Genomic DNA, 57,671 nt, shown 5'->3' with positions numbered 1-57,671 from the left:
GCGCGCGCGTTTGCGGAATCCTGTCGAGCCGAAGCAGACGAGCGGGGACCGGGGAACCGGGGAACCGGGGAACCGGGGAACCGAGAAAACAAGGGAACAGGTCGACGGCGCATCGTATTGCGGGCCGACCCGACGAAGCGTCGAAGGCCGAATCGAACGCCGGTCCCACAAACGCGCGCGCATTCGTCAGGTGCGCGCAGAATCGCTCACGATCTCGCCGCTATTTTGCGCGCGTTCAGCAAATGCGCGCGCGTTTGCGTAGCTCGGGGAGCCGAATGCGGAATCCTGGGGCCGGGCAGAACAGGGCCGGACCGAACAGGCCCAACGAAGTCGACCAGCAGCTACTGCTGAAGTTTGCGGAACTTGCTGCCGTGGAACACGATTGGGTTCACTTCGCTCTGCACGTCCAGGGAATGTATGCGCAGCAACACTATTGCGTGGTCACCCGCGGGGATTTGCTGCTCGATGGTGGTGTCCAGCCATGCGGTGGCACCGACGATGAAGGCTGCACCCCCGTCGGTGACGGTGAGATCGAGGCCGGCGAACCGGTCACCGGTCTTGGCTGCCAGGGTACGGACGGCGTCGTTGTGCGCCTCACCGAGAACGCTGACGCCGATGTTGGGTGCCAACTCGAGTTTCGGCCATGTCGTCGACGTGTTCTGGATGCACACCGCCACCAGTGGTGGGTCGATGGACACCGATACGAAGCTGCTGGCCGCCAAGCCCACCAGGACGCCGTCGATCTTCGCGGCGATCGCGACGACGCCGCTCGGGAACTGCGCGTACGCCTCACGAAGCGTCTGCTGATCGAGGACGGTGCGTGTGAGCGCCATGGACGAAGCTCCCTTTCGATCTCGTGGTGCACCCCCGCGTGGGCACAGTTCTATCGGGTGAACACCTACTGCAAGCAAACACCCGAACGGGCGGTGACGCCACAGTCCGAATCGACGTGATTCGAATGGCCACCCGGCGGTTGCGTCGTCACTCGTCTTCGTCCGGTTCCGGGGCAGGGTCCGCTGCGGGTGCCGGAGCAGGATCCGGGCGATCGGGCTGGACGCACCGGACGATGGGGATCGGGTCGTACTTCACCGTTCTGGTGTTCCGCGAAATCTCCCTGCCCGACGCGGCATCGCTGATCACCCTGGTGTCGCTGGCAGTGAATCCTTGGCCTCCACCGGACGCAACGCAGCCTGCGCCTGCGGGCAGTGTCACCGTGTTCGGTGAGGTGAAATTGGTTCGCGAACCGGTGATCGATTCGACGTCGACCGTTTTCGTTCCCCACAGTCGGACGGTGACGCTGGACGAGTCGGCGAACGACTGGATGACCACGCCGGTGTCGTTCGGGTTGGTGAACTTCAGGTCGATGGCACCTTCGAAGACCGTCGCCTCGCGCGCCTCGGGGTATCGGCTGATGTAGTAGCTGTGTTCGGTGTGGTCGGTGTCTTCCATGCCGCCGAAGTACGACGCGTTGTACAGCGTCGTCGCGAACTGGCTGATGCCGCCGCCGACGGCGCGATCGGGACGACCGTTGTCGATGATCCCCGACTCCACGAAGCCCTGCGCGCTGCCTCGGGGACCGGTGTACCCGTTGAGCGAGAACGTTTCTTTCGGCTTCACGAGCGCACCGTTCACGATCTGCGCCGTCAGCCCGATGTTGACGCCCGACGCGTACTCGAACCCGCCGGTGGTGTACTCGGCGATCACTTCTCGGACACCGAGATTCTGCGCGGCTTCGGTGGTGAGAGCGGGCGGGGCCGGTTCGTAGATCGCCTCGGTGGTGCGGGGTCCGTCCGCGGACAGCAGCGCGGGCAGCTGCTCGAGAGTCTTGCGCCACTCCACCAACTCGCCCATCTCACCGGGGACGACGGTCGGGGCACCGCCGGAGAAGGTGAACGACGCGTCCGTCGGCGGTACCTCGGTGCGCACGAGTTGCGGCGCGAGAATGCCTGTGGCGACGTCGGTGTCGTAGATCGGAGTCAGTCCGCCCTGGCCGTCCGGGTCGAAGCGCAGAACCTCGCCCACACGATCCGTCGGAAGGATCGCGTCGACGTTCTGCCTGCCCGCTACGGTCACCGGTGCCTCCACCGCAGGAACGGCGATGTCGGCGAACGCCCGATCCACGGCCTCCTGAGTCACCGTGACGGGTGTTGTTTCGTAGACCGCTTCCGTTGCGCCCGAGGCCCATTCGGCCTGCAGGTTTCGACGCGTCCCGTCGGCGTCGAGTACCCGGCCGGACAGCGGCGCAACGGCAATCGGTGCGCTGCCGTCGAACACGACGTCACCTTCGACAGGATCACGGTCGGTCTCGACGCGCAATCCGTCGACGGCAGCAGTGAGGGCTTGCTCGTCCGTGGTCGACACGACGCCGATCTCGCGGCTGCCGAACAACGACGTCAGACGAGTGATCGGATTGATCGGCTGCGATCCGGCGCGGTCGAGCGTCGCGTTCCAGTCCACACCGAGACCGGCAGCGGCAGGCAGTACCTCGACCTGCCGATCGCCGACGTCGACCGACACGGGCTGCTCGGCACGAGCCCCCAGCTCCGAGCGCAGGAGAGCTTCGGCGTCGGAGTGGCTCTTACCGCCGACCTCGATCCCGGCGACGGTGACGCCGCGGGGCACTCGATCGCTGGAGGTGATCCAATCCGCCGCGTACAGCAGCGTGAGAACTGCAACCACCGCGCCGGTTCCGATCGCGATCTTCCGCCACGGCGGCACGAACCCGGACCCGTCGGCGGGCGGCGTTGCGCCGTCCTCCGGCGGAATCACAGGTGGTTGGACCGGCGACTCGGATTCGGGAGAAACAACCGTCTCGGTAGGAGCATCGGTATCAGCAGGAACATCGGCGTCGGCAGGAGCAACGGTGTCAGCGGGAACCACTGGCTGCGCGGGAACAACTGGCTGCGCGGGGACAACTGGCTGCGCGACGGTCGGCGACTCGTCGGCTACGGGCGGCTGCTGCGGGGCCGTGATCGGATCGGGCTGGGCGTCCTCCGGGACGACGGCTGCGGCGTGGGCTTCGGTGGCCTCTGCATCGTCGACGGCCGGATCTGCGGTAACCGGATCGGTGTCCTCGGACTCGGGCTCAGCGGTGCCGGCTTCCGCCTCCAGTGCCTGGTCAGGCTCTGTTTCCGGAACCTGCTCCGTTTCCGGAACCTGCTCGGCCTCGGATGCATGCTTCGAATCGGTCGCCTCGTCGCGGATCGCACCGAAGACCTCGGTGGGAGCGTCGTACGGCGGTACGTCGGGTTTCGGTTCGGCACCGTTGGGTGCGTCACCCGACCTACTGTTGCCCTCGCTCACGTTCGACCCTTCCAGGACCACCGTTGGTTGTTGTTCCGCCCTTCTGCACGGCGTACCCCTCGCACGAGCTTACGCAAACCGAACGGTGACGCTCACTCGGAGACCATCGGCACAGAAACGAGAAAGGCCCCGCGCTGCTGCCGGGTCGGGGGTCAGGCAGCAGCACGGAGCCACTCGGAATATAGGCACACCGCACCACGCCGTTACACCGACTTCGAAATTGTCTCGTCAATTCATTCGGTTGAATGATCCACGGGGTGTCGAACTGTCCCCTTGCCCGACGGCTCGGGTCCAATGTCCCGTTCTGACCAGTGCCAGCGTGAGCAAGAGCCGATCTCGCGGATCGGTCAGATCTTGCCCGGTCAACTCCTCGATTCGGTGGACCCGGTAGATCACGGTGTTCCGGTGGCAGTAGAGCGCCTTGGCCGCGTTGGTGGGCGAACCGTCCGACGCGAGCATGTGCGCCAGGGTGTCGAGCAGCGTTCCTCGATGTGGCTCCGGGTGCGTCCACAGTTTTCCCAGAGCGTGACGCACCAGCAACTCCGACGATCGATCGTCGGCCGCCATGATCACGCGGGGCAGTCGGTCCGTCGCCAAGGCCACGCCGCTGTCTTCGGTGATGGTCTCGGCCGTCAACGCCGCGAGGCGATACGCCGCAGCGAACGACGACAGACCCTCCGGCGAATGCGCAACACCCACCGGCCCGACGGCCCGAGCAGCGAGAGCGTCGACGACGGAGTTCCACGATCCCGTTCCGAGTGCGACGAGCGCGAACTGGTGGCCGTCCCTGGTGTTCCAATGCGAGACCGCACCGATCTGATCCAACGCGTCCTCGGGTGCCGGGAGCGGCGGCGACCCCTGATCGTCGAGCGGGCCGACGACACACGCGATCTGCTGCGAGGCCGAAAGACCAAGGGTGGCACGTGCTTCCATGACGAACGCCGGATCACCGCCTCGCCCCGATCGTAGGCCGTCGAGTATCACCAGAACGTTGGCGAGATCGCGCTGCTGCATCCGGGCGCTTTCCTGCCGGTATGCCTCGACGAGGGTTTCGTACTGACTGTCGAGTGCGCGCCACAGCTGTTGACCCGCCACGAGCAGTAGATGCTCGTCGATGCTGGTTCGACACTGCTCGCGCTCGAGCATCAACTCCTCCCACAGCGTCCGACTCCCCAGCGTGTACGCCTTGAGCACCAATTCCATCGGAATCCCCTGGCGTGCACGCTCTCTGCCGGTACGACGCCACACCTCGCGCGCGTTGTCGCCCGCGGCGGGCAGCCCCGACAGGGTGCGGAGACCTTGATTGATGTGCTCGCGAGTGCTGCGACGAATTTCGCCTGCGATGTCCGGAGTGGAGCTGGCCAGGTAGGCGGGCTCCTGCTCGATCAACGCCAGCGTGATGGAGTCCGCGATCGAATCCGCTCGTGAGGTCAGTGCTGCCCACGCGCGTCGGATCTGTTCCTGGTCGGAGTCCGTCACCGCTCCGCGAGCAGCGGAACGCGTCGATGCGCGTCGACCATCGGGGGCACCCACCTGCACAGTTTTGCGCACTGAGCCCACATGACAGGTCGATTTGACCGTTATTGGTGCCCAGGGACCCAAACATTCTGTGCGCAGTGCCCATATCCCCCGTTGTGCGAAACGCACCATAGTGAACGCAACAGATTGTGAGGTGGATCACTTGAATTCTCTCGACACGAAGGACCCGGTCCTCACCATGACGGACGTCGAGGTGTCCTTCGGCGGAATCGTCGCGCTGTCCGGAGTCAGTCTCGAGGTGCGACCCGGCGAAGTCCTCGGCGTCATCGGGCCCAACGGTGCAGGCAAGACGACTCTGTTCAACGTTGCGTGCGGACTCGTTCGTCCCCAATCGGGGACACTCGGACGACTCGGCCAACCGTTGACCCGGCTACGACCGCACGACCTTCCCCGGCTCGGCATGAGCCGAACCCTCCAGGGACTCGGACTGTTCGATCGGATGACGGTTCTGGACAACGTCATGGTCGGTGCCGACCGAACAGCACACACCGGAATCCTCGCCGGCCTCCTCGGCCTACCGTCGAGTGCCTCCGACGACGCTGCGGTCCGCTCCACCGCGATGGCAACCCTCGAACGCCTGCGGATCGACGGCTATGCGCACCGATTGCCACCGAGCCTGCCGTACGCGGTGCGCAAACGCGTCGCACTCGCACGCGCCCTGGTGAGCGAACCGACACTGCTCCTGCTCGACGAACCCGCCTCGGGTCTGTCCAGTGACGAAATGAGCGAACTCGGCGACGAGATCCGTTCTCTCGCAGTTTCACCCACCGGTTCCGAGCCGGCAGGACCCGCAACATCGGTCATGCTCGTCGAACATCACATGGATCTCGTCATGAGTGTGTGCGACCGAATCTACGTGCTGGATTTCGGCAAGGTCATCGCACAGGGAACACCCGACGAGATTCGCGAGGATCCTGCCGTGCTCGCTGCATATCTCGGAAACGAAGTGGCACATGAAGACTGACGCGGCGCACCTGACGATCACCGATCTGACCGTTCGCTACGGCCCGGTCACCGCCCTCGACTCGGTGTCGATGACCGTCACGGCCGGAGCCGTCACGGCCGTACTCGGCGCGAACGGAGCAGGGAAGACGACTCTGCTGCGCACCATCTCGGGATTGCTGAAACCGGTGTCGGGGAGGATCGAACTCGCCGGGGCCGACATCGTCGGGGTGGCACCGGACCGCATGTCCCGCAAAGGTCTTGCGCACGTTCCCGAGGGCCGGGGTGTGATAGCCGAGTTGACCGTCGACGAGAATCTTCGACTCGGTGCGATGGGACGCAACCGAAGTCACGACGCCGTCACCCTCGACCGCATCTACGACATGTTTCCGCCCCTGACCGGTCGTCGAGCATCCTCGGCACACACTCTGTCCGGTGGCGAGCGGCAGATGCTCGTGATCGGCCGAGCGCTGATGGCGACACCGTCGGTGCTTCTGCTCGACGAGCCGTCTCTCGGACTCGCACCGAAAGTTGCCGCGCAGATATTCGAGACGCTGCGTGCGCTCGTCGACTCCGAGTCGATGACCGTCGTGCTCGTCGAACAGAACGCCCGCAGCGCGCTGTCGATCGCCGAACATGCCGTCGTCCTGGATCTGGGCAAGGTCGCGGTGGAAGGTCCCGCCGACACCTTGGCCGGGGACGACGCCCTCCGACACGCCTATCTCGGGTTCTAGAGCAAGCCGAAAGGACGCCAGCCACAGTGCAACAACTGCTCACCATCCTCATCAACGGCGTGACAACAGGCATGATCTACGCCGCGTTCGCGCTCGCCCTCGTACTCATCTGGCGATCGACCCGCATCGTCAACTTCGCCCAGGCTCCGATGGCCATGATCACCACGTACGTGGCACTGGTCGTCATCGACGCCGGCTACTCGTACTGGATCGGATTCGGAGTCGCGCTTCTGTGCGGCCTGCTGCTGGGAGCCTTGACGGAGCGACTCGTCATCCGATTCGTCGACAGCTCGTCGCACATCAACCCGGTCATTCTCACGCTCGGGTTGTTCATCATCATCCATGCGGTGGCCGCCATCATCTTCGGCAACCAATTCCGGTCCTTCCCTGCACCGTTCGGCCTCACCGGCCAGCGGATCGGCGACGTCAACGTGGCGTTGACCGGATACGACATCTTCAAGATCGTCGCCGTCCTCGTGGTTCTGGGGTTGCTGATCCTATTGTTCCGGTTCACCGATCTGGGACTGAAGATGCGCGCGAGCGCCTTCGAGCAGGAGGTCGCCAAACTCCTCGGAGTACGCGTGAGTCGAATGCTCACTCTCGGTTGGGCTCTGGCCGCAGTGGTCGGGTCGCTGGCCGGACTGCTCATCGCGGGTGGCTCGCTGGTGCATCCGGGCTACATGGACTCGATCGTCGTATTCGGTTTCGTCGCAGCAGTTCTCGGCGGACTGGACAGTCCGGCGGGCGCGGTGGTCGGCGGCCTGTTGATGGGCGTCGGGCTCAGTTTCGTCAGTGGCTATCTCGGTCAGGATCTGGTCTCCAGCGCGGCATTGGTGATCCTGATCGTCGTACTTCTACTGCGACCGAGCGGGTTGTTCGCCGGCTCCGCGGCCAGGAGGGTGTGACATGAACGCAACTCTCACCCGCCTCACCGCAACGCCGGTTCGACGCCACGTCCTCGGGGCCGTCATCGGACTCGTCGTCATCGTGCTCGCCCTCGAATCTCTGAGCACCTTCCGTCAGAGCCAACTCACCTCGGTGGCCTACCTGGCCATCGCGGCCGGAGGTTTGACCGTACTGACCGGGTTGAGCGGCCAACTGTCGCTGGGGCACGGTGCGTTCATGGCGGTCGGTGCGTACACCGCGGCATTGATGTTGCGGGCCAACGATTCGGGATGGTCGGTACCGCTGGTTCTGCTCGCCGCCACCGTGATCTCGGCCGTGGTGGGTGTTGTGGTCGGTGTGGCCGCCGCCCGGTTGCACGGGCCGTACCTGGCCGGTGCGACGCTTGCGCTCGCCGTCGCGGTACCGGGCCTTGCCCTGTACTTCTCGGACTACCTCGGCGGTGAACAGGGACTTGTCGTCCCGGCACCGAAAGTGCCCGAGCTGATCGACGACGTGATGTTCTTCGTCACCGGAAACGAGCTCAGCGGAACGAAATTCGTCGCTTACGTCAGCTGGCTACTGCTGGTGATCGTGTTCTTCCTGTTGGCGAACGTCTCGTCGAGCCGGATCGGACGTCGCTGGCGGGCCGTTCGGGACGACGAGGTCGCCGCCGAGTTGTCCGGTATCGATCTCGGGCGCGCACGCATTCTCGCGTTCGTGGTCAGTGCGGCCTGTGCGGGCGCGGGCGGTGCGGTCCTGGCGATGTCGGCACGAATCGCGGCACCGAGCGGTTTCACCCTGACCCTCTCGCTGACCCTGCTCTCCGCCGTCGTCATCGGCGGGCTCGGAACCCTCTCCGGCGCGCTGATCGGGGCCGTTCTGCTGACCTACATCCCACCGGTGGTCACCAACCTCGGTCTCGATGTGGGGCTGAGCAGTCTGCAATCTGCCGAACTCGCACCACTGGTGACCGGAATCTTCACCGTCCTCGTGATCCTCTTCGCCCCACTGGGTTTGGTGGGCACGTATCGCAAGTTACGTACAACCAGAAAAGGAATGAAATGAAAAAGTTCGGATCGGTGGCGTTCAGAACGACCGCGCTCGTCGCCGTCGTCTCGTTGGCCGCAGCGTGCGGTGCAGGTGGCCGAGAAGAGGCGACGGAATCCTCGGAAGGGTCGACGGTCGGCATCACCGACACTTCGGTGAAGATCGGTGCCCACTTTCCGTTGACCGGGGTCGCAGCGCCCGGATACAGCGAAATCCCCACGGGCGCACAGGCCTACTTCGACTACGTCAACGCCGCGGGCGGCATCAACGGCCGACAGATCGAGTACGTGGTTCGAGACGACTCCTACGATCCGACGACCACTACCCAGGTCGTCAACGAACTGGTCCTCCAGGACGAGGTGTTCGCCGTCGTCGGCGGTCTCGGCACGGCGACCCACAGCGCGGTCATCGACTTCCTCAACGAAGAGGGAGTGCCGGACCTGTTCGTCTCCTCCGGCGCGATCATGTGGGGCAACGATCCGGAGAAGTACCCCAACACCTTCGGCTGGCAGCCCGATTACCAGGTCGAGGGCAAGATCATCGGCGACTGGGTGACGAAGAACCGCCCCGACGCCAAGGTCGGACTGTTCCTCCAGGACGACGACCTCGGCCGAGACAGCGAAGAAGCGGTGCGCCAGTATCTCGACGATCAGATCGTCGAGGTCGTGCGGTACACCTCGGGCAACACCGACGTTGCACCTCAGATCGCGGCCCTGCAAGGTGCGGGAGCAGATCTGATCCTCGGCTTCAACGTTCCCTCTTACACCGCGCTGAGCCAGCTGACAGCCATGCGGCTCAACTACGACCCCGAGTGGTTCTACAGCTCGATCGGTTCCGACGTCGACCTCGTCGGCTCCCTGCTCGGACGCTTCTCCCAGGGTGCGGTCACCGACGGCGCGCAGTCGCTCGAGGGCATGATCTCGCTGGAGTACATCCCGGGCGTCGACTCGCCGGAGAATCCGTGGACCCAGCTGTGGCAGAAGGTCTGGGCGGAGAACGGGACGGGTGACCCCCTGACCAACTACCGCATCTACGGTCTCAGCCAGGCATACGCGTTCGTGCAAGCCCTCGAGGCGGCGGGCGAGAACCCCACACGTGAGGGCATCGTCGCAGCCATCCAGGACGGCGGAATGGACTTCGAGGGACCGCAGTTGGCCCCGTTCCGGTACTCGGAATCGAGCCACCTCGGAATCTCCGGTGCCAGTGTCTTCCAGATCAGAGGCGGCGTACCCGAGTACCTGACTCCGGTGCTGCAGACCGACATCGGGGATTCGGCGGTCGAGGAATACACCGGCGAGGAGTCCACGCCACCGGAAAGCGGCATACCCGGCTGATCACACGAAAAAGGGGCACGCATCATGCGTGCCCCTTTTTCACGTCGTGGTCGGTAGATCCGTCGAACCCCTCGATCGGACGGATCCACCGACCCTCACGTCCCCCGGACTGTGAGCAGCCGAAGCTGCAGTGATCAGCGCTCGATGATCGCCGTGACGCCCTGTCCACCGGCCGCGCAGATCGAGATCAGGCCACGGCCCGAGCCCTTCTCGGCCAGCATCTTCGCCAGCGAGGCCACGATGCGTCCGCCGGTCGCGGCGAACGGGTGGCCCGCAGCGAGCGAGGAGCCGTTGACGTTGAGCTTGCTGCGGTCGATCGAACCGAGCGCACCGTCGAGGCCGAGCCGCTCCTTGCAGTACTCGTCGCTCTCGAAGGCCTGCAGAGTTGCGAGCACCACCGAAGCGAATGCCTCGTGGATCTCGTAGTAGTCGAAGTCCTGCAGCGTCAGGCCGTTGCGAGCGAGCAGACGCGGGATCGCGTAGGTCGGAGCCATCAGCAGACCGTCCTTGAACGATCCGTTGCCGTGGACGTAATCGACTGCAGCGGTCTCGGAATCCACCAGATGCGCCAACACCGGCAGGTTGCGCTCGGCAGCCCACTCGTCACTCGACAGCAAGGCAGCCGACGCACCGTCGGTGAGCGGCGTCGAGTTACCCGCCGTCATGGTGGCGTCGCCCAGCTTGGTTCCGAAGACCGGCTTGAGGGTCGCGAGCTTCTCCACGGTCGATCCCGGACGCAGGTTGTCGTCGCGAGTCAGGCCGAGGAACGGCGTCACCAGATCGTCGAAGAAGCCGCGATCGTACGCAGCCGCCATGTTGTGGTGGCTCGCTGCGGCCAGCTCGTCCTGGTCCTCGCGGCGGACACCGAATTCCTTGGCGGTGATGGCGGCGTGGTCACCCATCGACAGGCCGGTACGCGGCTCGCCGTTGCGCGGGATCTCGATGCCGAGCATGCCGGGACGGACGTTGCCGAGGAGCTTGATGCGATCGCCGGTGCTCTTCGCCCGGTTCAGGGAGAGCAGGAACTCGCGCAGCTCGTCGTTGACACCGATCGGAGCGTCGGAGGTGGTGTCGACACCGCCACCGATGCCGGCATCGATCCGGCCCGACGCGATGGCGTCGCCGACGGCGATGATCGACTGCAGGCCGGTGCCGCAGGCCTGCTGGATGTCGAAGGCCGGGGTGTACGGGCTCAATGCGCTGCCCAGTACGACCTCGCGAGTGAGGTTGAAATCGCGTGAGTGCTTGAGCACGGCACCGGCGGCGACGAGGCCCAGCCGCTCGCCCTGCAGACCGAATCGCGAGACGAGCCCGTCGATGGTCGCGGTGAGCATGTCCTGGTTGGACGCCAGCGCGTACTTCTTGTCCGAACGCGCGAAAGGAATGCGGTTGCCACCGACAATTGCGACCGGTCGTAGCTGCTTGCTTGTCACTGACGTCTCCAAACATCGTGGAAAAAGGCCCTGGTGGAGTTTCATCTTACTGGCGAGTAAGTTGGTTGTCGACACCCGGTCGTGCGCCTCGCTCCCAGAGCGAGCAGCGCTGAATGAAAGGTACGACAGTGGCAGCCTCCAAGGGAGCCCCAGATCTCTACTCAACGTTCCTCGCGTCCGCGCCGGGAGCCTTCATCGCCAAGCAGGCCGGCCTGCCGCAGCCCGAGAAGCTGCGCCGCTACAAGGCAGGCGAGCCGCCGCTGGCCGGACCGGTCCTGATCGGGGGCAGTGGTCGCCTCGTCGAGCCGCTGCGTGAGCTGCTGTCGGACTACCCGCAGTCGCAGCCGCACGACGACAAGCACGGCGGACTGGTGTTCGACGCCACCGGCATCGGCAACGTCGCCGAGCTCGAGCAGCTCTTCAAGTTCTTCCAGCCGGTCATCCGCAACCTGGCACCGTCCGCACGCGTCGTCGTCATCGGCACCACGCCGGAGGAGACCTCGAGCGTCGACGAGCACATCGCTCAGCGCGCCCTCGAAGGCTTCACCCGCAGCGTCGGCAAAGAGGTCAAGCGCGGTGCCACGGCGCAGCTCGTCTACATCTCCCCCAAGGCATCGACCGGCCTGTCCGGCCTCGAATCCACCCTCCGCTTCCTGCTGTCGGCCAAGTCCGCATTCGTCGACGGCCAGGTCATCGCCGTCGGTGACGCAGATTCGCAGGCACCGGCCTCGTGGGACAAGCCGCTCGCAGGCAAGGTAGCCGTCGTCACCGGAGCCGCCCGCGGTATCGGTGCCACCATCGCCGAGGTCCTCGCCCGCGACGGAGCCACCGTCATCGCCGCGGACATTCCCGCTGCCGGAGAAGCACTCTCGCAGACGGCCAACAAGGTAGGTGGCACCTCGCTCGCACTCGACGTCACCTCGCCCGACGCCGGAGAGGTACTGAGCAAGCATCTCCTCGAACGCCACGGCGGCGCAGACATCATCGTGCACAACGCAGGCATCACCCGCGACAAGACGCTCGCCAACATGGACGACGCCCGCTGGAACTCGGTCATCGGCGTCAATCTCGCTGCCCCGCAGCGCATCACGGACCAGCTCGTCGAGTCGGGTGCGCTGAAGGAAGGCGGCCGCGTCGTCGACGTCTCCTCCATCGCAGGCATCGCGGGCAACCGCGGCCAGACCAACTACGGCACGTCCAAGGCAGGCGTCATCGGCCTGGTGCACGCGTCGGCACCGGTGCTGGCGAAGAAGAACATCACCATCAACGCCGTCGCCCCCGGCTTCATCGAGACCGCGATGACGGCTGCCATCCCGTTCGCCACCCGCGAGGCCGGACGACGCATGAGCTCGCTGCTGCAGGGCGGCGAGACCGTCGACGTCGCAGAGTTGGTCTCGTACTTCGCTTCTCCCGCATCCAACGCCGTCACCGGTCAGGTCGTGCGCGTGTGCGGCCAGAGCCTCCTCGGCGCATGAGCACCGTCACGCTGACCGCGCAGCCGAAGACGTCCGACATCTACACCTCGGCTGCGCTCGGCGCGCTGCCGTTCTTCGGATCCAGGTCGTCTTCGGTCCCCAGCACGGTGTACGAGCTCAAGGGTCTGCGAGTGGACCCCGACAACCTCGCCGGGTACTGCCGCGCGACGGGACTGCGATTCGGCGATCAGCTCCCGGTCACCTACCCCTTCACCCTCGTCTTCCCGACGGTGATGAAACTGATGGTGTCCAAGGGCTTTCCGTTCGCCGCGATCGGTTCGGTACACGCCGAGAACGTCATCGAGCAGTTCCGTGGCATCTCGTCCTCCGAGCCACTGGACGTGCGAGTGCACGCGGAGAACCTGCGCGAGCACCGCAAGGGTTTGCTCGTCGACCTGATCAGTGAGGTCAAGGTAGGACGCGAACTGGTCTGGAAGCAGACCTCGAGCTTCCTGAGCCTGCAGAAGACGTCACTGTCCGGTGGACCCCGCGAGGCACCGCCCGCCGACGAGGTTCCGCCGCCCCCGACCCGCACCCTGCGCGTCGACCAGCGGATCATCAGCCGGTACGCGGCAATTTCCGGAGACCGCAACCCGATTCACGTGTCCTCACTCGGCGCAAAGGCATTCGGATTCCCGAAGACCATCGCGCACGGAATGTGGAGTGCTGCCGCAGTACTGCAGACCGTCGAGGGTCGAATCCCGGAAGCTGTGAACTACAGCATCCGCTTCGGCAAGCCGATCGTCCTGCCCGCGACGGTGAACGCCTACGCCGAGGCCGTCGGCACCGGCTGGGACCTGTCGCTGAAGAACCCGAAGAAGGGCTACCCGCATCTGACGGGAACCCTGCGCTGACTGCTCGAACTCGAAGTTGTGGACGGATTTCCTCGGATTTCCGTCCACAACTTCGAGTTCGGCGGTAGTTCTTCTCAGGTGGTGGCGGTTTTCTTTCCGGCCAGGCCGCGCCATGCCAGATTTTCCAGTAGGTCCGCTGCGGCGTCGACCTCGATTTCGCCGCCTGCCACTCTGTCGGCCACGGCCTCGCCCGCACCGACCAACGCGACGGCCATCAGCCCGAAGTTCTGCGACTGCTCGGGATCCCTCGTGCTCATCGCGAGCAGGCCGGCCGTCAGCTCGATCAACCGATCTCGGCTGCTCTGCACCTGCGAGGCGAACGCCTGCTGACCGATGGCCTGTCGGTAGAGCACCATCCATGATTTCCGGTTCTCGCCGACGAATCCGAGGAAACCGATCAGCGCCTTGCGCAACTGCTCGCGCGGCGTCAGCGTCGGATCTGCAGCGGGAGTCAGAGCCTCGACGAACTTCACGCCCTCGCGATGGATGCACGCGGCGAACAACTCGTCCTTCGACCCGTAGTACAGGTAGAGCATCGGCTTGGAGATGGCCGCCTTCTTGGCGATCGAATCCATCGATGTCTCATGGAACCCGTTGTCGGAGAACACATCCACCGCCGCGTCGAGCATCTGCTGCTCGCGGACGGCGCGAGGCAATCTCTTGGTGCCGCCAGCCATGGACCCTCCAATACGTACGAAGTACTAGACGTTACTCCACAGTAAGGTCCAGTACCGCGCAATCAGGCCCCGCACGCCCCCTTGAACCGAGCAACCGTCGCTGCGGCCTCGTCCACCTGAGCCGCCGCGAGGCGTCCCGTCGCCACCGCGTCTTCGAGATTGTCCAACACCGCGGGCACCTGATCGGTGGTGAGCCACAGCGCGACGTCGGCTCCCGCCACCAACGCCGCCTCGACCGCGTCGACGATCCCGAGTCGCGCCGTGATCGCCGCCATGCCGCTGAGGTCGTCGGTGAAGATCGGGCCGTCGAACGGAGCGGCACCGTATCCGACGCCATCGCGCAGCAACGCCATCGCCGCCGGGCTGATGCTCGCCGGCACACCCGGCTCGGTCAGTCCGGGCACATCGAGATGCCCGACCATGACACCGACGCCGGTGTTGTTCAGCGCCGCGAAAGGCAACAGATCCTTGGCCTTCAACTCGTCGAGAGACGGCGTCGTCACCGCGCCGGTGTGCGAGTCGCCCGATCCCGAGCCGTGCCCGGGGAAATGCTTGATGACGGGCTTGACGCCCGCGTCCTCCAGACCACGCGCGTATGCCCCCGCGTACTCGATGACCGACTGCGGATCGTCGGAGAACGACCGATCACCGATGACGGAATCATCGGGCTGTGCACTCACGTCGACCACCGGAGCGAAGTCGACGGTGACCCCGAGGTCCTTCAACCCCTGGCCGCGCGTCAACGCCTCCTGGTATGCCTGGTCCACCGTCATCGTCTGTGCCAGCACTCGCGCCGACGGCGCCTCCCCCAGCAGATCCGCGACCCGCGAAACCCGACCGCCCTCCTCGTCGATCGTGACCATCGGAGCCACCGCGGACGCATCGAGCACCTGCGGTACTTCCCGATTGCCGAGCATCGACTCGTCGGTCCAACTGCCGACGAAGATGCCGCCGACCTGCTCGGTGGACATGATCTGCACCGCGTCCGCAGTCCCGGTGACTCCGACGGTGAGGAGCTGCGCCAAACGCTGCCGCTCCGACAGTCCGTCGACGAACGCAACACACTCGTCGACGGGCGGGACCGGTTGCGGCACCGTCGTTTCGACGGCGGTGGTGGTCGGGGCAGGGGACGCCGACTGCGTCGACGCGACCTGCGCGGACTCGGTGGAGCACGAGACCAACAGGCCGACACCGACCGTCATCACCGCAGCGGACCGAACCGAAAACCGAAGTCGCATGGAAGACGACGGTAGCCGAGATGCGGGGTGCCGGTTTCGCCCCGGGGTGCGGGAGGGGTGGGGGTAATCTGGACGAAAGCGACATGAGGAGGAGCTCGACCATGACCGCAGACCTCATACTCATTGCCTACGACGGCTCCGACAATGCCAAACGCGCCATCGACTATGCAGGCCGATTTCTCACCACTTCTCGCGCGATCGTCGTCACCGCGTGGGAGCCGATGGTGCGTCAGGCCGCTCGAATGTCCGGCCTCTCCGGCGTCATGCAGCCCGAATGGGTTCCCGACGACGAGGCCGAGGACGTGGCGCTCACCGATGCGAAAGTGACCAACAGTGAGGGCGTCGCGCTGGCCGAGGCCGCGGGCCTGAAGGTGGAGGGCCAGTGCACCGAATGCACCACCGCCATCTGGAGCGCGATCGTGGAGAAAGCCGACGAGATGAACGTCGACATCATCGTCACCGGCACGAGGGGCACCACCGGTCTACGTGCGCTGCTCCAGAGTTCGGTGGCCGAGCACGTTCTGCGACACAGTCATCGACCCGTCCTGATCGTTCCCCCCGGCAAGTAACGCGTCCACCGGCCTCTTCTGTAGGTGCGAGTGATACCGTGATGCCCGCGTGGGGGTCCACCTCGCCCGCTTCTTTCCTGAGCCGACTGACTGGAGAACCGAGATGAAGTTTGCTGTCCCGGGTGTCATTGCCGCCGTCGTCGGAGCCGTACTGGGTGCGGGCGTCGTCTTCGGAGTCACCGCAGCTGCAGCCGACAACTCTCGTCCGGATATCGATCGCTCCGGAAACGCCGACTCGTCCTTGCTGAACCAGGTTGAGTACGGCAGCCGCTGACGCTGGTCGCTTTCGTGAATCGATGATCTCGGCCGAGCCGCTCGGCCGTAAATGGCTTTTCGGCGTCTCGATTCTGGCGTTCCTCCTCACTTTTCTGCAGGTCCCCGGCTTCACCGTCGCCGACACCAAGTACGACCTGGCTCAGAACCCCCTCGGATTTCTCGAACGCGCCTCCCATCAGTGGAACAGTGCAGCTCCGCTCGGCCAGGTGCAGAACCAGGCATACGGCTACTTCTTTCCGCACGGTGCGTTCTTCGCCGGCGGCGACCTGCTGTCGATCCCGCCGTGGATCACTCAACGCATCTGGTGGGCGCTGCTGCTCATCGCCGGCTTCTGGGGAATCGTCCGGCTCGCCGAGGCTCTCGGTATCGGCAGCCGCAGTTCCCGTCTGATCGCAGCAACGGCCTTCGTTCTCTCTCCGCGCGTGATCACCACCCTCGCGTCGATCTCCTCGGAGACGATGCCGATGATGCTGGCACCGTGGGTGCTCATCCCGATGGTGCGGTATCTCGTCGGGGACGATGCGAAACAGACGGCTCGACGCACTGCGGCGCAATCGGCCCTCGCAGTGGCGTTGATGGGCGCGGTCAATGCCGTCGCCACCGCCGCCGCCGTCCTGGTGGCCGTGATCTGGATGCTGACGCATCGGCCGAACAAGCGGTGGTTCGTCTTCGGCGCGTGGTGGTCGGGCTTCCTGGTGCTCGCGACGCTGTGGTGGATCGTTCCACTGCTGTTGCTGGGCAAGGTCTCTCCACCGTTTCTCGACTACATCGAATCGTCCGGCACCACCACGCAGTGGACGTCGCTGACGGAGGTGCTGCGCGGCACCGGCAGTTGGACGCCGTTCGTCTCCCCCGAGCGAGTGGCCGGTGCCGTTCTGGTGACTCAGCCCGCGGCCGTCGTCGCGACGGGTCTGATCGCGGCTGCCGGAATCGCGGGCCTGGCGATGCGCGCGATGCCGGCCCGCGGCCGGTTGACGATCATGCTGTTCGTCGGTCTCGTCGGCCTCGGTGCCGGGTTCGTCGGCGATCTGGACGGTCCGTTCGCCGCTGCCGTCCGGGTGTTCCTCGATTCCGCAGGCGCACCGCTGCGCAACATCCACAAACTCGAGCCGGTCATTCGAATTCCGTTGGTGCTGGGCCTGGCTCATCTGTTGGCCCGAGTTCCGCTCCCGGGTTCCGCGCCGCGCACGCAGTGGCGATCGGCCGTCGCGCATCCCGAGAAGCACCCCATGATGGCGGTGACCGCACTGGTCCTCGTGGCCTTGACGCTGTCCACCTCACTGGCGTGGACGGGCAAGCTCGCGCCCCGAGGAGCGTACGAGGCCGTTCCGCAGTACTGGCACGACGCCGCGGACTGGCTCACCGAGAATGCCTCGGGATCGAGCCCCGACGGTTCCGACGCGCAGCGGGCCCTGATCGTGCCCGGCGCACCGTTCGCCCTGCAGACCTGGGGTCTGACCCGAGACGAACCACTGCAGGCTCTGGCCACCACGCCCTGGGCCGTCCGCGACGCCGTGCCGCTCACCCCGCCCGGTGCCATCCGCGCATTGGACTCCGTGCAACGGCTCTTCGCCGACGGTCGGCCGTCGGCCGGGTTGGCCGATACCCTTCTGGGCCAGGGCATCAGCTACGTCGTCGTGCGCAACGACCTCGATCCCGAGAACTCCCGATCCACCCGTCCGGCCTCGGTGCACCAGGTGCTCGACGGTTCGCCGGGACTCGAGAAGGTGGCCGAATTCGGTGAGGACGTGGCTCCCGGTCAGGTCGACGGCGTTGTGCTCGACGGTGATCTGCGACCGCCGTATCCGGCTGTCGAGATCTATTCGGTCGGCGATTCGGCAGACATTCCCGCGTCCGGTCCGTACACCGTCGACCTCGACCGTGTCCCGGTCGTCCAGGGTGGTCCGGAGTCGATTCTGCGCTCGAACGAGCTGCGGAACAACGGGATTCGCAATCCGGTGCCGTCGGGCCCCACTCTGCTGGCCTCGGATGCCGCTGCGGCGGGCATCGCCGTGGACTCGGTGACGGTGACCGACACCCCGATGAATCGCGAGACGGACTTCGGTCAGGTCGACAATCACAGTTCTGCCCTGCGGGCCGCCGACGAGCCGCGACGTTCGCTCAACGAGGTGTCCGATTACCCGGTGTACGGGGCAGAGACCGTCGATGCCGAGTGGGAGGGCGCGACCCTGACGGCGTCGAGTTCGGCGTCGGACGCCACGCAGATCGGTGGGAGCGCCCCCGGCAGCGGTGTCGCCGCCGCGGTGGACGGCGATCTTGCCACCAGCTGGATCAGCAACGGGATCGAACGTGCTGTGGGGCAATGGCTTCAACTGGACTTCGATACGCCGGTGCGCGGCGGGCTGCTGCGCATGCGCACCAGCCCGGGGACGATCGGCGACCCGGTCAAGTGGGTGGAAATCACCACCCCGAACGGCTCGACGGCGGCACGCGTCGACGAGCCGGGTGAGCCGATGACGGTGTCACTCCCGGGCGGTGAGACTCCGTGGCTGCGCATCACCGCGAAGTCGACGGTGGACGGGACCCGGGGCAGCCAGTTCGGCATCAGCGAGGTGTCGGTGGACGACTACTCCGACCGGGACAACCCGAAACAGGTACCGATCGTGCACCGCGCGGTGCTGCCTGCGACTCCCTCCGGGGCGAGCGTCGACGCCTGGGAACTGGGCCAGGAATTCCCCGGCCGCTCCGGCTGCCTCGACACCGAGGATCGAATCCGTTGCAGCAGTGGCCTGTCCAAGTCACCCGAGGAACTGGGCCGCTTCTCGCGCACGATCGACGTGCCGATGGGTACCGCGGTCATTCCGGATCTGACGGTACGCACGCGGCAGTCCCCCGAACTCGAAGCGCTACTGGCACAACCGGGACGGCCGTTGGCCAGCGGGGCGTCGGACGTCGCGGACCTGCACGGCTCGGCGTTCGCCGCGACCGACGGCGATCCGCGCACGTCCTGGACAGCGCCGGAGAAGTCGATCACCGATCGCGCGGGAACCGACCCCACTCTGACCATCCAATTGCCCTCTCCCACACTGGTGGACGGGCTCGAGCTCAACCCCAGCCTCGGCGCACTTCCGGCGCACCCCACCCGGGTCGCGGTCAACCTCGGCAACGGGCCGATGGTGCGCGACGTCGACACCGACGGTTCGACGACCCTCGACCTCGCGCCGTACGTGACGGACAGGATCGTTCTGTCGATCGTGGACTGGGACGGCGTACTGGACCGAAACTCGTTGGGCTTCATCCAGTCTCAGCCACCCGGCTTCGCCGAGGTGACGCCACTGTCCGGTGGTGAACCGATCGGCGCACCGTACGACGGCGACCGCGAGATCACCGTGGACTGCTTCGCAGGCCCCATCGTCTCCATCGCCGGGCAGACGGTGCGCACATCGGTGACGGCCACCGCGGACGAGTTCCGTTCCGGCGAGCCACTGAAGGCGTCGGTGTGCGATGCCGACACCCCGGTGAACGAGAACTTCGTCAACCCGGTATCACTTCCCGAGGGACGCCAGGACGTGGTGGTCGAGCCGGGTGCGTCGTTCTTCGTCGACGGTATTCGGTTGCGCACCATGCCTATTCCGGCCGAGTGGCCGACGGGATCGGCACCGCAGGCCGCCAGGACGACCGCCTGGAGCCCGGATCACCGCGAGGTGACGCTGACCTCCACGACGGAGGATCGCTTGCTGGTCATCCCGGAAAGCAACAACAGTGGTTGGCGCGCAACCACACCCGGTGGCGTCGAACTCTCCCCGGTCGTGGTCGACGGATGGCAACAGGCCTGGATCGTTCCGGCCGGGGCGTCGGGCACGATTTCGTTGGATTTCGCCACCGATCGCTGGTACCGACTCGGAATCTTCGGCGGGCTGCTCCTGCTGATCCCGCTGCTGTTCGCAGCGCTGCGCCGGCCGCGCAGTGCGCCGAACCCGGGCCCATCACCGCGGCCGTGGCAGAGCGTTCCGGCCGCAGTCGTTGCGCTGCTCGGAGCAACGATCGTGTTGGCCGGGATCGCCGGTGCGGTCACCGTGGCCGTGATCGGCATCGGCGCGGTGCTCGTGGATCGCCGCTACGGACGCACGGTGTCCTCACGTGTATCGGTCTGCGTTGCAGGCGGATTCACACTGCTGGCTCCAGCACTGCTCTCGCTCGGACCGTGGCGATCTCCCGATGGGTACGTCGGCGGGTCCTACTGGGTGCAGCTGGCGTCCCTGATCGGAATCGTCGCGTTGGCGATCACGGCGATACGGAAGCCGTGACCGCTTTCTTGCGGGATGCCAGGCGTCGTCGAGCAGGGTCTTCCACCAGCGCGTAGCTCGCCGCTGCCACCGGAATCGACAGTGCGAGAGTCACCGGCAAGACGAACCACATCCCACCCGAGAACGGGATGATGCCGAACACCGGGAACACGACGGCGAGCACAGCCAGGTGCCAAATGAACAATCCGTACGACCAGCGGCCCAGCGTCAGCATCACCGGATGCTCGAGGAAGCGATGCCGTCGACCGTCCTCGGCGAGAATCAGTGGGGCGAGCATCGCGAAGGCCAGTATCGCGCCGAGCAGGATCTTGATCTCGAACTGCCAGGCCGCCGGACGCACCAAGCCCTGCGGACCCGCCAGAGGAGTCGCCGACAAGGCGAACGCGGCAACCGCGATGGACGACATGACAAATCGGCGACGAGCCAGCCGATGCACCCAGGTCGGTGGCCCCACCGAGACCTCGGCGAGCAGCATCCCAGCCGCGAACCACGGGAAGTAGCCGGGGAGCCAGTTGTCATGGTGAATGCCGTCGGGGGTCGACACCGGAACGAATGCCCACGACAGGGTCAGCACCGCAGCACCCAGAATGACCGGTATACGGCGGGCGGCGGCCGCACCGCGCAGGCGCACCATGAGCCAAGCGAACACCGGCAGCAGGAGATAGAAGGCGATCTCGACCGACAGCGACCACATCTGCGTCAACCCCTGGGTCAGGGTCAACGGCACGAACACCTGAGTGAACGACAGGTTCGCCAGCCACACGCGGTAGTCACCGCCTGCATCGGGAAGAAACATCAGGATCAGCAGCACGCCGACCCAGTAACCGGGCAGAATCCTCGCGAACCGCGAACGGAAATAGCGGCCGAGCGGCTGGGCACTCCGATGACCGCGGGCCGCGGCCGCGTGCGGACGCCACAGCAGGAATCCCGACAGCGAGAAGAAGATCGCCACAGTCAGGTCGAATCTTCCCCAGACATGACCCAGGATCGGCGACGTCGCGCCACCGGTCTGAAAGGCCACGTGGGTGACAACGATTCCGATACACGCGACGGCACGCATCCCCTCGAGGGACGGTACGAACCCACGAAGCGGGACAACGCTTGCCGAAAGGGTCTGTGTGCTCATGGTGGCCTCAAGTGTGCCGTGTCGAACCGGCGCAGACGAGACCGGTGCCACTGTCGACTGTTACTGTCACCTGCGACGTGTCGTAATAAATCGGGCATCGGGTCGGGGCGAACGTGTTTCCCGCCCGCGGTGTCTTCCATGAAGCGGTCAACTAAGGAGATACAGCATGGCGGAGCGCTCAGGGCCGAGCCGGATACTTGCCCTCGTACTCATCGGCTTGGGCGCGTTTCTGGTGGTCGCCGCCATCCTCATCCCCACCTACACCATTTCGGCGCTCGAGAAGACGCCGTTGGACCTCGAAGTCACCACCGTCTCCACCGGTGAGGGCAGCGTGCTGAACGCGAGTTCCCTTGCAGCAGGTCGCGCAGTGGTCGACCAGAACGTTCCCCTCGTCTCCCAGCGATTCGTCACCGTCGAGGATCCCTCCGACGCCGACATCATGACGCTGCAGGCAGGCCAGACTCTGCGTCGCAGCGACAAGCAGGCCGACACCGGACTGCTCACCGCAAGCGTCGACCGCGTCACCATCGACCGCAAGACGTCGATGCCCGTCGAGAGCCCGATCGGCACCATCCAGGTGGCAGGCAACGCGCCCGCCGAAGAGGTGGCCCACACCGGACTTCAGTACAAGTTCCCGTTCAACTCGGAACAGAAGAGCTACCCGTACTTCGACGTCAATGCGCGTGCGACAAAGGACATCGACTTCGTCGAGGCAACCGAGATCAACGGCACGCCGGTGTACCAGTACCAGCAGACCGTCGGCCCCGTCGATCTGTCGACCGTGGTGAACCTGCCGACCAACAAGGTCACCCTGCCCGCCGACACCTGGGGTGTCGAGGGTGGAGCCGCGCCGGTGACGATGACCCGCTGGTACGAGAACACCCGCACCCTGTGGGTCGAGCCCGAGACCGGCGTCGTCGTCAAGGGCGAAGAGCAGATTCACCAGTACTACGGACGTGAGGCGGGCCAACCCGAGGTCGACGTCCTCAACGCTCCGATCACGTTCGACGAGAACACGGTCGAATATCAGATCCAGCAGGCCAAGGACGGCCAGGATCAGATCTCGCTCTTCGGCCGCACCGTCCCGATCATCGCCGGAATTCTCGGTGTCATCTCGCTGATCGCCGGAGTGTTCCTGCTCCTGCGCGGTGGCAACGGTGGACACCGTCAGCCGGCCCGAGCAGACAACACTCCGCGACCGACCCCCGGTGGCGGAACCGCTCCCGCTCCGTCGAGCAACCGTGATTGGACGACGGATCGCACGGAAGAAATTCCGAGGACGAACCTCAACAAGGAGTAGGTGCGCTACGCAGGAGTGAAGCCTGCGGAACGACCCGGTTGGTCAGTGGCGTGGTTAGGTGCCCGTGGGGGCACATAACCACGCCACTGGTCTATGTGGAGACGGGAACCGACTCAGCGATGCTCCCCGAATCGGTGCGATCATGTTGGCCGGGTCTCGTGGTCGACGGCCCGTTGTCCGGTGGTGCGCGAAACGACATCCGGTCCGGACAGCTCGACGGCGCCCGCGTTGTCATCCGGCATTCACGTCGCACTCCGGATTCTCGATCCTGGGAGTGGCACCTTCTCCGCCACCTCCAGGAATGTGGCATCCACCTGCCTGTGCTCATACCGTCGTCGGCGGGCGACCTGGACGTCGACGGCTGGCACGTCTACGACTACGTGGAAGGTTCACACCCCGAACCGAAAGACCCCCGCATCGCGGACGCCCTGGCCGAGGTCCACGCCGTGACCGAGGGCTGGCCACAGCGCCCCGGATCTGCGAGTTCGATCGATCTCCCGGAACTTCTCGCCGGCGGAGACGTCGACTTGACCGCAATGCCAACCGGTTTGGCCGACCGGATAGTCGATGCGTGGCGAAGGGCACGAACCCCGTCCTCCACATGTGTTGTTCATGGCGATGCACATGCGCGCAATGCAATCATCGACAAGCAGGGCCGGTGTGTGTTGCTCGATTGGGACGAAGCGCGGGTGGACCAGCCCCACTACGACCTTCCAGTCGGTCCCGCCGAACTCCGAGCGAATCTGGCGTGGGAGATCGCCACGTGTTGGATACCCGAACCCGATTACGCCAGGTCATTGATGCGGGACTTCGCCGATACGGCCCCACCTTGACCTTCACCTCGGTTCGATGCGCCTGACCTCGTTGTGGCCGAATACCATTCGAGCTGGAAGCAGGACCTGCGAACAGGTTTGTCAGGTCGACGGGCGAGCTGCTCGGTTCCCCCACAACACCAGGCCGCATACCACCACCATCGTCACCGCGGCGGTGACTGCGGCGACGACGACGAACTGCGCGAGCGTCGCCGCCACGAACAGCAACAGCAATACCTCGACACCGAGGGCGAACCAGGCGACGAGAGCGAGGTGGGTGCGTTCGCCCGCGATGGCCCACAGCAACGCGCTCTGCAGCACGGCCAGGCACGCACCCTGCAGCACGAACAGCCAGACGTACTCCTGCACACCGGAATACGTATCGCCCACCACCAACGGCAACAGCGGAGACGCCAGTGCACCGCCGATCACCAGAACCGTACCGAGCCCCGCGACGACGGCCAGCGCAGATCGCACAGCGGAGGCAGAATGCAGCGGGTTCGCCATCCGTGGATACAGCACGACACCGACGGCCTGCGGCAACCAGAACGCCGCCTTGGACGCAACGGCTCCGACGGCGTACAGCCCGGCCTCGTTGGAGCTGAGCAGCGTGCGCGCCAGCACCAGATCCAGCGCGGACATCGCGATCAACACCAACTGCACCTGAGAGGCCTGCAGCACGGCCAGAACGGTGACCTTGGTTTCCGACACCGAGTTCACCGGCACCCCGGCCGTCCACCGCGCACCGAGCGCCACCACGCCGATGCCCGCGGCCGTGGCCAACAGAACCGAACCGGGCCCACCGCCGAGCACCAACACCAGCACGGCCGGAGCCACCTTGCCGAAGCCGGCGGCGGCCAACACCACACTCAGGGCTCCGAATCGCCCACGTCCCTGCAGCAAGCCCTGTTCGGCGGCCAACAGCACCAGCACCGGCGCAGCGATGACCGCCGATACGGTCGCCGCCATCGAGACGTCCATGGCCGCGGACAGTGCGGGGGCCAGTGCCAGGGCGAGCACCCCCACCACCGCCGCACACCGATACCCCACTGTTCGCAGTTCACGAGAACTGCGCCCGCGCACCACTTCACGCGCAACGACGGACTGCAACGCCAACGCCGGAACCGCGAGAACCAATTGCGCAGCAAGCAGACTCGCGAATTCTCCGTAGCCCTCGACGCCGAGCATCCGGCTCGCGAGAACCTGCAGCAGGTATGCCGCAACGTTCGCGAACATCGAACCGGCGGTCACCATCCCCATCCCGGCGACCGAGGCACCCGCCGTGTGGTCTGCCTCGGACGAGGCGCGGAAAGACATGAGCCCACGGTATAGGGTGCCGATCATGGCGTGGTCGAGGTCGAGGTGGACACCGCCGCTCTACAGCCTGCTGCTCGCCGTGGTGATTCTCGGCCCGCTTCTCGGCCCCGGCTATCTCCTGCTGCGCGACGCCGTCAGCACTCCCCGTTCCTACTTCACCGACTCCGCCTGGGGAATCGCCGACGCGGCCGCGCGGGCCGTTCCGCAGGACGCCGCTATTGCCGCGCTGACGACGGTGTTCGACGGTGGCCTGGTGGTCAAGACGATTCTGCTGCTGGCCCTGTGGCTGACCGGGTGGGGTGCAGCGGTCATGGCACGAACAGTGCTGCCGACAGCCCCACTACCCGCGCTGCTCGTCGCATCGACGGTGGCCGTGTGGAACCCGTACGTCGCCGAGCGACTGCTGCAGGGACACTGGAGCCTGCTCGTCGGCTATGCCGCCCTGCCGTGGACCGTGGTCGCCGCACTCGCGGTCCGGCAGAGTCGTTCCTGGTGGGCGCTCGCAGTCTGTCTCGCTGCTGCCGGGCTCACCCCCACCGGCGCGTTGCTCGCCGCGACCATCGCCCTGGTGGTCCTCGCCCTCCCCGGGGGTGCCCGACGCGGCCTGCGCGTGGTCGGCACCCTCGGACTGGCGGCGGTGGCGTCGGCACCGTGGCTGGTGGCGACGGCGGTGTCCGGCGGTGGCGTCGAGCAGACGGATCCGGCGGGGTGGGCGGCGTTCGCGGCTCGTGCCGAGCCCGGCCTCGGTACCCTCGGCTCCCTGGCCGGCCTCGGCGGAATCTGGAATTCCGATGCTGTACCCGCCTCTCGTACAAGCATTTTCGCGTTCGTGGGCACGGCGCTGCTGTTGACCGTCGTCGCGTTCGGGGTGCGGCCGCTGATCAGGCGCCGAAGAAATCCGGTGATCCTGGGACTCGCTGTCGTTGCGTTGCTTGCCATTGCAGCTCCTGCGCTGGCAGCGACGGGACCGGGGCTGGCAGTCGCCCGGGCTCTGGGCGAGACGGTGCCCGGTGCCGGTCTGCTCCGGGACTCGCAGAAATGGGTCGCGCTGGCGATGCCGATCTATGCGTTGGCCGCCGCGGCTGCGTTTTCTCCCCGGCGTCGACCGAATCCGGTGCAGCCAACCGCGCTGAGCGCGGTCCAGCGCACCCGATTCGGGGGCGCCGTTGCGATACTGGCCCTGCTGATCGCACTACCCGACCTGGCCTGGGGCGTCGGGAACTCGATGCGGCCGGTGGCGTACCCGGTGTCCTGGCAGGCGGTCGCAGACGAAGTACAGGGCACCGCAGGCGATGTCGCGGTACTACCGGCCGGGATGTTCCGCCGCTTTCCGTACAGCGGCAGTGCTCCCGTTCTCGATCCTGCGCCGCGGATGCTGCCGTCGGACGTGTTGCAGACCGGCGAGCTCATCGTCGCGGGCGGCACGGTGCGGGGTGAGGGGGCGCGCGCGACGGAGGTCCAGAATGCGCTGCTCGCAGGCGAACCCATGAACGTGATCGCACAGCTGGGTGTCGGCTGGGTACTGGTGGAGAACACCACCCCCGGCGAACTCGGCGAATCCGCGCAAACACTCGATCCATTGGACACCGTGTACTCCGACGAGCAGCTCACGCTCTACCGAGTACCCGATCCCGTGCTCACCGAAAGCCGCCCAGCTGCAGCCGTGATCGTTGCCCACCTCGCCTGGGCACTACTACTTCTCGGCGGACTAGCGGTAGGACTGCTGGGCCGAATCCGAGTGCTGCGCACCCACCAGCCCTGACGACCACGAGCCACGCGTCGTCGCGTCGAGCACCGAGTAGACACCTTCTGCGCACTGCTCCCAGGAGAATTCCGCCGCGCGTACTCTCGCCTTCTCACCCAGCCGAGTTCGGGCTTCGGCGTCCTGCAGCAGTTCCGAGACGGCAGCGGTCAGACCGGAGACGTCCCGGTCCTCTTCTCCATCCGAAAGCCTGCCCACCAGAACTCCGGTGACGCCGTCGATGATCGAATCGGTGAGGCCCTTGGAACTTCGGTAGCCGACGGTCGGCACGCCGTGCTGAGCTGCCTCGACGACCGCCAGACCCCAACCCTCCTTGCGGGACGGCATCACGTGCACCCACGAGCGACCGAGCAGCGCGTGCTTGCGGTCCTCGTCCACATGACCGTGGAAGGTGACGAATCGATCGATCCCCAGTTCACTCGCGTAGTCGCGGAGGTTCTGCTCCCACCAACCGCCGCCGATGATGTCGAGGTGGATGTTCGGAATTCGGCCCCGCAGCGCGGCGACGACGTCGAGGGCGTCCTCGATCTGCTTGTGCGGAACCAACCGGGACAGCACGGTCAGCGACGGGTGCGCGGTGCGGGTGCTCTCGTCACCCTCGGGCACCGCCAGGGGAATCTCGTCGGCTCCGTTGCGCACCACGGCGATGCGCTCGCGGTCGACGCCCAGTGCGACCAACTCGTCCGCGGACGGCAACGACACCGTCAGGTACTGATTGCGGCGGTGGACTCTCGGGGACACGGTCGATTCGAGCCACCAACCGAGCTTGGCCATGATCGGACCCGCGACCGGCCACTGCTCGCGGTGGCAATGGTGCACCAGCAATGTCACCGGTACGCCGAGCGCGGCACGTGAGAAGAAGGGAATGCCGTTCTGGGTGTCGATCACCGCGTCGGGTGCAATGCCTTTGAGCGGGCCGAAACCGAGCCGGCCGGCTGCGATGGCGGCCAGGGCGCGGGGATACACCGACAGGCGTCCACCACCGCGACTGATGCGAATCCCGTCGACGATCTCTTCGGCGGGAGCTCCGGGGTACGACGCCGTCCTCAGCGTGACGCGGACGCCGCGTCGAGCCAGACCTGCGCCCACCTGCTCGAGGTATCGCTCGCTGCCGCCGCCCTGCGGGTGCCCGGTATCGCGCCAGCACAGCAACAGAACCTCGCGCACAGCCCGCTTCACCCAATTTCCGCATGTTCGTTTCTCGACCGCCGTCGATTACCGTTGCCACAGTAACCGCTAGGGTTCGTCTTCGTGACTTCCGCCGTGACACGTCTGTTCGCCTCTCGCGCGACACTGCGCCGCTCGGTGAGTCTGCTGAAGGACTTCGGACACGAGCAGAGTGCTCCCGACATCTTCTACGGCGCACTGGCCCGCGATTCCGTGGAGCTGATCGGCGATCTGTATCGGGGTCTGACCGGCACCGACATGTCCGCGGCGACCGTGTTGGACGTGGGCGGCGGACCCGGATACTTCGCCGAGGTCTTCGGTGCGAGCTGCGCGCGCTACCTGCCCGTCGAGCCCGACGCGTCCGAGATGCACGCGGCAGGTCTGCAGATTCCCGGTTCGGTGCGCGGCTCCGGGATGGCACTACCGTTCCGTGACGACAGTGTCGACATCTGCTTCTCGTCGAACGTCGCCGAGCACGTCCGCGAGCCGTGGACCATGGCCGAGGAGATGCTGCGGGTCACCAAGCCCGGCGGGTTGACGGTCCTCTCGTACACCATCTGGTTCGGTCCGTTCGGCGGCCACGAGACCCGGCCCTGGCACTACCTCGGCGGCGAATACGCAGCCCGCCGCTACGTCCGCACCACCGGTCACGAACCGAAGAATCGATTCGGCGAATCACTGTTCGACATCAGCGCAGCAGACGGATTACGTTGGGCACGAAGCACTCCCAACGCGACGCTACTGGCCGCATTCCCGCGCTACCACCCCCGCTGGGCATGGTGGATTATGCGCGTTCCGATACTCCGCGAGTTCCTCGGCAGCAACCTCGTCCTCGTCCTGAAACCGAACACATAGCCTGGAACGATGACGGCACTCGCACTCGACATCGGCGGCACCAAGATGACGGCGGCACTCGTCGGCGACGACGGGCGGCCGGAGAATCCGGTCACGGTGCCGACGCCCGAGTCCGATGTCTGGGACGCCTGCGCCGAGCTGCTTCGAAACACGACCGAACCCGCCACTGTCACTCGGATCGGCGTCGCCTGCTCCGGTCCGGTGGATCTCGAGACCGGGTCGGTCGCACCGATCAACATCGACGAGTGGAAGGCCGGCTTCGGTCTGCGCGATCACATCGCCGAGGTCTTCCCCGAAGCCGACATCCGCCTCGCGATGGACGGCAGCGCAGCGGCACTCGGTGAGCACCGCTTCGGTGCCGCCGTAGGAGTTCCGGACGTGCTGAGCCTGGTGGTGTCGACCGGCATCGGCGGTGGGTTGGTGCTGGGCGGGAAGATCGTCGCCGGTGCAAGCGGAAACGCCGGGCACATCGGCCACATCGTCGTTCCCGGTTCGACGACGCCCTGCGCGTGCGGCGGAATCGGATGCGTGGAAACCGTCTCGAGTGGGCCGTCGGCAGTGCGATGGGCGCGCGAGCTGGGTTGGACCGGCAGCACCGGAACCGAATTGGCCGCCGATGCCGCCGCCGGGGAGCCGGTCGCCATCACCTCGCTGCAGCGCGCCGGAGTGGCACTGGGTCAGGCGATCGCGTCGGCCGTCGCACTGGTGGACGTACGCATGGTGGTGATCGGTGGTGGCTTCGCTCAAGCCGGCCCGCCGCTGTGGAATCCGATCCAGGAGTCGATCGCGCTGCACGCGCGTCTGAAATTCCTCGACGGCCTGCAGGTGGTACCCGCTGCTCTGGGTGGCCTCGGCACCTTGGCCGGGGCAGCCGCGCTCACTGCCTGACCGGGCATACCCACACAGCCAGAACGGGGCCCACCCCTCGGTGAGCCCCGTTCTGTGTCGTGAATACTACGCGCCCAGGCGCTGCTTGAGGGCGTCGAATTCGTCCTGAATTCCGGTGGGCAGTTTCTCGCCGACGAAGTCGAACCACTCCTGGATCAGCGGGATTTCGGCCTTCCACTCGTCGGAGTTCACCGCGAGTGCCTCGGCCACGTCCTCGACGGTGGTGTCGAGTCCGTCGATATCGAGTGCCTCGGCGGTGGGGACCACACCGATCGGCGTCTCGATGCCTGCGGCCTTGTGCTCGATGCGCTCGACGATCCACTTGAGCACGCGCGAGTTCTCACCGAATCCGGGCCACAGGAAGCGCTTGTCGTCGCCGCGACGGAACCAGTTGACGTAGAACACCTTCGGCAGCTTCGACTCGTCGGCGTTCTTGCCGAGGTCGATCCAGTGCTGGAAGTAGTCTCCGACGTTGTAGCCGAGGAACGGCAGCATGGCCATCGGGTCGCGTCGGACGGTTCCGACGGTGCCCTCGGCGGCAGCGGTCTGCTCGGAGCCGACGGTTGCTCCCATGAACACTCCGTGCTGCCAGTCACGAGCTTCGGTCACCAGCGGAACGGTGGTCTTACGACGTCCACCGAACAGGATCGCCGAGATCGGCACGCCCTTCGGGTCGTCCCACTCGGGAGCCATGGACGGGCACTGGGCCATCGGCACGCAGTAGCGCGAGTTGGGGTGCGCGGCATCGGTTCCGGACTCGGGGGTCCAGTCGTTGCCCTTCCAGTCGATCAGGTGCTCGGGCTTGCCTTCGAGGCCCTCCCACCACACGTCGCCGTCGTCGGTCATGCCGACGTTGGTGAACACCGAGTTGCCCTGGTCGATGGTCTTCATCGCGTTGGGGTTCGAGTCCCAGTTGGTACCCGGTGCGACGCCGAAGAAGCCGTACTCGGGGTTGACGGCGTAGAGACGACCGTCCTCACCGAAACGCATCCACGCGATGTCGTCACCGATGGTCTCGGCACGCCAGCCCGGGATGGTCGGCTGAATCATCGCGAGGTTGGTCTTGCCACACGCGGACGGGAACGCCGCGGCGATGTAGTAGGCCTTGTCCTCGGGCGAGATCAGCTTGAGAATCAGCATGTGCTCGGCGAGCCAGCCCTCGTCGTGAGCCATCGCCGACGCGATACGCAGCGAGTAGCACTTCTTGCCGAGCAGGGCGTTGCCGCCGTAGCCGGATCCGTAGCTCCAGATCTCACGATCCTCGGGGAAGTGCGTGATGTATTTGGTGTCGTTGCACGGCCACGGCACGTCGGCCTGGCCCTCGGCGAGCGGAGCGCCGAGCGAGTGCAGCGCCTTGACGTAGAAACCGTCGTCACCGATCTTGTCGAGTGCGGCCTGGCCCATGCGGGTCATCACGCGCATCGAGACGACGACGTACTCGGAGTCGGTGAGCTCGACGCCCAACTTGGGGTCGGCCGCGTCGAGCGGGCCCATGCAGAACGGCACGACGTACATGGTGCGTCCGCGCATGCAACCGCGGTAGAGATCGGTCATGAGCGTCCGCATCTCGGACGGTTCCATCCAGTTGTTGGTGGGACCGGCGTCGATCTCTTCCTTGGAACAGATGTACGTGCGCGACTCGACGCGAGCAACGTCCGACGGGTCGGAGTTGCCGAGGAACGAGTTGGGCTTCTTCTCGTCGTTGAGACGAGTGAAGGTGCCTGCCTCGACCAGCTTGCCGGTCAGGCGCTCCCATTCGGCGTCGGATCCGTCAGCGAACACCACGGAATCCGGTTCGGTCAGTTCGGCTACCTGGGCAACCCAGGCAAGCAGTTCTTTGTGTCGAGTCGGCACATTGTCGGTGCCGCTCAAACCGGGAATGGTGGCTGAGGTCATCTAACTCTCCTGGGGTGAGCCGGAACCGGGAAGTACTCGCACGATCACTGTGGGCAACATGCGCGAGCAGATCTCGGTTTTCCCCTCTCGGCGGGGCGCTGCTCGACCGTTCGAGCCGCAGTACACCATCGTAACGGGTACAGCAAGCCGAGGGTCGAGCGCCGGGTGTCCTGTTGTTCAGGTTAACGCCGAGCGACGTAAATCCGGAAACAGGGTGTTGTCCGATTAGTCACAGGACCGATTCAGATAGGGAAAGATCCGCGCAAGAAGGCGTCTACCAGCGGCGACACCCTCCGCGGACATCCGGACTACAGCTCACCCGATTCGGTCATTTCACCCCGGCCGATACCGTTCGCTTCTCGAAAAATTTCCCAGGATCGGTACTGCCCGTCACGTCCGAACGCTGTGAACTTGTCCGTCACACCGTCGCCGTCGACGTCGGTCGCCACGGTCATCCCGGCGTCGGTACGTCGTACGGTGGTCTCGTAGTGGCCGTCTCCGTCGAGATCGAACAGGTCCGTCGAGACCGCGGGCGCACCCGGGTCGTCGACATCGTGGTGGTCGACCTCCTCCGTGAGGAAACCCCCTGCTGCGAAGCCATCCACCGCGATCATCGACGCTCCTCCCCTCGAACCCGACACTGCACCTACTGACTCCGACGCACCGGCTCGTCGAACGGTTCCGCGTGCGCGGCGGAGAAATGGTCGGGTTCGCGGGGCACGAACGCACCGCGATCAGGTCCGCGGAATCGCTCGAGCCCCCGCTCGAGTGCCGAGAGATCGCGATCGCAGGCAGACAGCAGCGCCGATCGTTGGTCGGCGAGCCGACGCAGCTCGGCATCGACCTCGGCGAGTGCGACGTCGATGCGGGCCACTGCGTCCCTGTCCGCGGTCGCGACGGCGGACGCGAGCATCGACTCGGCATCGAGAATCCGCGAGAGCAATCGCTGCTCCACCGACGATTTCACCCGAGCCAGGCTTTCCTGCATCCAGCCGCGCAGGTGGGCACGGTCGGCCACGAGCGCCCGCGAGCGCGTGATCCACCAGGCGAGCGCACCACCGAGGACGAGGGCGATCACGGTGTTGGCGACGGCCCAGGCCGGCACGAGCGCCATCGGCGACACCACCAGCCGCCCGAGCCCTACCCCCGCCGACGCGCCGACAACGATCATGACGAGATCCTCGATTCCCCGACGCCGGGACGGCTCCCCGATGTCGAGCGGGTCGTCCGCGACACTCGATTCCGCCGGTATCGGCGTGAGCCCGAGATCGGTCTGCACCGTCCGCAAGCGGGCCGTGAGCGCCGCGTCGGCTCGATTCCGGGCTCCGCGCGCGGACTCGGCGACATGCACCGGAAGGTGCGTGAGTTCTGCACGTCCGGCGCCGTCGATCGTGGCTTTGGCCTCGGCAACCAGGGCGCGGAAATCTTCGGCGGCGACATGGAGAGACTCCACGCGCACCCGTTGAATTCGGTTGTGCAGCAGCGCCCGTCGATCGCCACCGAGATTCTCTCGTTCGCCGACGAGCTCGGCTCGCCGCGCTCGGAGTTCGGCCGTATCACCGCCCCCGGTCACCGCGCGCGCTCTCGCCACGATCGACGCTCTGGCTCCGGATGCGCAGTCCTGCACTGCCGCAGCATATTTGCGCTGGGATCCGAGAGCCGTGGCCTCCAGCAGCAGCGCGCCCAGTCGGTCTGCCACTGCTCCGAGACCCGACTCGGCAGACATCGCTGTGTCACCGCTCTCCCGGCCCGTGCGCGCCAACCGAACCGAGATCGGATGGAACGTGCACTCCACCGCCCGTGGGACGCACTCGGCAACGACGTCACTGTCGGCCGAGACAATTTCACGCCAGTGCCGATGCACGTCGATCTTGTTCACCACGAACACGACCGGCGTGGATTCGAGGGCTGCTCGCCACTGCTCGACCTCGACGCGGCCCACCGGAGCCGACGCGTCGACGACGATCATCACGACGGCTGCGTCGGCTACCGAGTCCGAGAACTCGATGCCGCCGAGCCGGGACAGCTCACGGCGCAGTTCGGACTTGCCCGACCCAGCGGTACCGGTGAGGTGAACCCCTGCAGGTCTGCTGCCCCTCGCCCTGTCTATCTCGTCGAGTGCACTCGAATTCCAGCGTCGTAGAACGCTTTTCATGTCTTCCGAGAGCGGGGTCATCGGCGCAGCATTCGCACGTGCCCTCGACACAGCGCGAGTGCCGCGCGGCGCACGTCGGGGTCACCGGCAGCGGCCGCCCGCCTCTTCCACAGCACCGCCTGCTCCAACGCGACCTGCTCCGAACCGGTCTCGATCGGCACCCCCAGACGTAGAGCCGCGTAGCGCATCTCGGCAGCCACCGCTTCGTCGGAGGCCAGGTACGACTCGACGGCGTCACGAACCCGCCGGTGGCCGGCGGAGATCTGTTGCACTGTGCGATGCAGTTCGGCGTCCCGAGCCGCCGCGGCCGCCGACACGGCCGTGGAGACGGCGGCGATCAGGGCGTCGGCACCGGTGGCGTCGGCCAGCATGCGCGCCGCATCGGCGTCGGACACAGCGGGTCGCTGCCGCAGTACGTCGACGAGCAGGGCGAGACCTCGCAGTTCGATGCATTCGATCAGCGCGTCTCTGCGACGCGTCGACACCGCGATGTCGGCGGCGCGAAACCGCTCGACGGTCATCAGGTCGGTCGGGCGCAGATCGGCCGACGCGACGGCTCGCACGTCGGCCATGTCCAGGGGCGCACCGGCCCGGCCCACTCCTCGCAATCCCGCCGCGGTCGTTCCCATCACCGGCAGCACCGTCCGCCCCAGCTGCTCCGAGGCCGCTGCGGCCGCGGCTGCGGGATCGTCGAGTGTGTCCGCCTTCGTCAGCACGACGACGGTCCCGTCCAGAACATCCTTCGGCCTGGAACCGAGCAGTGCGGTGTCGACCGGCGACACCGCACCCGCGATCACGTGGACGAGCACCTCGCCCTCGCTGCTGTCCGTTCTGCCCTCGTGCCATCGGACATCGAGGCCGTCGGCGTCGAGCGACACCGACCCGACAACGGCGAGAACCGCGGACTTCCCGACGCCGGTGCGGCCGGTCACCCGTGCGGTCATCGGCCGCAGGCGCTCGTGGACGGCGGATTCGACGGCTGCATGTGCGTCGCTCGACGCAGCGCGGTCACGCAATCGGCCCAGACCTGCCTCGGCGACGTCCATGCTCGATTCCCCCCAGAACGACCCCGCCGCCACGTTTCAGAGTCGACGCACAGCCCCCTGCTGCGGCACCGATTCTGGCACACGCGGGCGCTCGTGAGCCGGTCGAGAGAAATTGCACGGTTGTAATTAGGCGGGTTCGTCCTGGCGCTGATCAGCGGCAGGACCGCAAGTCTCAACTTCAACTCGAGACCCACCTGTCACACGCCCCGCCGATGCGCGACAATGGACCGGTGAACGAGCCCCAGGACACCTCTGTCGACACCGAGGAGAACGCCGCGCAGACCCAGGAACGGGGCTCACGGCTGTACCCCCGCGTGACGAGTTTCCGCTCTCGGCGCGGAGCGCTGACCGAAGCGCAGCAGACCACCTGGGACAACCTGTGGCCGCGCATCGGTCGCGACGTCGCCGACGAGCAGATCGACGTCGACGCCTGGTTCGGGCGCAGCGGCCCGGCGATTCTCGAGATCGGCTCGGGTACGGGCACGGCCACCACGGCAATGGCCTCGGCCGAGCCGCACGTCAACCTGATGGCCGTCGAGGTCTACCGACCCGGCCTGGCCCAGACACTGCAGCAGATCGAACGAGAAGGCATCGAGAACGTTCGGTTGCTCCGCGGTGACGCGATGGACGTGCTCGAGAACATGCTGTCCTCGGAGTCGTTGACCGGCGTCCGCGTCTTCTTCCCCGACCCGTGGCCCAAGGTTCGGCACCACAAGCGTCGACTGCTGCAGGGTCCGACCTTCGCGATGATCGCGGATCGGTTGAAGCCCGGTGGCGTTCTGCACGTGGCCACCGATCATGCCGAATACGCTGAGTGGATTGCCGAGGCCGGGAACGCCGAGCCCGGTTTGACCGTTCTCGATTGGGAATCGCCCATGACACACGAGCGACCGGTGACGAAGTTCGAGGGCAAGGCACAGCTGGTCGGTAGCTCGGTGACGGAATTGATCTGGGGAAAGAAGACAGCATGAGCGTCAGTACGGACATGCCCGACACCGTGGTCGACCCCTCAGAACTCGGCGCGATCGGTGAATCGCGCCACAGCAAACGCGTCCTGCTGGTCTGGGACGCGCCGAACCTGGACATGGGACTCGGCGCAATTCTGGGTGGCCGACCCACCGCCGCCTACCGTCCGCGCTTCGATGCCCTGGGCCGATGGCTGCTCAGCCGCACCGCCGAACTGTCCACCTCCGGCACCGCGACACTCGAACCCGAGGCCACGGTGTTCACCAACATCGCCCCCGGCAGCGCAGATGTGGTCCGACCCTGGGTCGAAGCATTGCGTAACGTGGGCTTCGCGGTGTTCGCCAAGCCCAAGGTCGACGAAGACAGTGACGTCGACGCAGACATGCTCGACCACATCGACTTCCGCAACCGTGACGGCGGCCTCGCCGGGGTCATGGTCGCGTCCGCCGACGGTCAGGCGTTCAAGGGGCCGCTGGAGGCCATCGCAGCAACCGGAGTGCCCGTACAGGTATTGGGCTTCCGGGAGCACGCAAGCTGGGCTGTCACGTCGGACATCCTGGAATTCCTCGACCTCGAGGACATCCCGGGTGTCTTCCGCGAGCCACTGCCACGGGTGAGTCTGGATTCGCTTCCCGACGAAGGCGCGTGGCTGCAGCCCTTCCGACCGCTGTCCGCCCTGCTCGTCGGGCGCCAAGGAGTTTCTTAAGTGTTCGCCAGATGGGGAGACATCGTCTACCGGCTGCGGTACACCGTTATCGGTGTCATGGTGGCCGGACTGCTGGGCTTCGCCGCCTACGGTCTCGATCTCAACAGCCATCTCAGTCAGAGCGGTTGGGACGATCCGACGTCGGAATCGGCTCAGGCCGCCCGTCTGGCAGACACCACCTTCGGTCGCGACAAGCAGGGTGACGTCATCGTCCTCTACACCGCGCCGCAGGGCTCGACCATCGACGATCCGGCGTTCCAGTCGGCGATCACCGACAATTTGAACTCTCTGGTCGCCGACCATCCGGACCAGATCGAGAAGATCAACGGCACTTACTTCCCCGGGACGGGCGCGCCCAATCTCGCCGCGCTCGGCACCACCGACAAACAACACGCCATCGCCAGCATCGCCATCGCCGGTGCCAACGACACCGAACTGACCAACAACTTCCAAGCCGTCAAGGACGTCTTCTACATCGACGGCGTGAACGTGCAGGTGACCGGCCTGCAGGCCGTCGCAGGCGCGTTGCAGTCGACGATGGCCGGCGACATCCAACGCATGGAAATCCTCGCCATCCCTGCCGTGGCGGTGCTGCTGTTCTTCATCTTCGGCGGCGTCGTGGCCGCCGCGCTCCCGTTGATCATCGGTGGTCTGACGGTCGTCGGAGCCAACGGCATCGTGAAGGTGTTCACCAACTTCACCGAGGTCAATTCGTTCGTCGCACCCGTGGTCTCGCTCGTCGGCCTCGGCTTGGCCATCGACTACGGATTGTTCATCGTCTCGAGATTCCGAGAGGAACTCGGCGACGGCTACTCGACGCCACAGGCCGTGCGCCGGACGGTCATGACGGCCGGTCGAACCGTGGTGTTCTCCGCGACGATGATCGTCGCGTCGCTCGGTGGTCTGTTGCTGTTTCCGCAGGGCTTCCTCAAGTCCGTGGCCTACGGCTCCATCGCCACCGTCGCACTCGCGGCCCTGACGGCCATCACGATCCTGCCCGCGATGCTCGCCATCCTCGGCCCTCGTGTCGACGCGCTCGGTCTGAAGTTCATGCGCAAGACCAAGTCGAGCGAGGAGATCGAGAACGGCATGTGGGGCCGCCTCACCCGCTGGGTGATGCGCAACCCCGTCAAGGTCACCGTGCCCATCGTGCTCGGCCTGGTGCTCCTGACGCTGCCGGTCGGCAACATCAAGTTCGGCGGCATCAACGAGACCTATCTGCCTCCCGACAACGTCACCCGCGAAGCGCAGGGCGAGTTCGATTCGCTCTTCCCCGGCCAGCGCACCGAGCCGATCAAGTTGGTGATCAGCAATGCGCAGGGGGCCAACCTCGCAGCGATCACCAACCAGGCCAACAATGCGCCAGGTTTGATCGAGCAGTTCACTCCCAACGGGGCCAGCAAGGACGGCATCATCGTCTTCAAGGCCGGGCTGGTCGATCGCAACGACTCCAAGCCCGCCATCGACTTCCTCCGCAGTATCGACGTGCCCGAAGGAGCGTCGGTTCTCGTCGGCGGCACACCTGCCATCGAGCAGGACTCGATCAGTGCACTCATCGACAAACTTCCGTTGATGGCCGTCCTGGTGGTGTTCATCGTGACGCTGCTGATGTTCCTGACGTTCGGATCGTTGGTGTTGCCGATCAAGGCGGTGCTCATGACCGTCCTCGGCCTCGGTGCCACCATGGGCATATTGACGTGGATATTCATCGACGGCAACGGGGCGGGGCTGATGAATTTCACCCCTGGTCCGATCATGGCTCCGGTATTGGTGCTGATCATCTCGATTGTGTTCGGCTTGTCCACCGACTACGAGGTCTTCCTGCTCTCCCGCATGGTCGAGGCTCGCGAAAAGGGTGCCAGCACAAGCGAAGCCATCCGTATCGGAACCTCGCATACCGGACGTATCATCACCGCCGCGGCCCTGATCCTCATCGTCGTCACCGGAGCGTTCGCGTTCTCGGATCTGGTGATGATGAAGTACATCGCCTACGGCATGATCGCCGCCCTCATCATCGACGCCACCCTCATCCGCATGTTCCTCGTGCCGGCGACGATGAAACTGCTCGGCGACGACTGCTGGTGGGCACCGCAGTGGATGAAGCGAATCCAGAAGAAACTCGGACTCGGCGAGACCATCCTCGAGGACGAGCTGCTCCCCATCGACAACGTGCCCGAGCTCGCGCTCGCAGGCGGTGCACCGTCGAGTACGGTCGCGCCGCCGATGCGTCCGGCACCGCGCCGCAACGATCCGCTCACCGAACCCATTCCGGTGGTCGCACCGCACGGCGGGGGACCCATCCGGGCGACCCACGCCGCGAAGGAAGAATCCCGGCGCAGCGTGACGGGGCGTCCGGCAACCCCACCCGAGCCGACCCGTGCTCCCGCCACACCTCCGGCACCGGCCGCTCGACCTACCGCGACCCCTCCCCCGACCCAGGCAGCTCCGCAGGAACAACCCGCTCCTCGGCCTGCCCCGAGCCGACCGGTGGCCCCGCGCCCGACCGTCGAACCGGAACCGACCCAGGCAGCAGACGTCGTCCGGCCCGCACCGCCGATCAACCCGGTGGCTGCTCCCCCGTCGGCTCAGCCGCCCCGCGCACCGAGCGCACCGCGTCCGCCAGTCGCACCGCCGAGTCGAACCCGGGCTGCTCGCGCACCTCGGGCCGAGGAACCGGATTCGCGTTCCATCGAGAGCTGGCTCGCCGATCTGCGAGCACCCAGCGCATCACCACCCCCGAGCACACCGCGCAACGGTTCGACCTCGAACGGCTCGAACCACAGCGACTCGAACCACACCGGTCCCGACGAGAACAGCTCGCCGCAGAACGGTGCCGAACGCAACGGCCACAGCAACAACGGTTCCGAACGCAACGGCAGCAACGGGTCCGAGCGGAACGGCACGGAGCCGACCGGTACCGATCGCAACGGCAGCAACGGATCCGCGTCGAGCGAATCCCCGTCCGAGAAGCCGTCGGGTCGCCGGGCCGCACCGACCACCGAGGGCGGCGACAGCGGTCGTCATCGCGGCGGCGAGAACGGACACGTGCTCAGCGTCAGCGAACTGCTCGCGCGCGAGCGCAACCGCTCACGCTGACGCAGATGTGATTGGCTTGCCTCGTCGGCCGAACTGTTCGCCGACGAGGCGGCGGTAGTCGCGTGGATCCGGGGGGGAGTTGCACACACGTGTTCGTTCGATGGGGAAATTTCGTCCACCGACTCCGGTACACCGTTCTCGGTGTCATGGTGGCCGGGCTGTCGATCCTGGCGGCGTACGGCTGGGATCTCACCGACCACCTGAGCCAGAGCGGTTTCGACGATCCCACGTCGCAATCTGCTGCTGCGAACAACCTCGCCGAGGAGACGTTCGGCCGCAATGCCGAGGGTGATGTGATCGTCCTCTACACCGCGCCCGAGGGGTCGACCATCGACGACCCGGCATTCGACGCTGCGGTCGTCGCCAATCTCGATTCACTGGTGGCCGATCACCCGGACCGCATCGCGAAAATCAACGGCAGCTACTTCCGGACTGCCGAAGCCCCGGTGCTGGCGGCGCTGGGCACCACGGACAAGCAGCACGCCATCGCCAGCATCGCGATCGTCGGCACCAACGACACCGAGCTGACCGAGAACTTCCAGGCCGTCCAGAACGCCTTCTACATCGACGGCGTCGACGTACAGGTCGCCGGCCAACAAGCCGTCGCGGCCGCACTCCAGTCGACGATGACCGACGACATCCACCGCATGGAGATCCTCGCCATCCCGGCGGTGGCGGTGCTGCTGTTCTTCGTGTTCGGCGGCGTCGTGGCCGCTGCGCTGCCACTCATCGTCGGCGCGCTGACCGTCGTCGGCGCCAACGGCATCGTGAAGCTGTTCACCCACTTCACCGAAGTGAACACCTTCGTCGCACCGGTGGTGTCTCTGGTGGGACTCGGCCTGGCGATCGATTACGGACTGTTCATCGTGTCGCGTTTCCGAGAGGAACTGGGTGACGGCCGGTCGACGCCCGAAGCCGTCCGTCGATCGGTCATGACGGCCGGTCGTACGGTGGCGTTCTCGGCGACGATCATCGTCGCGTGCCTCGGTGGTCTGTTGCTGTTTCCGCACGGGTTCCTGCGGTCGGTGGCCCTGGGTTCGATTGCGACGGTTGCACTCGCGGCGCTGACCGCTATCACCGTCCTGCCGGCCATTCTGTCCATACTGGGCCCACGCGTCGACGCGCTCGGTCTGGCATTCATGCGCAAGACCAAGTCCTCGGAGGAGATCGAGAACGGGATGTGGGGCAAGCTCACCACCTGGGTGATGCGCAACCCCATCAAGGTGGTCGTCACCATCGTGCTCGGACTGCTGGCGCTGACGCTTCCGATCGGGAACCTCGCGTTCGGCGGCATCAACGAAACGTATCTGCCACCGGACAATCCGACGCGAGTGGCGCAGGAACAGTTCGACGAACTGTTCCCCGGCCAGCGCACCGAGCCGATCGAATTGGTCATCCAGAACGCCCAGGGGTCGAACCTCGCCGCCATCACCACCCAGGCGAACAACGCACCCGGCCTGGTCGAGCAGTTCACCCCGGTCGGCGCCAGCAAGGACGGCATCATCGTCTTCAAGGCCGGACTGACCGATCGCAACGACGCAGCGCCCGCCATCGAGTTCCTGCGCAGCATCGACACTCCCGAGGGCACCTCGATGGAAGTGACGGGAACGCCTGCGATCGAACGGGATTCGATCGATGCACTGGTGGACCGCCTACCCCTGATGGCGGTATTGGTCGTTCTCATCGTCACGGTTCTGATGTTCCTGACGTTCGGCTCCTTGGTCTTGCCGATCAAGGCGGTGCTGATGACGACCCTCGGACTCGGTGCCACGATGGGCATTCTGACGTGGATCTTCATCGACGGCCACGGCGCGGCGTGGCTGAACTTCACGCCCGGGCCGATCATGGCGATGATTCTGCTGCTGATCGCCGCCATCGTCTTCGGACTGTCCACCGACTACGAGGTGTTCCTACTCTCCCGCATGGTCGAAGCTCGCGAAAATGGTGCCAGCACAAGCGAAGCCATTCACATCGGCACCTCGCATACCGGACGCATCATCACCGCGGCAGCGTTGATTCTCATCGTCGTCACCGGAGCATTCGCGTTCTCGGATCTGGTGATGATGAAATACATCGCCTACGGCATGATCGCCGCCCTCATCATCGATGCAACCGTCATTCGCATGTTCTTGGTGCCCGCGACGATGAAGCTGCTCGGCGACGCGAGCTGGTGGGCACCGGCCGCTATGAAGCGCATGCAACGCAAACTCGGACTCGGCGAAACGGTTCCGAAAGACGACTGACGCGCCGCCGTGCCGCCGCCCCACCCCACACGCGTCAATGGACCACTGCACCGCCGAGACGTATGCAACGGTCCATTCACGCGGTGTGGCCGGCCCAGGTCGGACGCGTGAATGGACCATTGCACCGTCGAGACGTATGCAATGGTCCATTGACGCAGCAGGGGGGGTCAGGAGGAAACTGCCGCGCTTTCTCGGTCCGCGAACACCTTGGCGTATCGGGTGCCGGCGATCAGCAGCAGTAGTCCCACCGCAATGAAGGCGATGACCCGGAAGAGTCCGTCCAGGGCGACGAGGTCGAACAGGAACAGTTTTGCGATGGCCGCGGCGGTCAGGGACAGTCCGGCCAGCAGGGCCAGATGAGCATGAGTGACGCTGCGCAGCCCGAATGCGAGGAGTGCGAAGGCTGCGATCATCCACTCGATGGTCGCCGCGGTGTGGCCTGCTGTGAATCCTGTTGTTTCGCCACCGATTCCGATGCCGAGGGTCACCGTTGCCGACGTCAGGCCGTACAGCGCGAGTACGCCGGAGACGATGCCGAGGGTCTGCAGTCCGTCGTCGACCAGTTTCAGTTCGGCGAGCACGTAGGCGAAGGCGAATGCCGTTGCAGCGAGCAGGATTCCACCCAGGGCGATCCCGACGCTACCCACTGCGTGATCGGAGTCCAGCAGCGCCTGTGGCGGACTGACCGAGACGAACATCAGTGCGCCGATCACGCCGAATCCGCTGCCGATCGAGTATGCGAGTGTCGAGCGGGTGCTGTGGGCCACCGCGATCAGGGCCAACGCGACGGCGAACAGCACGACCGGGCGAATCTCGAGGGTCGTCGACTCGACTGCGGCCTGCAGCGTCGCCAGGGCCCCGATCACCGCGACGGTGATGCGAGCGTGCCCCGGCAACCAGCTCACCAGAATCACGATCGCCACAGCTGCAGCAGCAAGAACCAGTTGGACAGAGACGGTCGCGGCGCGTTCGAAAACGTCTGCGGACACCAGCACCGGCACAGATGCGAGAGCGATCATGACGGTGGCGACCACATCGGTGACGTTGCGGCGCAACAACTCCAGCGATGTTCCGGTGCCGAAGACGGCCACCGACACGACGGCAAGGAGTAGCCAGAGGTCGCCGGTGGATCCGGACAGATCGACACTCGCGATGGCAGCCAGCACCGCACCGACGAGGGGTACGGTCCGAACGACCTGCAGGAGTTGCCAATTGCGGCCGATCTGAGCCGGGAAGCTGGCGACGTACGTGGCGATGAGGAACGCGATCAGGGTCAGGGTGAGGCCGTCGGTCAGCACGGGTCCACACACCGCGACGCCGGCGAGAATCAGCACCGCCATCGGCTGCGACTTCCACTGCACTGCGAGTGCCGTTCCGGCTGCGGCAATTCCGAATGCGGTGATCAGCCCGAGTACGGGATCGAGCCAGCCGTACAGGACGGACGTCGCGAGTACATCGAGGTACAGGCCCGCGATGCCGGTGGCGGCGAGGGCGATTCCGCCGACGCGGCCGCCCGAGCGGCCGAACACTCGGACGCCTGCACCGATCAGCGCGAGTGAGAACACTGCGCCTGCGGCGACGCGCAGAGGAGGACCGAACCACCCGGCCTGTGCGGCGAGGACGAGCAGCATCACCACACCGACGAGGGTGACGCCCGCGCCTGCGACAGCCAGCAGACGGCTGATGACACCGTCACGCTGCCACCACGGTTCGCGCGGCGGAGCCGGCGGTCGAGGCGCGACGACCGGCCCCCGGGGTGGTGCGGGGTAGGTCATGGCGGGCTGGGGCCGAAACATCTGCCGGCCCGTCGGCTGACGGACCGGGTGGCCGAACGGCTGACCGTAGGGCTGCGGAGGCAACGGCGGCGACGCGACCGGCGGCGGAACGGCAGGAGCCGACGGTGCGGGTGCCTGCCGCGTCGGAGCAGGAGCCGTTGCGGCACCGAGCTGCGACTGCAACGTCTGCAGATCGACGGCCACCTGGCGCATGTGATCGCCCAGGGAATCGAAGCGGCTGGACAGTCGCGCGACGAGTTGCGGATCCAGCCCGGAGTTCTGGGAAGAAGTCATGGGTTAGATCCTGCGACCGTCGCGGTCGAAAAGCGTGAGTAGTGCTACTCGGATCACTCGAGTAGAAGCGCCTCGCTAGCCGAACATACGGCGGATCGAGCTACCGAACGGATGCTTGGCGGTCACCGAACCCAAGCGAACCTTGCCCGAGACCACAAGATGCAGCGGCCCGTACGGCGGGCCGGTGCGAACCTTGTTGGTAGCGCTACCCGCCACCGTCTCGACGCGGTTGAGATCGACCGTCGCCTCGGTCGGCACGATCAGTGTCACGGTGCTGCAGTAATCGTCGACGTGAATCTCGACCACCTGCGTCGACATGACCGCCTGGGTGAAGTCGAGTGTCACCGTCGACATGCGGGTGGAGACGCGCAGATTCGCAGGTACGTTCCACGGCCCCTTACGGGTGACCGTGGACATCGTGCCGCGCAATGTGTCCGACGCGCCGCTGCTGTGCCCCCAGTGCTCCTGAACGACGCGGCCCGGGGCCGGTTGCGGGGTGGGCGCGGCGAAGGGTTTCGGTGCCGGGCGATGCTCCTCGGCGATCTGCATCCCGGGCAGGTCGGCGAGAACCGAGTTCAGTTCACCGCGGGTCTTCGACGCCAATGCGGTGTCCATTCGCTCGGTGAACTCGCCGAGCGACAACATGCCCTGGCCCACGGCGCGCTGCAGCAGCTCTCCGACGTGTTCGCGTTCGGCATCGGACACTCTCAGATCCCTTGCCTCCATGCGTTCAGGGTAGCGAAGATCTCAGGCCACGCGACCGCCCAGTACGGAAAGCATTCCGGACACCGACGCGGGCCATCCGAACTGTTCGGCGCGCAACCTGGCGGCGATGCGGCGGCCGTCGACCGGTAGTTCGAGAACTCGCTGTATCTCGGCGGCGAATCCGTCTGCGGTGTTCTCCGAGGATCCGCCGCAGTGCGGGGTGACGATCTGCGCCAGCGCCGAGGTCTCCGAGACGACGACGGGGGTGCCTGCGGCGAGCGATTCCAGCGCGGCGAGCCCGAACGTCTCATGTGGTCCCGGCGCGAGAGCGATGTCCGCCGAGGCCAGCAGGGCTGCGACGGCCGATCTGCCGTCGACGAAACCGAGGAAGTCGACGGGCAGACCGCGGGCGCGTCGTTCGAGACCGGCTCGGCGGGGGCCGTCGCCGGCGATGATCAGCCGCGCCCGCATTCCCGAATCACACAGTGCAGCAAGTGAATCGATGCTTCTCTCGACGTGCTTCTCCACCGAGAGCCGGCCGCAGTGCACGAGCAGTCGATCGGCACTGCCCAGCCATGCGGATCGTTCGCCTGCCTGCCGGCGACGCGGATGGAAGAGGTCGAGATCCACGCCGAGCGGCACTCGGTGCACGTTGCGAACACCGATGCGGTCGAACTCCTGTCTCGCGAACTCCGTGGTGCACACGACGGCGTCGAACGAGTCGGCGGTACGACGGTTGGCCATGTCCGCGATGGGGCGGGCGCAGCGCATCGGCATCGTCTGCGCAAGCAGTCGGTCCAGGCGTTCGTGGGAGATCATCACGCTGCGCACGTCTCGGCGCGCGGCCCAGGCACCCATTCCGCGCAGCGTCAGTCGGTCCGACACCTCGATCACGTCGGGCCGCAGTCCGGCCGCCACCGAGGACACCCGACGCGGGTCGGCCACCCGATACCCGCCGGTGAGCGGGATCTGCGATGCCGGCACCTCGATGCGCACCACTCCCGACGGCAGGAGCGTCTCGCTTCGTCGATCTCCCGGCACGATCAGAGTCACCTCGTGGCCGTCGGCGACATACCCCGATCCGAGCTGGTCGACGGCCGTCCGCAATCCCCCGGACCGTGGTCCGTAGAAGTTGGCGAGCTGGACGATGCGCACTCGACCAGTCTTCCCAGCGACAAGTCCGCCCGACGGCGCGGCGATGGATGGTGACCGAACCTTCGCGGAATTCTGTGTGGGGATCGCTACCAACGGGTAGGTGAGACAGATGCGAGTGACACTGCAATCCACCGGCAACGCCCCCGCCACCGAGGTCTGGGAGCGCTACATGGAACCGACGGCCTGGAAGACCTGGGCACCGCAGATCATCGGCGTCGAGTACCGCGGCGAGCGTCTGGACGCCGACACCACCGGCCGAGTGCTGGGGCCACTGGGCCTGCCGATCGATTTTCGGGTGCATTCGGTCGACGAGCAGTCCTGGACGTGGGCGTGGTCGGCGTGGTTCCAGAACCAGGCCATCGGGGTGGACCTGACGCACGGCGTCGTCTCCCGACCCAGCGGCACCAGGGCGTGGTTGACGATCGACGGCCCGCTGCCGCTGGTTCTGCCGTACGTGCCCGTCGCCAAGTTCGCGCTCGGCAGGTTGTGCAGTCGGTAGAGCTACTCGGACCGTGTGACGGTCTTCTCCTCGGACTTGTCGGCCACGTCGGTCGGCTCGGGCGTCGGTAGCGAGGAATCCTCACCCGATCCGTCCAGATGGCCGTCGAACTCGTCGATCGCCTCGTCGCGTTCGGCTACGGTCTGATCGAGATCGGCGTCGACGCCCTTCGAGTGCTTCGCCGGGTCGACGGTGGTGTCCACTGCATTCTTGTTGTCGGTCATGGGATGCAGAGTGCCCCTGAGCTACCGACGCAAACCCTCACAGCCCTTTTTCGATGGCGTATCGGGTCAGTTCGACGCGGTTGGCCAGCTGCAGTTTTCGCAGGGTCGCCTGGACGTGGTTCTCGACGGTCCGATGACTGAGCGTCAATCGCGTCGCAATCTGTTTGGCGCTCAAACCCTTTGCTACCAGTCGCAACACCTCGGTCTCGCGGTCGGTCAGCGTGGGGCGAGCGTCGGATTCCGGTTCGGGCGACGACGACATCCGCCGGAACTCTCCGAGCACCAGGCCCGCGAGACCGGGAGTGAACACCGCCTGCCCGGCCGACGTGGCGCGGACGGCGTCGAACAGTTCCTCGGCCGATGCACTCTTGACCAGGTAACCCGTCGCACCGGCCTTGATGGCATCGAGCACGTCGTTGCGTTCCGCGGACGCCGAGAGCACGAGGATCTTCGTCTGCGGCGACGCGTCGAGCACGGCGACGGTGGCGTCGGCTCCGTTGCCGTCGGGTAGGTGCATGTCCATCAGCACGACGTCGGGAGTGGTTGCTCGGGCGCGGCGCCGCGCAGCGGCGACGCCGTCCGCGGTGGCGACGACCCTGAAACCGGCGGCCTCGAGGTCCCGGGCGACGCCGTCCCGCCACATCGGATGGTCGTCGACGACCATCACCGCGATCTCGGCATTCGCTTCCTCTGTCATCCCGGTCCCTTCGCTCGCGGAATGCGGATCTCCCATTCGGTTCCCTCGCCCTCGTCGGTGTCGAGTATCGCAGTACCGCCGAGAGATTCGACGCGGCCGAGTATCGACTTCGAGACACCCATTCGACCCTCGGCCTCGGCGGCGGCGAGCCGTCCGGCAGGGATTCCGCGGCCGTCGTCGCGGATACTGACGATCAATTCCCCGTCGACGTCCTCGAGCAACACATAGGCCTTCGCATCGGCTCCCGCGTGGAGCTCGACGTTGGACAGTGCGGTTGCCACGACAGCGGCGAGTTCCTCGGCGACCTCGGATTCGACGAGAACCGGATCGGCAGGCGTCGAGACGGAGATCGAGGTGCCCGCCTGAGTCCGCAGCAGTGCTCTGACGTCGACGATCGAGCCGGTGTGATCGCCGCGCGGAGCCGCCTGTTCCGAGATGAGCACGCGCAGAGCGACTTCCTGCTCGCCGGCCAGCTCGGCGAGTTCGGCTGCACGCCCGCCTATTTCGAGACCACGCCGTCGCACCAGCGCCAGCACCTGCAGCACCCCGTCGTGTACCTGCCGGGCCAGCCGTTCTCGCTCCTCGGTGATCGCGGCCGATCGTGCTGCGCGACGCAATTCCTCGTGGGCGCGCCGGGCGGTGTTCGACGCCATGCCCAGCGCCAGGCCGGCCGAGAGCAGCACCGGGGCGGTGGCATCGGACCAGAGGTCGGAGTCGAAGCGGTCGCGGACGAGCGCGCTGACCACCGACATCGCTACCCCGGATGCGATTCCTCCTTTGGGGCCCAACAGGATTGCGGCCGAGATGACTGCATTGGTCGCCCACAGTGTGGTCGGCAGGGTTTGGCGGGTGCTGTACCAGTCGTAGTCGGCCACCAATCTCGTCGATGCCATCAGCGCGATCACGATGACCTGATCGGCGAGGACCACCTGCCAGCGCGGAAGCGAGGCGCGCGCGAGCATCAGAGCCGACGCGCCCGACCACACCGCCATCAGTGCCACCAACATCCAGCTCAACCGCGGATTGGTGTAGTTGTCGACGGTGGCCACCTGGTAGCCGATGGCGTAGACGAGGGTGACCAGTCGAAAGGCCTGGGAGGCCCGCCAGAGCGGGGAGTCGGGATCGGACGAGGTGAGCGTGGTCCGTGCCCGGTCAGCCGTCCGCATCGGTCTTCGGACCCGCAGTCTTCGTATCCGGGATCGTCAGCTGTCCCTTGGCAAGCCGATCCGGCTCGTCGCTCCCGGGCGGAGTATGTGGGTCGCTCGGCTCGGCGGAATACAGCGGGTCGGGTACCTCGAGTTCCTCGTAGACCTCGTCCGGGTCGTCGGCGAGCAGTGACCGCACGGCGGTGTTGAGGACGGCGACGATCGGCACCGCCAGCAGTCCGCCGACGATGCCCGCGAGCAGAATGCCGACGGTGATGGACAGAACCACCGCCAACGGGTGCAGCCGCACGGCGCGGCCCAGCAGGAGTGGTTGCAGCACATGGCCTTCGAGCTGCATCACGGCCACCACGATGCCGAGGGTGATGACCGCGGTGATCAGTCCCTTGGTCACGAGTGCGATGAACACCGCGACGAATCCGGTCAGCACCGCACCGATGATCGGGATGAACGCTCCGATGAACACCAACGAGGCCAGTGGGAGTGCCAGTGGCACACCGAGAATGGCCAGCCCGGCTCCGATCCCGATGGCATCGGCGGCTGCGACGGCAACCGTCGCTCGGACGTATCCCACCAGAGACCCGAAGCCCTGGATGCCCGCGGTACGGATCTTCCTGCGGGCTGCGGTCGGGGCAAGCCGGGTGACGAACTGCCAGATCTGATCGCCGCCGTACAGGAAGAAGATCAGAGTGAACAGGGTGAGCAATGCGCCGGTGAGTATCTCGCCGATCACCGCCGCCGTGGTCAACGCTCCGCTGGTGACGGCTTCCTGGTTGTCCTGAACGACCTTCACCAAGTTGTCGGTGGCCTGCCGAATCTGATCCTCGCTGATGTGCAGCGGGCCGTTGCTGAGCCATTCTTCGATGCCGTTGATGGACTGGGTGAACTGATCGCCCACCTGCGGCAGGCCCTCGATGAACTGCTCGACGATGAAGGTCATTATTCCGGCGACGACCCCGATGCTGGCGATGATCACGACGATCACCGCAACAGCACGTGGCACTCCACGTCGGTGCATCCAATCGACGACGGGAACGAGCATCGCCGACGCCAGTAGCGCCAGACCCAACGGAATGACGACGGTGCTGAGCTTGGCCACCACCAGGCAGAAAGTGATGAATCCGGCAAACAGGACAAGCAGTCGCCATGTCCATTCCGCGCCGACCCGCACCAGCGGATGCACCGAATCTGCCGCCGAAGTGGGGCCCGGGGACGCCCCCGTACCTTGCGCCCGCAACTCGTCGGTGCTCACCCGCTAAATTTAACCTGTGCTGGCATCTTTCCGAGCGGTCTCGCTCACCCTGAAGAGTCGCTGGCCGCTCTATATGCTCTCCATGCTCATCGCCAACGTCTTCGGCGCGGTGCTCGTGTTCGCCTTCGTGCGGTACGGCCTACCCATCCCCGAATCGGACTCGATCGTCGCCGACCGTGTCCGCAACGTGTACATCTTCGGGGCGTATCTGCTGGTGGCCCTCGTCGTCAGCATGATCTACGCGTACTTCCTCCTGCGCTCGGTGATCAGGTGGCAGCTCCGCGGTGGCCCACCCACCCGCAAGGAGCAGATGACGACGCTGCACGCGCCGTTGCGTCAGGCGATCGTGCATCTGATTCTGTGGATCATCGGCGGCATCATCTTCGTACTGTTGACCATCGCCGAGATGCCGTCACTGTCGATCGCCGTCATCGTCACCGTCGGAATGGCCGCGACGGTCACCTTCGGATTCACGTACATGCTCGGCGAGCGCATCCTGCGGCCGGTCGCGGCACTGGCGTTGAGCGAGGGCCGATTCGATCGCACGATGACGCCCGGCGTCGGTACTCGCATGGCCATGACGTGGGGCCTGGGCACCTTGATGCCCGTCATCGGCATCATCCTGCTGTGCGCCACGCAGCTGACCACCGATCTGGTGTTCTCCCCCAACGCACTCGCCGTGGCCATCATCCTGCTCAGCGTGCTGGCCATCGTGCAGGCATTCGTGCTCTCGATGCTCACCGCGAGCCAGATCTCCGACCCGATCAGTCAGCTGCACAGCGCCATCGAGCGAGTTCAGCGCGGCGAGACCGACGTCGAGGTCGATGTGTTCGACGGATCCGAGATCGGACGCCTCCAGGTGGGCTTCAACCGCATGATGGAGGAATCGGCGGAACGACGCGTCCTGCGAGAGCTGTTCGGCCAACACGTCGGTGAGGACGTGGCGCGTCGAGCATTGCAGTTCGGAACCGAGCTCGGCGGCGAGACACGATTCGTCGCGGTGCTGTTCGTCGACATGGTCGGCTCCACCGCCACCGCCTCCGAGCGCCCACCGAGCGAGGTCGTGGTGTTGCTCAACGAGTTCTTCCGGGTGGTCGTCGACGTCGTCGGGCGTCATCACGGGTTCGTCAACAAGTTCATGGGCGATGCGGCCCTCGCGATCTTCGGTGCCCCACTGGATCGTCCCGACGCACCGACCGCCGCACTCGCCGCCGCACGTGAGCTGCGATTCGCGTTGGACGAGATCACCGGCCTCGACATCGGCATCGGTGTGTCCGCGGGGCTCGCCGTCGCCGGCAACATCGGTGCGTCGGAGCGCTTCGAGTACACGGTCATCGGAGACCCGGTCAACGAGGCGTCGAGGCTCACCGAGCTGGCGAAACTGCGTCCCGGACGCGTCCTGGCGTCGACCTCGGCCCTGTACTTCGCCGACGACGAGGAACAGGAACAGTGGGAATTGGGAGACCAGGTGCAACTGCGTGGTCGACGACGTGCAACCCATCTGGCCTGGCCGGTGGAGTATCCCGATTCCTCCTCGAGCGACGGTTAGTCTGACAGGGTGCCCGACCCCAGCTCCACCCGCGGACCAGCAGTACGGCGTCCGCGAAACCGACTCCGGTGGGTCAAATGGATCGCCGGAATCGCACTGGTGGCGCTGCTGGTGGGCGAGGGGATCTACCTCTGGCCGCGACTGCACGAATCCTGGACCGCCGTCCGCGAAATCCACTGGGGTTGGCTGGCGGCCTGCGTGTTCGCGCAGGCGGTGTCGCTGAGCGCGTTCGGCAGAGTACAGAAGCAGTTGCTCGACGCAGGCGGAGTGAAGGTACGCCAGCGCAAGTCCGTGGCCGTCATCTACGGCAGCACCGCGATGGCGCTCACCCTCCCCGCCGGGCAGGTGTTCTCCACCGCGTTCACCTATCGCGAGACACGCCGCTGGGGAGCGAGCCCGGTCGTCGCGTCCTGGCAGCTGGCCATCTCGGGCGTGATCGCCGCGGCAGGACTGGCCGTCCTCGGGGTCGCCGGAGGATTGGTCGTCGGTAGCTCCTTCAACACGTTCACCGTGGTGCTCCCGATCGCAGGCGTCATCGCCATCGTCGCCGCCGTTCGCTACATCTCCAATCACCCCGAGTCGATCAAGAGCATCGCGCGCTGGGGATTGCACAGATACAACGCGTTCCGCAATCAAGAGCTCGACGCCGGGGCCGAGGCAATCGACAAGATCATCGGCCAGATTCAATCCGTCCAGCTCGGCAAACGCGACGGCGCGCTCACTCTGTCGTGGTCGGCCGTGCATCGACTAGCGGACGTCGCCTGCCTGGCGTTCGCGTGCTTCGCCGTCGGCGCGGATCCCCGGCTGTCGGGATTGCTGATCGCGTTCGCGGCGGGCAAGGCCGTGGGATCAGTTCCGCTCGCGCCCGGCGGCCTGGTGGTGGTCGACGCGACCCTCATCGCATTTCTCACCAGCGCCGCTTCGATCAGCGCATCGCAGGCCGTCGCCTCCGCGCTGGTGTACCGCGGCGTGAGCTTCATCCTCGTCGCGATCGTCGGGTGGATCGTGTTCCTCGTACTGTTCCGGGGGCATCAGCACGCCGATCTCGAATTCGACATCGCGCTCGAACAGCAGGAGACCGCCGAGCTGCGGCGTACCGAGGACATCCGCGATGCCAAGGGCGATCCGGAACCCGCATAGCCACCCCCGAGCGGTATGGCGTCCGTCACTTCGTGTTCACCCGGAATATATACGGACCCCGGTCCGCTTGTGTACTATGAGCATTGAAACTTCAACCCACTAGGAGCCACCATGACCACCGCCATCGCACTTCCCGAGCTCACCGCAGGCACCTGGGCCATCGACGCAACCCACTCCACCGTCGGATTCACCGTCCGCCACCTGGTGGTCAGCAAGGTCCGTGGCCGCTTCCAGACCTTCACCGGCACCATCACCGTCGACGCCGACGGCACCCCGTCCGTCGACGCCGAGATCGACGTCGCGTCCATCACCACCGACAACGCCCAGCGCGACGGCCACCTCAAGACCGCAGACTTCTTCGAGGTCGAGAAGTTCCCCACCGCGACGTTCAAGTCCACCTCGGTCAAGGCCGACGGCGGAGACTTCATCGTCACCGGCGACTTCACCCTCCACGGCGTCACCAACTCCATCGATCTGAAGCTCGAGTTCAACGGCGTCAACGCCGGAATGGGCAACGGACCGGTCGCCGGCTTCGAGGCCAGCACCGTCATCAACCGCAAGGACTTCGGCATCAGCATCGACATGCCCCTCGAAGGCGGCGGCGCAGTCGTCGGCGACAAGATCACGCTGAACCTGGAAATCGAAGCCGGCCTGCAGGCGTAATCCTCCTCCGCTTCACCCCTCCCCCGTCGGGAAGGTCCGCCGAAAGGCCCGCACCGCATTTGCCGGTGCGGGCCTTTCACTGTCGGTGTCTACAGTGGTGCGCGTGAAGTTTCGTTCCCCTGCAGTTGCTGCCGTCCTCGACCTGCTCATGGTCGTACTGTTCGCCGCGATCGGTCGACGCAGTCACGCCGAGGCCACCGCACTGTCCGGCCTGCTCCACACCGCGTGGCCGTTCGTCGTCGGTGCCGCCATCGGCTGGATCATCGCGTTCGCCCTGTACCGCAACAAGTTCGACGCGTTCCTCATCGTCCCGACGGGCATCGTCGTGTGGGTGATGACGGTGGTCGTGGGCATGGTGCTGCGTGCACTGACCGGGCAGGGAACAGCCGGATCGTTCATCGTCGTGGCAACCCTGGCCACCGCAGTTCTGCTGCTGGGTTGGCGTGCGCTGGCGAAATTCGTGCCCAGCGTTCGGTGACTGAAGAGTTCGTCGGGAACGGCCTCGACGCGATAGGATGATCCACGGTGCGCCGGGAAGTCTGGTCGGCAACGACTTTGCGCTGCGTACTTGCCATCTGAAGTTCGGTCGGTTCGCAACGCGACGAAGCTACCGAAAGGCGTTGTCACCGTGACAGATTCATCCAGTTCCAAGACGCGATTGCCGTTGTTCTCCCGCGGCTCGTGGTCCGAGGCAGACCGGGTCGCGCAGATCCTGCGCAAGGAAACCGTCGGCGGTGCATTGCTCCTCGTCGCCACTCTTGTCGCCTTGATCTGGGCCAACTCACCCTGGTCCGCTGCCTACGACTCGCTGATGAGCACCCGAGTCGGACCCTCGGCGCTGCACCTCGATCTGACCCTGTCGACGTGGGCCGCCGACGGACTGCTGGCCATCTTCTTCTTCGTCGTCGGACTCGAACTGAAGCGAGAATTCGTCGCAGGAGATCTCCGCGATCCCGCACGCGCCGCACTTCCTGTCGCCGCGGCCGTCGGCGGAATGGCAGTTCCAGCAGTCATTTTCGTGCTGATCAACCTCGGCACCGGAGACGGCGCACTGCTCGGTTGGGCAATCCCCACCGCGACCGACATCGCGTTCGCCGTTGCCGTCCTCGCCGTGATCAGTACCCACCTGCCGACCGCGCTACGGACCTTCCTGCTGACGTTGGCTGTGGTCGACGACCTTCTCGCCGTCAGCGTCATCGCCATCTTCTACACCGACGACATCAACTTCATCGCGCTCGGCCTGACACTGATTCCGCTCGCGCTGTTCGCCGTCGCCGTACAGATGCGCGTCCGCTCGTGGTGGATTCTCATCCCGCTGGCGGTCGTGACCTGGGTACTCATGCACGAGTCCGGCGTTCACGCCACCGTCGCGGGTGTGCTGCTCGGCTTCGCTGTTCCGGTCATGCGCAGCAAGGCCAACGGTGGCCCCGAAGCAGGCCCCGGCCTCGCCGAGCACTTCGAGCACAAGATCCGGCCCATCTCCGCCGGCATCGCGGTTCCCCTGTTCGCATTCTGTGCGGCCGGTGTGACCGTCGGCGGATTCTCCGGCCTGGCCAGCGCGCTGACCGATCCGATCGCCATCGGCATCATCGCAGGCCTCGTCATCGGCAAGGCCGTCGGCATCTTCGGCACCACCTACCTCGTCTCGCGGTTCACCCGGGCCACACTGGATGCCGGACTGAAATGGCTCGACGTCCTGGGCGTCTCGATGCTCGCGGGTATCGGATTCACCGTCTCGCTGCTGATCGGCGACCTCGCCTTCGGCGAAGGAACCGAGCGCGACGACCACGTCAAGGTCGGCGTCCTCACCGGTTCGATCATCGCGGCATCGTTGGCCGCCGTCATCCTGCGCAGCCGCAACAAGGCGTACCGGGACATCTACGTAGAAGAGACCCGCGACGACGATCACGACGGCATCCCGGACGTGTATCAGAAGTAGCGGGCGCTGGAATCCGGACCGCTCCGGTGACACGATGAGACCGTGAGCGAGACCGTGCGCGAACTGTTGACCCGGCACATCGACGCAGGACTGATGCCGGGGGCAACAGCGCTCCTGGGTGGCCCCGATGCGGAACCCGTCGCGGTCGGGTCATCGGCGGTCGGCGGTCCACCGATGGCGGTCGACGCACTGGTCCGGATTCAGTCGATGACCAAGATCGTCACCGGTGTGGCCGCCCTGCGGCTCGTGGAGGCGGGCCGGCTGACGCTCGACGACGACGTCGCGCCCTGGCTTCCCGAACTCGCCGACCGCCCTGTGCTCACCCGTCCCGACGCTGCACTCGACGACACCGTTCCGCAGGACCGGCCGATCACGTTGCGGCACTTGCTCACCAACACCAGTGGGTACGGAATTCAGATGGGAGACACCCCGCTTACTCGGGCGATGCGGGCCAACGACACGGAGGCCGGCTCCGCGCCGTCTCCGCTCGGCGCGGACGAGTGGTCGGCACGCATGGCGGATCTTCCGCTGGCTTTTCAGCCCGGTACCGGGTGGCGCTACCACCACGGCTTCGCGATCCTCGGCATCCTCGTCTCTCGTATCGTCGGCCGGTCTCTGCAGGATCATCTCCGTGACGACCTGTTCGGGCCACTCGACATGCCCGACACCGGACTGTGGGTACCCACCGACCGATGCCATCGCCTGACGGCGGCCTACCGGTACGAGGACGGGTCGTTGATCGAGACCGAACCCGCCGCGGGCGGACCCTATGCGGGACCGCCCCCAGTCGACGTGAGTCACGGTGAGCTGGTGTCGACCGTGACCGATTTTCACCGCTTTCTCCGTGCGGTCCCGACGTCCGTGTCGACCGAGCACCTGGAGCTGATGACACACGACCAGGTGCCCGCGTCGATCAAGACCGACGACAGTTTCTACCCGGGCTTCTGGCCGAGCACGGGGTGGGGATTCGGCGTCTCGGTCGTCACCGAAGGCGAGCACCTCGGCCGTTACGGATGGTCCGGCGGGCAGGGCACCGACTTCTTCGTCGACCCGGACGGGACGGTCGGCATCCTGCTGACGCAGACCGAACTGTGCGAGGCCACCTTCGCGCTGCTGTCGGAGTTCCAGGAACTGCGCTGACAGGATCGACGCCGAGTCGAGTGCAGCACCTACAGTTGTCGCCGTGATCGACGATCGGTTCCCGGCATGACGAATCCGCCATCGCTCACCCGTCGACTCGGGCTGTTCGACGCCATCGCCATCGGTGTCGGTTCGATGGTCGGAGCCGGGGTGTTCGCGGCGTTCGCCCCCGCATCGGCCGTCGCGGGCACGGGTCTGCTGATCGGTCTCGCCATCGCCGCGGTCGTCGCCTTCTGCAACGCCACCTCGTCGGCTCAGCTCGCCGCGCAGTATCCGACGTCGGGCGGAACGTACATCTACGGCCGCGAGCGGCTCGGCGAGTGGCCCGGCTTTCTGGCCGGGTGGAGCTTCGTCATCGGCAAAACCGCCAGTTCCGCAGCCATGGCGCTGGTGTTCGCGGCCTACGTCGCACCTGCCGGGTACACGAAAGTCGTTGCTGTTCTTGCCATCGTTGCGTTGACGGCGGTGAACTACTTCGGCATCACGCGCACTGCATCGCTGACCAAGGTTCTCGTCACCGCGGTACTCGCCGTGCTTCTCCTCGGGGTCATCCTCGGCCTCACCGGCTCCGGGGGTCCGGGTGTCGATAGCGTCGAGTCCGCCACCGGCCACGGCTGGTACGGCATTCTGCAGTCGGCGGGCTTGCTCTTCTTCGCCTTCGCCGGCTACGCGCGCATTGCCACCCTGGGTGAGGAGGTTGTCCGGCCCGAGCGCACCATTCCGCGCGCCATCGTCTCCGCCCTGGGTATCGCACTACTGATCTATGCGGTGATTGCACTGACCCTGTTGTCGGTACTGGGCCCCGACTCACTGGCGTCGTCGTCGGCTCCTCTGGTCGATCTGGTTGTGGCATCCGGACATTCGTGGGCGTCGCCGCTGATGCGCATCGGCGCGGCGCTGGCCGCGCTGGGAGCTCTCCTCGCGCTGATCGCAGGCATCGGCCGCACGTCACTGGCAATGGCCCGCCACGACGACCTGCCGTCGTATCTGACCGCGGTCCATCCCCGCTACTCGGTTCCTCATCGCGCCGAGATCACTCTGGCAGTGATCGTCTGCGTCCTCGTTCTCGTTGTCGATCTGCGGAACGCCATCGGCTTCTCGTCGTTCGGGGTGTTGCTGTACTACCTGGTGGCCAATCTCAGCGCCTTCACTCAGGATGCCGCGCACCGCCGCTACCCACGGGCCCTGCAGATCCTCGGCAGCATCGGGTGCGTGGTTCTGATCGCCACGTTGCCGGTGTCGTCCATCGTCGTCGGAACCGTCGTGGTCGTGCTCGGTGTCGCCTACCGGCTGATCCGCGTTCGGCAACTGTTCACTTGACGACTGATTCGACAAACGTCAATATAGACGAATGTCGAATCAAGACCGGTCGTCCCTCGACGGTGACTGCTGCTCGCCGCTGATCCGCGAACCCCTGAACGCGGATTGGGCCGGAGATCTCGCCCGCATGTTCAAAGCACTGGGAGATCCCGTCCGGCTGCGGCTGCTCAGCCTCGTCGCCAGTCACGCAGGCGGCGAAGCGTGTGTCTGCGACATCTCCCCTGCCTTCGACCTGTCGCAGCCCACC

Annotated in this window: 48 protein-coding genes (1 of these 48 cut by a window edge); 28 read left to right on the top strand and 20 right to left on the bottom strand. The window is 66.0% G+C overall.

Annotated elements, in window-relative coordinates; translation table 11 throughout:
* Window positions 1-341: 341 nt before the first annotated feature.
* From CH302_RS18230 to CH302_RS18220, 3 genes are all read right to left on the bottom strand, one after another.
* The gene (locus CH302_RS18230) at window positions 342-833 is read right to left on the bottom strand and encodes a flavin reductase family protein (protein ID WP_037195909.1); all 492 of its coding nucleotides are present in this window, start codon (window positions 831-833) and stop codon (window positions 342-344) included.
* A 148-nt stretch (window positions 834-981) separates the two neighbouring features.
* Complete coding sequence (locus tag CH302_RS18225) at window positions 982-3,303, bottom strand: VanW family protein (protein ID WP_037195910.1); 2,322 nt, start codon at window positions 3,301-3,303, stop codon at window positions 982-984.
* Window positions 3,304-3,531: 228 nt separating this feature from the next.
* Window positions 3,532-4,836: a PucR family transcriptional regulator gene (locus tag CH302_RS18220; protein ID WP_303396308.1), complete on the bottom strand. Its 1,305-nt coding sequence runs from the start codon at window positions 4,834-4,836 to the stop codon at window positions 3,532-3,534.
* 148 nt (window positions 4,837-4,984) lie between these two features.
* Here CH302_RS18220 and CH302_RS18215 point away from each other — a divergent pair, with 148 nt between their 5' ends.
* From CH302_RS18215 to CH302_RS18195, 5 genes are read left to right on the top strand one after another with little or no spacing between them, the layout of a single operon-like run.
* Window positions 4,985-5,806 carry an ABC transporter ATP-binding protein gene (locus tag CH302_RS18215; RefSeq protein ID WP_230596523.1) on the top strand — a complete coding sequence of 274 codons (822 nt, stop codon included), beginning with the start codon at window positions 4,985-4,987 and terminating at the stop codon, window positions 5,804-5,806.
* A complete protein-coding gene (locus CH302_RS18210; RefSeq protein WP_037195914.1) occupies window positions 5,796-6,518 on the top strand; it encodes an ABC transporter ATP-binding protein in 723 nt (240 codons plus the stop codon). The genes CH302_RS18215 and CH302_RS18210 overlap by 11 nt, the downstream gene beginning before the upstream one ends.
* A 26-nt stretch (window positions 6,519-6,544) precedes the next feature.
* Window positions 6,545-7,423: a branched-chain amino acid ABC transporter permease gene (locus CH302_RS18205; RefSeq protein WP_037195915.1), complete on the top strand. Its 879-nt coding sequence runs from the start codon at window positions 6,545-6,547 to the stop codon at window positions 7,421-7,423.
* A gap of 1 nt (window position 7,424) precedes the next feature.
* Entirely contained in the window at window positions 7,425-8,468 is a 1,044-nt protein-coding gene (locus CH302_RS18200) for a branched-chain amino acid ABC transporter permease (RefSeq protein ID WP_037195917.1), read from the top strand.
* Entirely contained in the window at window positions 8,465-9,784 is a 1,320-nt protein-coding gene (locus CH302_RS18195) for an ABC transporter substrate-binding protein (RefSeq protein WP_037195919.1), read from the top strand. The genes CH302_RS18200 and CH302_RS18195 overlap by 4 nt, the downstream gene beginning before the upstream one ends.
* Window positions 9,785-9,918: 134 nt before the next feature.
* Here CH302_RS18195 and CH302_RS18190 read toward each other — a convergent pair whose 3' ends face one another.
* Window positions 9,919-11,262, bottom strand: a complete 1,344-nt coding sequence (locus CH302_RS18190; protein ID WP_052048116.1) for an acetyl-CoA C-acetyltransferase — start codon at window positions 11,260-11,262, stop codon at window positions 9,919-9,921.
* An 83-nt stretch (window positions 11,263-11,345) separates the two neighbouring features.
* On the opposite strand from CH302_RS18190, the gene CH302_RS18185 reads away from it, so the two are divergent.
* Both CH302_RS18185 and CH302_RS18180 read left to right on the top strand, forming a co-directional pair.
* Complete coding sequence (locus CH302_RS18185) at window positions 11,346-12,692, top strand: 3-oxoacyl-ACP reductase (protein ID WP_037195922.1); 1,347 nt, start codon at window positions 11,346-11,348, stop codon at window positions 12,690-12,692.
* A complete protein-coding gene (locus CH302_RS18180) occupies window positions 12,689-13,546 on the top strand; it encodes a MaoC/PaaZ C-terminal domain-containing protein (RefSeq protein ID WP_037195924.1) in 858 nt (285 codons plus the stop codon). The genes CH302_RS18185 and CH302_RS18180 overlap by 4 nt, the downstream gene beginning before the upstream one ends.
* Window positions 13,547-13,620: 74 nt before the next feature.
* Here CH302_RS18180 and CH302_RS18175 read toward each other — a convergent pair whose 3' ends face one another.
* Both CH302_RS18175 and CH302_RS18170 read right to left on the bottom strand, forming a co-directional pair.
* On the bottom strand, window positions 13,621-14,223 hold the full coding sequence (locus tag CH302_RS18175) for a TetR/AcrR family transcriptional regulator (protein ID WP_032396646.1): 603 nt from the start codon (window positions 14,221-14,223) through the stop codon (window positions 13,621-13,623).
* A gap of 62 nt (window positions 14,224-14,285) precedes the next feature.
* The gene (locus CH302_RS18170; RefSeq protein ID WP_037195925.1) at window positions 14,286-15,461 is read right to left on the bottom strand and encodes a glycoside hydrolase family 3 N-terminal domain-containing protein; all 1,176 of its coding nucleotides are present in this window, start codon (window positions 15,459-15,461) and stop codon (window positions 14,286-14,288) included.
* A gap of 101 nt (window positions 15,462-15,562) precedes the next feature.
* On the opposite strand from CH302_RS18170, the gene CH302_RS18165 reads away from it, so the two are divergent.
* The 3 genes from CH302_RS18165 to CH302_RS18155 all read left to right on the top strand — a co-directional run bounded on the left by CH302_RS18165 (window position 15,563) and on the right by CH302_RS18155 (window position 20,574).
* On the top strand, window positions 15,563-16,030 hold the full coding sequence (locus tag CH302_RS18165) for a universal stress protein (protein ID WP_027495380.1): 468 nt from the start codon (window positions 15,563-15,565) through the stop codon (window positions 16,028-16,030).
* 103 nt (window positions 16,031-16,133) lie between these two features.
* Window positions 16,134-16,304: a DUF2613 domain-containing protein gene (locus CH302_RS18160; RefSeq protein ID WP_082073827.1), complete on the top strand. Its 171-nt coding sequence runs from the start codon at window positions 16,134-16,136 to the stop codon at window positions 16,302-16,304.
* Between the two features lie 22 nt (window positions 16,305-16,326).
* Window positions 16,327-20,574, top strand: a complete 4,248-nt coding sequence (locus CH302_RS18155; RefSeq protein ID WP_037195927.1) for an alpha-(1->3)-arabinofuranosyltransferase — start codon at window positions 16,327-16,329, stop codon at window positions 20,572-20,574.
* Here the strand turns inward: CH302_RS18155 and CH302_RS18150 are convergent.
* On the bottom strand, window positions 20,552-21,700 hold the full coding sequence (locus CH302_RS18150; RefSeq protein WP_037195928.1) for an acyltransferase family protein: 1,149 nt from the start codon (window positions 21,698-21,700) through the stop codon (window positions 20,552-20,554). The genes CH302_RS18155 and CH302_RS18150 overlap by 23 nt on opposite strands.
* Window positions 21,701-21,866: 166 nt before the next feature.
* Here CH302_RS18150 and CH302_RS18145 point away from each other — a divergent pair, with 166 nt between their 5' ends.
* Both CH302_RS18145 and CH302_RS18140 read left to right on the top strand, forming a co-directional pair.
* Window positions 21,867-23,000 (top strand): DUF3068 domain-containing protein, encoded by a 1,134-nt coding sequence (locus tag CH302_RS18145; protein ID WP_037195929.1) that lies wholly within the window; start codon window positions 21,867-21,869, stop codon window positions 22,998-23,000.
* 119 nt (window positions 23,001-23,119) lie between these two features.
* Window positions 23,120-23,833 carry a phosphotransferase enzyme family protein gene (locus CH302_RS18140; protein WP_082323876.1) on the top strand — a complete coding sequence of 238 codons (714 nt, stop codon included), beginning with the start codon at window positions 23,120-23,122 and terminating at the stop codon, window positions 23,831-23,833.
* An 81-nt stretch (window positions 23,834-23,914) separates the two neighbouring features.
* On the opposite strand, the gene CH302_RS18135 is transcribed toward CH302_RS18140, so the two are convergent.
* Entirely contained in the window at window positions 23,915-25,129 is a 1,215-nt protein-coding gene (locus tag CH302_RS18135; protein WP_176460731.1) for a polysaccharide biosynthesis protein, read from the bottom strand.
* Between the two features lie 25 nt (window positions 25,130-25,154).
* Between CH302_RS18135 and CH302_RS18130 the strand changes: the two genes are divergently transcribed.
* Window positions 25,155-26,891 (top strand): hypothetical protein, encoded by a 1,737-nt coding sequence (locus tag CH302_RS18130; protein ID WP_371828464.1) that lies wholly within the window; start codon window positions 25,155-25,157, stop codon window positions 26,889-26,891.
* Here the strand turns inward: CH302_RS18130 and CH302_RS18125 are convergent.
* On the bottom strand, window positions 26,838-28,058 hold the full coding sequence (locus CH302_RS18125) for a glycosyltransferase family 4 protein (RefSeq protein WP_037196231.1): 1,221 nt from the start codon (window positions 28,056-28,058) through the stop codon (window positions 26,838-26,840). The genes CH302_RS18130 and CH302_RS18125 overlap by 54 nt on opposite strands.
* Before the next feature lie 84 nt (window positions 28,059-28,142).
* On the opposite strand from CH302_RS18125, the gene CH302_RS18120 reads away from it, so the two are divergent.
* Both CH302_RS18120 and CH302_RS18115 read left to right on the top strand, forming a co-directional pair.
* Window positions 28,143-28,913 (top strand): class I SAM-dependent methyltransferase, encoded by a 771-nt coding sequence (locus CH302_RS18120; protein ID WP_230596524.1) that lies wholly within the window; start codon window positions 28,143-28,145, stop codon window positions 28,911-28,913.
* Window positions 28,914-28,922: 9 nt separating this feature from the next.
* A complete protein-coding gene (locus tag CH302_RS18115; protein ID WP_037195936.1) occupies window positions 28,923-29,801 on the top strand; it encodes an ROK family protein in 879 nt (292 codons plus the stop codon).
* A gap of 66 nt (window positions 29,802-29,867) precedes the next feature.
* Here CH302_RS18115 and CH302_RS18110 read toward each other — a convergent pair whose 3' ends face one another.
* The 4 genes from CH302_RS18110 to CH302_RS18095 form a co-directional block, all read right to left on the bottom strand.
* Entirely contained in the window at window positions 29,868-31,697 is a 1,830-nt protein-coding gene (locus tag CH302_RS18110) for a phosphoenolpyruvate carboxykinase (GTP) (RefSeq protein ID WP_037195939.1), read from the bottom strand.
* Between the two features lie 308 nt (window positions 31,698-32,005).
* Window positions 32,006-32,311, bottom strand: coding sequence for a DUF6802 family protein (locus CH302_RS18105; RefSeq protein ID WP_052048118.1), 306 nt, complete (start codon window positions 32,309-32,311; stop codon window positions 32,006-32,008).
* 32 nt (window positions 32,312-32,343) lie between these two features.
* Window positions 32,344-33,873, bottom strand: a complete 1,530-nt coding sequence (locus CH302_RS18100) for a hypothetical protein (RefSeq protein WP_037195940.1) — start codon at window positions 33,871-33,873, stop codon at window positions 32,344-32,346.
* A complete protein-coding gene (locus CH302_RS18095) occupies window positions 33,870-34,898 on the bottom strand; it encodes a hypothetical protein (RefSeq protein ID WP_037195943.1) in 1,029 nt (342 codons plus the stop codon). The genes CH302_RS18100 and CH302_RS18095 overlap by 4 nt, the downstream gene beginning before the upstream one ends.
* A 212-nt stretch (window positions 34,899-35,110) precedes the next feature.
* On the opposite strand from CH302_RS18095, the gene trmB reads away from it, so the two are divergent.
* The 4 genes from trmB to CH302_RS18075 all read left to right on the top strand — a co-directional run bounded on the left by trmB (window position 35,111) and on the right by CH302_RS18075 (window position 41,909).
* Entirely contained in the window at window positions 35,111-35,869 is a 759-nt protein-coding gene (trmB, locus tag CH302_RS18090) for a tRNA (guanosine(46)-N7)-methyltransferase TrmB (RefSeq protein WP_037195945.1), read from the top strand.
* A gap of 14 nt (window positions 35,870-35,883) precedes the next feature.
* The gene (locus CH302_RS18085) at window positions 35,884-36,570 is read left to right on the top strand and encodes an NYN domain-containing protein (protein WP_230596533.1); all 687 of its coding nucleotides are present in this window, start codon (window positions 35,884-35,886) and stop codon (window positions 36,568-36,570) included.
* Window positions 36,571-39,666 (top strand): MMPL family transporter, encoded by a 3,096-nt coding sequence (locus CH302_RS18080; protein ID WP_037195949.1) that lies wholly within the window; start codon window positions 36,571-36,573, stop codon window positions 39,664-39,666.
* A gap of 89 nt (window positions 39,667-39,755) precedes the next feature.
* The gene (locus CH302_RS18075; protein WP_037195950.1) at window positions 39,756-41,909 is read left to right on the top strand and encodes an MMPL family transporter; all 2,154 of its coding nucleotides are present in this window, start codon (window positions 39,756-39,758) and stop codon (window positions 41,907-41,909) included.
* Window positions 41,910-42,076: 167 nt separating this feature from the next.
* Here CH302_RS18075 and CH302_RS18070 read toward each other — a convergent pair whose 3' ends face one another.
* The 3 genes from CH302_RS18070 to CH302_RS18060 all read right to left on the bottom strand — a co-directional run bounded on the left by CH302_RS18070 (window position 42,077) and on the right by CH302_RS18060 (window position 45,838).
* Window positions 42,077-43,978 carry a DUF2339 domain-containing protein gene (locus tag CH302_RS18070; protein ID WP_176460730.1) on the bottom strand — a complete coding sequence of 634 codons (1,902 nt, stop codon included), beginning with the start codon at window positions 43,976-43,978 and terminating at the stop codon, window positions 42,077-42,079.
* Between the two features lie 75 nt (window positions 43,979-44,053).
* Window positions 44,054-44,704, bottom strand: coding sequence for a DUF1707 SHOCT-like domain-containing protein (locus CH302_RS18065; protein ID WP_037195953.1), 651 nt, complete (start codon window positions 44,702-44,704; stop codon window positions 44,054-44,056).
* A 21-nt stretch (window positions 44,705-44,725) separates the two neighbouring features.
* Window positions 44,726-45,838, bottom strand: coding sequence for a glycosyltransferase (locus CH302_RS18060; protein ID WP_037195955.1), 1,113 nt, complete (start codon window positions 45,836-45,838; stop codon window positions 44,726-44,728).
* A gap of 109 nt (window positions 45,839-45,947) precedes the next feature.
* Here CH302_RS18060 and CH302_RS18055 point away from each other — a divergent pair, with 109 nt between their 5' ends.
* The gene (locus CH302_RS18055; protein WP_037195957.1) at window positions 45,948-46,337 is read left to right on the top strand and encodes a MarR family transcriptional regulator; all 390 of its coding nucleotides are present in this window, start codon (window positions 45,948-45,950) and stop codon (window positions 46,335-46,337) included.
* A gap of 2 nt (window positions 46,338-46,339) precedes the next feature.
* On the opposite strand, the gene CH302_RS18050 is transcribed toward CH302_RS18055, so the two are convergent.
* From CH302_RS18050 to CH302_RS18035, 4 genes are read right to left on the bottom strand one after another with little or no spacing between them, the layout of a single operon-like run.
* A complete protein-coding gene (locus CH302_RS18050; protein ID WP_037195959.1) occupies window positions 46,340-46,561 on the bottom strand; it encodes a hypothetical protein in 222 nt (73 codons plus the stop codon).
* A gap of 37 nt (window positions 46,562-46,598) precedes the next feature.
* A complete protein-coding gene (locus CH302_RS18045; protein ID WP_037196234.1) occupies window positions 46,599-47,258 on the bottom strand; it encodes a response regulator in 660 nt (219 codons plus the stop codon).
* Window positions 47,255-48,424 (bottom strand): MacS family sensor histidine kinase, encoded by a 1,170-nt coding sequence (gene macS / locus CH302_RS18040; RefSeq protein ID WP_037195961.1) that lies wholly within the window; start codon window positions 48,422-48,424, stop codon window positions 47,255-47,257. Before macS ends, CH302_RS18045 begins: the two co-directional genes overlap by 4 nt.
* Entirely contained in the window at window positions 48,411-49,604 is a 1,194-nt protein-coding gene (locus CH302_RS18035; RefSeq protein WP_037195964.1) for an AI-2E family transporter, read from the bottom strand. The genes macS and CH302_RS18035 overlap by 14 nt, the downstream gene beginning before the upstream one ends.
* 142 nt (window positions 49,605-49,746) lie before the next feature.
* On the opposite strand from CH302_RS18035, the gene CH302_RS18030 reads away from it, so the two are divergent.
* The 8 genes from CH302_RS18030 to CH302_RS17995 form a co-directional block, all read left to right on the top strand.
* On the top strand, window positions 49,747-51,222 hold the full coding sequence (locus tag CH302_RS18030) for an adenylate/guanylate cyclase domain-containing protein (RefSeq protein WP_037196235.1): 1,476 nt from the start codon (window positions 49,747-49,749) through the stop codon (window positions 51,220-51,222).
* A 9-nt stretch (window positions 51,223-51,231) separates the two neighbouring features.
* Entirely contained in the window at window positions 51,232-52,362 is a 1,131-nt protein-coding gene (locus CH302_RS18025; protein ID WP_037195966.1) for a lysylphosphatidylglycerol synthase transmembrane domain-containing protein, read from the top strand.
* A gap of 111 nt (window positions 52,363-52,473) precedes the next feature.
* Window positions 52,474-53,025 (top strand): YceI family protein, encoded by a 552-nt coding sequence (locus tag CH302_RS18020; protein WP_037195967.1) that lies wholly within the window; start codon window positions 52,474-52,476, stop codon window positions 53,023-53,025.
* Between the two features lie 103 nt (window positions 53,026-53,128).
* Window positions 53,129-53,503 (top strand): DUF3054 domain-containing protein, encoded by a 375-nt coding sequence (locus tag CH302_RS18015; protein ID WP_037195969.1) that lies wholly within the window; start codon window positions 53,129-53,131, stop codon window positions 53,501-53,503.
* Window positions 53,504-53,653: 150 nt separating this feature from the next.
* A complete protein-coding gene (gene nhaA, locus CH302_RS18010; protein ID WP_037195971.1) occupies window positions 53,654-54,964 on the top strand; it encodes a Na+/H+ antiporter NhaA in 1,311 nt (436 codons plus the stop codon).
* Window positions 54,965-55,006: 42 nt separating this feature from the next.
* A complete protein-coding gene (locus CH302_RS18005; RefSeq protein WP_037195975.1) occupies window positions 55,007-56,104 on the top strand; it encodes a serine hydrolase domain-containing protein in 1,098 nt (365 codons plus the stop codon).
* Between the two features lie 66 nt (window positions 56,105-56,170).
* The gene (locus CH302_RS18000) at window positions 56,171-57,424 is read left to right on the top strand and encodes an APC family permease (RefSeq protein WP_037195979.1); all 1,254 of its coding nucleotides are present in this window, start codon (window positions 56,171-56,173) and stop codon (window positions 57,422-57,424) included.
* Between the two features lie 31 nt (window positions 57,425-57,455).
* Window positions 57,456-57,671: the 5' portion of an ArsR/SmtB family transcription factor gene (locus CH302_RS17995; protein ID WP_037195982.1), read on the top strand. 150 nt of this gene lie beyond the right edge of the window; 216 of the gene's 366 nt are visible here — the first part of the coding sequence; the start codon lies at window positions 57,456-57,458; its stop codon lies beyond the right edge, outside the window.

Source organism: Rhodococcus sp. 15-2388-1-1a, from assembly GCF_002259145.1.
In the GTDB taxonomy this organism is placed as follows: domain Bacteria; phylum Actinomycetota; class Actinomycetes; order Mycobacteriales; family Mycobacteriaceae; genus Rhodococcoides.
Note: the sequence above shows the minus strand (reverse complement) of the source record. Positions and strands in the feature narration are given on the sequence as shown.

What these genes read in the sequence shown, in the direction of transcription:
- CH302_RS18230 (WP_037195909.1), bottom strand. Translation starts at nt 833, where the DNA reads ATGGCGCTCACACGCACCGTCCTCGATCAGCAGACGCTTCGTGAGGCG.
- CH302_RS18210 (WP_037195914.1), top strand. Translation starts at nt 5,796, where the DNA reads ATGAAGACTGACGCGGCGCACCTGACGATCACCGATCTGACCGTTCGC.
- CH302_RS18200 (WP_037195917.1), top strand. Translation starts at nt 7,425, where the DNA reads ATGAACGCAACTCTCACCCGCCTCACCGCAACGCCGGTTCGACGCCAC.
- CH302_RS18195 (WP_037195919.1), top strand. Translation starts at nt 8,465, where the DNA reads ATGAAAAAGTTCGGATCGGTGGCGTTCAGAACGACCGCGCTCGTCGCC.
- CH302_RS18190 (WP_052048116.1), bottom strand. Translation starts at nt 11,262, where the DNA reads ATGAAACTCCACCAGGGCCTTTTTCCACGATGTTTGGAGACGTCAGTG.
- CH302_RS18180 (WP_037195924.1), top strand. Translation starts at nt 12,689, where the DNA reads ATGAGCACCGTCACGCTGACCGCGCAGCCGAAGACGTCCGACATCTAC.
- CH302_RS18175 (WP_032396646.1), bottom strand. Translation starts at nt 14,223, where the DNA reads ATGGCTGGCGGCACCAAGAGATTGCCTCGCGCCGTCCGCGAGCAGCAG.
- CH302_RS18170 (WP_037195925.1), bottom strand. Translation starts at nt 15,461, where the DNA reads ATGCGACTTCGGTTTTCGGTTCGGTCCGCTGCGGTGATGACGGTCGGT.
- CH302_RS18165 (WP_027495380.1), top strand. Translation starts at nt 15,563, where the DNA reads ATGACCGCAGACCTCATACTCATTGCCTACGACGGCTCCGACAATGCC.
- CH302_RS18160 (WP_082073827.1), top strand. Translation starts at nt 16,134, where the DNA reads ATGAAGTTTGCTGTCCCGGGTGTCATTGCCGCCGTCGTCGGAGCCGTA.
- CH302_RS18155 (WP_037195927.1), top strand. Translation starts at nt 16,327, where the DNA reads ATGATCTCGGCCGAGCCGCTCGGCCGTAAATGGCTTTTCGGCGTCTCG.
- CH302_RS18150 (WP_037195928.1), bottom strand. Translation starts at nt 21,700, where the DNA reads ATGAGCACACAGACCCTTTCGGCAAGCGTTGTCCCGCTTCGTGGGTTC.
- CH302_RS18145 (WP_037195929.1), top strand. Translation starts at nt 21,867, where the DNA reads ATGGCGGAGCGCTCAGGGCCGAGCCGGATACTTGCCCTCGTACTCATC.
- CH302_RS18140 (WP_082323876.1), top strand. Translation starts at nt 23,120, where the DNA reads ATGCTCCCCGAATCGGTGCGATCATGTTGGCCGGGTCTCGTGGTCGAC.
- CH302_RS18135 (WP_176460731.1), bottom strand. Translation starts at nt 25,129, where the DNA reads ATGTCTTTCCGCGCCTCGTCCGAGGCAGACCACACGGCGGGTGCCTCG.
- CH302_RS18130 (WP_371828464.1), top strand. Translation starts at nt 25,155, where the DNA reads ATGGCGTGGTCGAGGTCGAGGTGGACACCGCCGCTCTACAGCCTGCTG.
- CH302_RS18115 (WP_037195936.1), top strand. Translation starts at nt 28,923, where the DNA reads ATGACGGCACTCGCACTCGACATCGGCGGCACCAAGATGACGGCGGCA.
- CH302_RS18110 (WP_037195939.1), bottom strand. Translation starts at nt 31,697, where the DNA reads ATGACCTCAGCCACCATTCCCGGTTTGAGCGGCACCGACAATGTGCCG.
- CH302_RS18105 (WP_052048118.1), bottom strand. Translation starts at nt 32,311, where the DNA reads ATGATCGCGGTGGATGGCTTCGCAGCAGGGGGTTTCCTCACGGAGGAG.
- CH302_RS18100 (WP_037195940.1), bottom strand. Translation starts at nt 33,873, where the DNA reads ATGACCCCGCTCTCGGAAGACATGAAAAGCGTTCTACGACGCTGGAAT.
- CH302_RS18095 (WP_037195943.1), bottom strand. Translation starts at nt 34,898, where the DNA reads ATGGACGTCGCCGAGGCAGGTCTGGGCCGATTGCGTGACCGCGCTGCG.
- trmB (WP_037195945.1), top strand. Translation starts at nt 35,111, where the DNA reads ATGCGCGACAATGGACCGGTGAACGAGCCCCAGGACACCTCTGTCGAC.
- CH302_RS18085 (WP_230596533.1), top strand. Translation starts at nt 35,884, where the DNA reads ATGCCCGACACCGTGGTCGACCCCTCAGAACTCGGCGCGATCGGTGAA.
- CH302_RS18070 (WP_176460730.1), bottom strand. Translation starts at nt 43,978, where the DNA reads ATGACTTCTTCCCAGAACTCCGGGCTGGATCCGCAACTCGTCGCGCGA.
- CH302_RS18065 (WP_037195953.1), bottom strand. Translation starts at nt 44,704, where the DNA reads ATGGAGGCAAGGGATCTGAGAGTGTCCGATGCCGAACGCGAACACGTC.
- CH302_RS18055 (WP_037195957.1), top strand. Translation starts at nt 45,948, where the DNA reads ATGCGAGTGACACTGCAATCCACCGGCAACGCCCCCGCCACCGAGGTC.
- CH302_RS18050 (WP_037195959.1), bottom strand. Translation starts at nt 46,561, where the DNA reads ATGACCGACAACAAGAATGCAGTGGACACCACCGTCGACCCGGCGAAG.
- CH302_RS18045 (WP_037196234.1), bottom strand. Translation starts at nt 47,258, where the DNA reads ATGACAGAGGAAGCGAATGCCGAGATCGCGGTGATGGTCGTCGACGAC.
- macS (WP_037195961.1), bottom strand. Translation starts at nt 48,424, where the DNA reads ATGCGGACGGCTGACCGGGCACGGACCACGCTCACCTCGTCCGATCCC.
- CH302_RS18030 (WP_037196235.1), top strand. Translation starts at nt 49,747, where the DNA reads ATGCTCTCCATGCTCATCGCCAACGTCTTCGGCGCGGTGCTCGTGTTC.
- CH302_RS18020 (WP_037195967.1), top strand. Translation starts at nt 52,474, where the DNA reads ATGACCACCGCCATCGCACTTCCCGAGCTCACCGCAGGCACCTGGGCC.
- CH302_RS18000 (WP_037195979.1), top strand. Translation starts at nt 56,171, where the DNA reads ATGACGAATCCGCCATCGCTCACCCGTCGACTCGGGCTGTTCGACGCC.